55 protein-coding genes (1 of these 55 only partly in view) are annotated in these 55,484 nt (G+C 66.0%); 26 read left to right on the forward strand and 29 right to left on the reverse strand.

Features of this window, described 5'->3' with window-relative positions:
* A protein-coding gene (locus D6M19_RS03110; protein ID WP_123023718.1) for a sulfotransferase family protein crosses the window boundary here: on the forward strand, nt 1-1,015 show its 3' portion. It extends 167 nt beyond the left edge of the window; 1,015 of the gene's 1,182 nt are visible here — the last part of the coding sequence; its start codon lies off the left edge, out of view; it ends in the stop codon at nt 1,013-1,015.
* Nucleotides 1,016-1,018: 3 nt separating this feature from the next.
* Here D6M19_RS03110 and D6M19_RS03115 read toward each other — a convergent pair whose 3' ends face one another.
* The 6 genes from D6M19_RS03115 to dxr form a co-directional block, all read right to left on the reverse strand.
* The gene (locus tag D6M19_RS03115) at nt 1,019-2,836 is read right to left on the reverse strand and encodes a penicillin-binding transpeptidase domain-containing protein (protein WP_123023719.1); all 1,818 of its coding nucleotides are present in this window, start codon (nt 2,834-2,836) and stop codon (nt 1,019-1,021) included.
* Nucleotides 2,837-2,960: 124 nt separating this feature from the next.
* On the reverse strand, nt 2,961-3,635 hold the full coding sequence (locus tag D6M19_RS03120; RefSeq protein WP_123023720.1) for a GNAT family N-acetyltransferase: 675 nt from the start codon (nt 3,633-3,635) through the stop codon (nt 2,961-2,963).
* A gap of 33 nt (nt 3,636-3,668) precedes the next feature.
* Nucleotides 3,669-4,523, reverse strand: coding sequence for a GNAT family N-acetyltransferase (locus D6M19_RS03125; protein ID WP_123023721.1), 855 nt, complete (start codon nt 4,521-4,523; stop codon nt 3,669-3,671).
* Nucleotides 4,524-4,577: 54 nt separating this feature from the next.
* Nucleotides 4,578-5,753, reverse strand: a complete 1,176-nt coding sequence (gene ispG / locus D6M19_RS03130; RefSeq protein ID WP_123023722.1) for a flavodoxin-dependent (E)-4-hydroxy-3-methylbut-2-enyl-diphosphate synthase — start codon at nt 5,751-5,753, stop codon at nt 4,578-4,580.
* A 10-nt stretch (nt 5,754-5,763) separates the two neighbouring features.
* Entirely contained in the window at nt 5,764-6,990 is a 1,227-nt protein-coding gene (locus D6M19_RS03135) for a M50 family metallopeptidase (protein ID WP_123023723.1), read from the reverse strand.
* Nucleotides 6,987-8,147, reverse strand: a complete 1,161-nt coding sequence (dxr, locus tag D6M19_RS03140) for a 1-deoxy-D-xylulose-5-phosphate reductoisomerase (protein WP_123023724.1) — start codon at nt 8,145-8,147, stop codon at nt 6,987-6,989. Before dxr ends, D6M19_RS03135 begins: the two co-directional genes overlap by 4 nt.
* 227 nt (nt 8,148-8,374) lie before the next feature.
* Between dxr and D6M19_RS03145 the strand changes: the two genes are divergently transcribed.
* From D6M19_RS03145 to D6M19_RS03155, 3 genes are all read left to right on the forward strand, one after another.
* A complete protein-coding gene (locus D6M19_RS03145) occupies nt 8,375-9,049 on the forward strand; it encodes a fasciclin domain-containing protein (RefSeq protein ID WP_123024104.1) in 675 nt (224 codons plus the stop codon).
* Nucleotides 9,050-9,189: 140 nt separating this feature from the next.
* Nucleotides 9,190-10,938 (forward strand): cytochrome c biogenesis protein DipZ, encoded by a 1,749-nt coding sequence (locus tag D6M19_RS03150; RefSeq protein WP_123023725.1) that lies wholly within the window; start codon nt 9,190-9,192, stop codon nt 10,936-10,938.
* Nucleotides 10,939-11,048: 110 nt separating this feature from the next.
* Entirely contained in the window at nt 11,049-11,633 is a 585-nt protein-coding gene (locus D6M19_RS03155) for a fasciclin domain-containing protein (protein WP_123023726.1), read from the forward strand.
* Between the two features lie 39 nt (nt 11,634-11,672).
* Here the strand turns inward: D6M19_RS03155 and sigI are convergent, their stop codons facing one another.
* Complete coding sequence (gene sigI, locus D6M19_RS03160) at nt 11,673-12,530, reverse strand: RNA polymerase sigma factor SigI (protein ID WP_123023727.1); 858 nt, start codon at nt 12,528-12,530, stop codon at nt 11,673-11,675.
* 81 nt (nt 12,531-12,611) lie between these two features.
* Here sigI and D6M19_RS03165 point away from each other — a divergent pair, with 81 nt between their 5' ends.
* Together D6M19_RS03165 and D6M19_RS03170 are read left to right on the forward strand one after the other, a co-directional pair.
* On the forward strand, nt 12,612-13,451 hold the full coding sequence (locus D6M19_RS03165) for an NAD(P)H-binding protein (protein ID WP_123023728.1): 840 nt from the start codon (nt 12,612-12,614) through the stop codon (nt 13,449-13,451).
* A 15-nt stretch (nt 13,452-13,466) separates the two neighbouring features.
* Nucleotides 13,467-13,910: a nitroreductase/quinone reductase family protein gene (locus D6M19_RS03170; protein ID WP_123023729.1), complete on the forward strand. Its 444-nt coding sequence runs from the start codon at nt 13,467-13,469 to the stop codon at nt 13,908-13,910.
* Here the strand turns inward: D6M19_RS03170 and D6M19_RS03175 are convergent.
* Genes D6M19_RS03175 through D6M19_RS03185 form a run of 3 tightly spaced genes read right to left on the reverse strand, consistent with a single transcriptional unit; the run spans nt 13,907 to nt 16,137 of the window.
* The gene (locus D6M19_RS03175) at nt 13,907-14,713 is read right to left on the reverse strand and encodes a DUF4097 family beta strand repeat-containing protein (protein WP_123023730.1); all 807 of its coding nucleotides are present in this window, start codon (nt 14,711-14,713) and stop codon (nt 13,907-13,909) included. The genes D6M19_RS03170 and D6M19_RS03175 overlap by 4 nt on opposite strands.
* Nucleotides 14,714-14,738: 25 nt before the next feature.
* Complete coding sequence (locus D6M19_RS03180; RefSeq protein WP_123023731.1) at nt 14,739-15,212, reverse strand: histidine kinase; 474 nt, start codon at nt 15,210-15,212, stop codon at nt 14,739-14,741.
* 58 nt (nt 15,213-15,270) lie between these two features.
* Nucleotides 15,271-16,137, reverse strand: coding sequence for a TIGR03619 family F420-dependent LLM class oxidoreductase (locus tag D6M19_RS03185; protein ID WP_123023732.1), 867 nt, complete (start codon nt 16,135-16,137; stop codon nt 15,271-15,273).
* 63 nt (nt 16,138-16,200) lie between these two features.
* Here D6M19_RS03185 and D6M19_RS03190 point away from each other — a divergent pair, with 63 nt between their 5' ends.
* Nucleotides 16,201-17,496 (forward strand): cryptochrome/photolyase family protein, encoded by a 1,296-nt coding sequence (locus D6M19_RS03190; RefSeq protein WP_123023733.1) that lies wholly within the window; start codon nt 16,201-16,203, stop codon nt 17,494-17,496.
* Here D6M19_RS03190 and D6M19_RS03195 read toward each other — a convergent pair.
* On the reverse strand, nt 17,489-18,322 hold the full coding sequence (locus D6M19_RS03195; RefSeq protein ID WP_123023734.1) for a mycofactocin-coupled SDR family oxidoreductase: 834 nt from the start codon (nt 18,320-18,322) through the stop codon (nt 17,489-17,491). The genes D6M19_RS03190 and D6M19_RS03195 overlap by 8 nt on opposite strands.
* 77 nt (nt 18,323-18,399) lie before the next feature.
* Between D6M19_RS03195 and D6M19_RS03200 the strand changes: the two genes are divergently transcribed.
* Entirely contained in the window at nt 18,400-18,654 is a 255-nt protein-coding gene (locus D6M19_RS03200) for a DUF2631 domain-containing protein (protein WP_123023735.1), read from the forward strand.
* 1 nt (nt 18,655) lies between these two features.
* Here the strand turns inward: D6M19_RS03200 and D6M19_RS03205 are convergent, their stop codons facing one another.
* On the reverse strand, nt 18,656-20,086 hold the full coding sequence (locus tag D6M19_RS03205) for a WS/DGAT/MGAT family O-acyltransferase (RefSeq protein ID WP_206428435.1): 1,431 nt from the start codon (nt 20,084-20,086) through the stop codon (nt 18,656-18,658).
* A 132-nt stretch (nt 20,087-20,218) separates the two neighbouring features.
* Between D6M19_RS03205 and D6M19_RS03210 the strand changes: the two genes are divergently transcribed.
* Complete coding sequence (locus tag D6M19_RS03210; RefSeq protein WP_123024106.1) at nt 20,219-20,911, forward strand: DUF427 domain-containing protein; 693 nt, start codon at nt 20,219-20,221, stop codon at nt 20,909-20,911.
* A 34-nt stretch (nt 20,912-20,945) separates the two neighbouring features.
* Here the strand turns inward: D6M19_RS03210 and D6M19_RS03215 are convergent, their stop codons facing one another.
* Nucleotides 20,946-21,731, reverse strand: a complete 786-nt coding sequence (locus tag D6M19_RS03215) for a glycoside hydrolase family 16 protein (RefSeq protein WP_164478311.1) — start codon at nt 21,729-21,731, stop codon at nt 20,946-20,948.
* Between the two features lie 229 nt (nt 21,732-21,960).
* Between D6M19_RS03215 and D6M19_RS03220 the strand changes: the two genes are divergently transcribed.
* The 4 genes from D6M19_RS03220 to D6M19_RS03235 are packed head-to-tail and all read left to right on the forward strand — an operon-like array spanning nt 21,961 to nt 26,751.
* Nucleotides 21,961-23,091, forward strand: a complete 1,131-nt coding sequence (locus D6M19_RS03220) for a VOC family protein (protein ID WP_123023737.1) — start codon at nt 21,961-21,963, stop codon at nt 23,089-23,091.
* On the forward strand, nt 23,088-24,026 hold the full coding sequence (locus tag D6M19_RS03225; RefSeq protein WP_123023738.1) for a fumarylacetoacetate hydrolase family protein: 939 nt from the start codon (nt 23,088-23,090) through the stop codon (nt 24,024-24,026). The genes D6M19_RS03220 and D6M19_RS03225 overlap by 4 nt, the downstream gene beginning before the upstream one ends.
* The gene (gene mhpA / locus D6M19_RS03230; protein ID WP_234834680.1) at nt 24,023-25,558 is read left to right on the forward strand and encodes a bifunctional 3-(3-hydroxy-phenyl)propionate/3-hydroxycinnamic acid hydroxylase MhpA; all 1,536 of its coding nucleotides are present in this window, start codon (nt 24,023-24,025) and stop codon (nt 25,556-25,558) included. The genes D6M19_RS03225 and mhpA overlap by 4 nt, the downstream gene beginning before the upstream one ends.
* A complete protein-coding gene (locus tag D6M19_RS03235; protein WP_123023739.1) occupies nt 25,558-26,751 on the forward strand; it encodes a cytochrome P450 in 1,194 nt (397 codons plus the stop codon). Before mhpA ends, D6M19_RS03235 begins: the two co-directional genes overlap by 1 nt.
* 10 nt (nt 26,752-26,761) lie before the next feature.
* On the opposite strand, the gene D6M19_RS03240 is transcribed toward D6M19_RS03235, so the two are convergent.
* From D6M19_RS03240 to D6M19_RS03250, 3 genes are read right to left on the reverse strand one after another with little or no spacing between them, the layout of a single operon-like run.
* Nucleotides 26,762-27,763, reverse strand: a complete 1,002-nt coding sequence (locus D6M19_RS03240; RefSeq protein ID WP_123023740.1) for a VOC family protein — start codon at nt 27,761-27,763, stop codon at nt 26,762-26,764.
* A complete protein-coding gene (locus D6M19_RS03245) occupies nt 27,756-28,631 on the reverse strand; it encodes an alpha/beta fold hydrolase (protein ID WP_123023741.1) in 876 nt (291 codons plus the stop codon). Before D6M19_RS03245 ends, D6M19_RS03240 begins: the two co-directional genes overlap by 8 nt.
* On the reverse strand, nt 28,628-30,154 hold the full coding sequence (locus tag D6M19_RS03250; protein WP_123023742.1) for a bifunctional 3-(3-hydroxy-phenyl)propionate/3-hydroxycinnamic acid hydroxylase: 1,527 nt from the start codon (nt 30,152-30,154) through the stop codon (nt 28,628-28,630). Before D6M19_RS03250 ends, D6M19_RS03245 begins: the two co-directional genes overlap by 4 nt.
* Nucleotides 30,155-30,237: 83 nt before the next feature.
* On the opposite strand from D6M19_RS03250, the gene D6M19_RS03255 reads away from it, so the two are divergent.
* From D6M19_RS03255 to D6M19_RS03275, 5 genes are all read left to right on the forward strand, one after another.
* Nucleotides 30,238-30,867 (forward strand): TetR/AcrR family transcriptional regulator, encoded by a 630-nt coding sequence (locus tag D6M19_RS03255; RefSeq protein ID WP_123023743.1) that lies wholly within the window; start codon nt 30,238-30,240, stop codon nt 30,865-30,867.
* Entirely contained in the window at nt 30,864-31,820 is a 957-nt protein-coding gene (locus D6M19_RS03260; protein ID WP_123023744.1) for an acetaldehyde dehydrogenase (acetylating), read from the forward strand. Before D6M19_RS03255 ends, D6M19_RS03260 begins: the two co-directional genes overlap by 4 nt.
* Entirely contained in the window at nt 31,817-32,833 is a 1,017-nt protein-coding gene (gene dmpG, locus D6M19_RS03265; protein ID WP_123023745.1) for a 4-hydroxy-2-oxovalerate aldolase, read from the forward strand. The genes D6M19_RS03260 and dmpG overlap by 4 nt, the downstream gene beginning before the upstream one ends.
* Nucleotides 32,834-32,896: 63 nt before the next feature.
* On the forward strand, nt 32,897-33,388 hold the full coding sequence (locus D6M19_RS03270) for a nuclear transport factor 2 family protein (protein WP_123023746.1): 492 nt from the start codon (nt 32,897-32,899) through the stop codon (nt 33,386-33,388).
* Nucleotides 33,385-34,197: a PaaI family thioesterase gene (locus D6M19_RS03275; RefSeq protein ID WP_234834681.1), complete on the forward strand. Its 813-nt coding sequence runs from the start codon at nt 33,385-33,387 to the stop codon at nt 34,195-34,197. Before D6M19_RS03270 ends, D6M19_RS03275 begins: the two co-directional genes overlap by 4 nt.
* Before the next feature lie 3 nt (nt 34,198-34,200).
* Here the strand turns inward: D6M19_RS03275 and D6M19_RS03280 are convergent, their stop codons facing one another.
* Nucleotides 34,201-35,121 carry an LLM class F420-dependent oxidoreductase gene (locus D6M19_RS03280; RefSeq protein ID WP_123023747.1) on the reverse strand — a complete coding sequence of 307 codons (921 nt, stop codon included), beginning with the start codon at nt 35,119-35,121 and terminating at the stop codon, nt 34,201-34,203.
* A 62-nt stretch (nt 35,122-35,183) separates the two neighbouring features.
* Here D6M19_RS03280 and D6M19_RS03285 point away from each other — a divergent pair, with 62 nt between their 5' ends.
* On the forward strand, nt 35,184-36,011 hold the full coding sequence (locus D6M19_RS03285) for a MaoC/PaaZ C-terminal domain-containing protein (protein WP_123023748.1): 828 nt from the start codon (nt 35,184-35,186) through the stop codon (nt 36,009-36,011).
* Nucleotides 36,012-36,061: 50 nt separating this feature from the next.
* Nucleotides 36,062-36,994 (forward strand): LLM class flavin-dependent oxidoreductase, encoded by a 933-nt coding sequence (locus D6M19_RS03290; protein WP_123023749.1) that lies wholly within the window; start codon nt 36,062-36,064, stop codon nt 36,992-36,994.
* Here the strand turns inward: D6M19_RS03290 and D6M19_RS03295 are convergent.
* The gene (locus tag D6M19_RS03295) at nt 36,991-38,154 is read right to left on the reverse strand and encodes an acyl-CoA dehydrogenase family protein (RefSeq protein ID WP_123023750.1); all 1,164 of its coding nucleotides are present in this window, start codon (nt 38,152-38,154) and stop codon (nt 36,991-36,993) included. The two genes, D6M19_RS03290 and D6M19_RS03295, sit on opposite strands and share 4 nt — an antisense overlap.
* A 42-nt stretch (nt 38,155-38,196) precedes the next feature.
* The gene (locus tag D6M19_RS03300; protein WP_123023751.1) at nt 38,197-39,543 is read right to left on the reverse strand and encodes a hypothetical protein; all 1,347 of its coding nucleotides are present in this window, start codon (nt 39,541-39,543) and stop codon (nt 38,197-38,199) included.
* Nucleotides 39,544-39,969: 426 nt separating this feature from the next.
* Between D6M19_RS03300 and D6M19_RS34120 the strand changes: the two genes are divergently transcribed.
* Complete coding sequence (locus D6M19_RS34120; protein WP_164478312.1) at nt 39,970-40,125, forward strand: hypothetical protein; 156 nt, start codon at nt 39,970-39,972, stop codon at nt 40,123-40,125.
* A 400-nt stretch (nt 40,126-40,525) separates the two neighbouring features.
* Entirely contained in the window at nt 40,526-42,538 is a 2,013-nt protein-coding gene (locus D6M19_RS03305) for a glycoside hydrolase family 3 protein (protein ID WP_123023752.1), read from the forward strand.
* Here the strand turns inward: D6M19_RS03305 and D6M19_RS03310 are convergent.
* The 7 genes from D6M19_RS03310 to D6M19_RS03335 are packed head-to-tail and all read right to left on the reverse strand — an operon-like array spanning nt 42,529 to nt 49,331.
* Nucleotides 42,529-43,443 carry an alpha/beta hydrolase gene (locus D6M19_RS03310; RefSeq protein WP_123023753.1) on the reverse strand — a complete coding sequence of 305 codons (915 nt, stop codon included), beginning with the start codon at nt 43,441-43,443 and terminating at the stop codon, nt 42,529-42,531. The genes D6M19_RS03305 and D6M19_RS03310 overlap by 10 nt on opposite strands.
* Nucleotides 43,440-44,954, reverse strand: a complete 1,515-nt coding sequence (locus D6M19_RS03315; protein ID WP_234834682.1) for a flavin-containing monooxygenase — start codon at nt 44,952-44,954, stop codon at nt 43,440-43,442. Before D6M19_RS03315 ends, D6M19_RS03310 begins: the two co-directional genes overlap by 4 nt.
* Nucleotides 44,954-45,682, reverse strand: coding sequence for an SDR family NAD(P)-dependent oxidoreductase (locus D6M19_RS34695; protein WP_234834683.1), 729 nt, complete (start codon nt 45,680-45,682; stop codon nt 44,954-44,956). Before D6M19_RS34695 ends, D6M19_RS03315 begins: the two co-directional genes overlap by 1 nt.
* A complete protein-coding gene (locus D6M19_RS34700; RefSeq protein WP_234834684.1) occupies nt 45,679-46,425 on the reverse strand; it encodes an HpcH/HpaI aldolase family protein in 747 nt (248 codons plus the stop codon). The genes D6M19_RS34695 and D6M19_RS34700 overlap by 4 nt, the downstream gene beginning before the upstream one ends.
* Nucleotides 46,422-47,390 carry a zinc-binding dehydrogenase gene (locus D6M19_RS03325; protein WP_123023756.1) on the reverse strand — a complete coding sequence of 323 codons (969 nt, stop codon included), beginning with the start codon at nt 47,388-47,390 and terminating at the stop codon, nt 46,422-46,424. Before D6M19_RS03325 ends, D6M19_RS34700 begins: the two co-directional genes overlap by 4 nt.
* Nucleotide 47,391: 1 nt before the next feature.
* Complete coding sequence (locus D6M19_RS03330; RefSeq protein WP_123023757.1) at nt 47,392-48,633, reverse strand: cytochrome P450; 1,242 nt, start codon at nt 48,631-48,633, stop codon at nt 47,392-47,394.
* A complete protein-coding gene (locus D6M19_RS03335; protein WP_123024109.1) occupies nt 48,630-49,331 on the reverse strand; it encodes an NIPSNAP family protein in 702 nt (233 codons plus the stop codon). Before D6M19_RS03335 ends, D6M19_RS03330 begins: the two co-directional genes overlap by 4 nt.
* Before the next feature lie 75 nt (nt 49,332-49,406).
* On the opposite strand from D6M19_RS03335, the gene D6M19_RS03340 reads away from it, so the two are divergent.
* On the forward strand, nt 49,407-50,225 hold the full coding sequence (locus D6M19_RS03340) for an SMP-30/gluconolactonase/LRE family protein (protein WP_123023758.1): 819 nt from the start codon (nt 49,407-49,409) through the stop codon (nt 50,223-50,225).
* Nucleotides 50,222-51,034, forward strand: a complete 813-nt coding sequence (locus tag D6M19_RS03345; protein WP_123023759.1) for a thioesterase family protein — start codon at nt 50,222-50,224, stop codon at nt 51,032-51,034. Before D6M19_RS03340 ends, D6M19_RS03345 begins: the two co-directional genes overlap by 4 nt.
* Here D6M19_RS03345 and D6M19_RS03350 read toward each other — a convergent pair.
* Complete coding sequence (locus tag D6M19_RS03350) at nt 51,031-51,222, reverse strand: ferredoxin (RefSeq protein ID WP_123023760.1); 192 nt, start codon at nt 51,220-51,222, stop codon at nt 51,031-51,033. The two genes, D6M19_RS03345 and D6M19_RS03350, sit on opposite strands and share 4 nt — an antisense overlap.
* Before the next feature lie 9 nt (nt 51,223-51,231).
* Nucleotides 51,232-52,470 (reverse strand): cytochrome P450, encoded by a 1,239-nt coding sequence (locus D6M19_RS03355; RefSeq protein WP_407665306.1) that lies wholly within the window; start codon nt 52,468-52,470, stop codon nt 51,232-51,234.
* A gap of 59 nt (nt 52,471-52,529) precedes the next feature.
* Here D6M19_RS03355 and D6M19_RS03360 point away from each other — a divergent pair, with 59 nt between their 5' ends.
* Nucleotides 52,530-53,057, forward strand: a complete 528-nt coding sequence (locus D6M19_RS03360) for a TetR/AcrR family transcriptional regulator (RefSeq protein ID WP_123024110.1) — start codon at nt 52,530-52,532, stop codon at nt 53,055-53,057.
* 48 nt (nt 53,058-53,105) lie between these two features.
* Here D6M19_RS03360 and D6M19_RS03365 read toward each other — a convergent pair whose 3' ends face one another.
* Nucleotides 53,106-54,269 (reverse strand): CaiB/BaiF CoA transferase family protein, encoded by a 1,164-nt coding sequence (locus D6M19_RS03365; RefSeq protein ID WP_123023762.1) that lies wholly within the window; start codon nt 54,267-54,269, stop codon nt 53,106-53,108.
* A gap of 126 nt (nt 54,270-54,395) precedes the next feature.
* On the opposite strand from D6M19_RS03365, the gene D6M19_RS03370 reads away from it, so the two are divergent.
* A complete protein-coding gene (locus D6M19_RS03370) occupies nt 54,396-55,472 on the forward strand; it encodes a phosphotransferase (RefSeq protein WP_123023763.1) in 1,077 nt (358 codons plus the stop codon).
* Nucleotides 55,473-55,484: the final 12 nt, after the last annotated feature.

Below are 55,484 nucleotides of genomic sequence, written 5' to 3' on the forward strand. Positions count from 1 at the left end.
TGTCGAGATCGCGGCGCTGGATGTGGTGCGCGCATTGAAGAATCGGCTCCAGGTGGTGGATTGGCGCAAGGTACATCCGGAGATCGCCGAGGAGACGGTCGAGAGGCCGATCTTCATCGTCGGGCAACCCCGCACCGGCACCACGATCCTGTTCGACCTGCTCGCACAGGACCCGGCGCTGCGCCCGCCGCTGACGTGGGAGGTCGACGCCCCCCTTCCGGTGCCGCGGCCCGACACCTACGAGACCGACCCGCGGATCGCCGAAACCCAGGCCAGCCTGGAGATGAGCGAACAGATCATTCCCGGGTTCATGAGTTGGCATCCGATGGGCGCGCAAGTCGGGCAGGAGTGTGTCCGGATCACCGCGTCGCAGTTCTGCAGCATGATCTTCTCGGTCCAATACCGGCTGCCGACCTACTACAAGTGGCTGCTGTATGAGGCGGATCACCGCCATGCCTACCGGTATCACCGAATCTTCCTGCAGCACCTGCAATCCGGCGTCCGCGGCCAATGGCTTTTGAAATCGCCCGCCCATCTGTGGACGCTCGACACCTTGCTGGAGACGTACCCCGATGCGGTGATCGTGCAGACGCACCGTGACCCGTTGAAGGTCATCTCGTCGGTCAGTGCGCTGACCAATCACCTGCGCCGGATGGCATCCGACGAGACGAGTATCGCCGACTGCGCGGTGCAATCCTGCGAGGAGATCGTGGTCGGGTTGCAGCGCGGAATGACGCTGCGTGAATCGCTTCCGCCGGGCCAGGTGATCGACGTCCAGTTCGCCGACTTCATGCGCGACCCTTTTGCGACGATCAGGTCGCTGTACGGTCGGCTGGACCGCGAGCTGACGCCCGTCGCCGAACAGAGGATGCGCGACTACCTTGCCGGCCATCCCGGCGACGGCGGCGGCGGCCGCTACAGCTGGGCCGACACCGGCCTGGACGCCGAGCAGTTGCGCGAGCAGGTCGCCGCCTACCAGGAGCGCTACGACGTTCCCACCGAGCCGCTGAAATAGGTTTCAGGCCAGGTAGCCCGGCGGCAGGCCTTCGAGCATGCCTCGCGTCATCCGCACCGCGTATTCGGAGCTGCCACCCCCGACGATCAGCGCGGCGAATGCCATGTCACCGCGATAGCCGGCGAACCAGGAATGCGAGCCGCCCTCGAATTCGGCTTCACCGGTCTTACCGCGCACGTCGCCCATGCCGTTGATGTCTTTGGCGGTGCCGTTGGTTACCACGAGCTGCATCATCGGCCGCAGCCCGTCGATCATCTTCGGGGTAATCGGACTCTGGTCGCCGGTGACAGCGGTCTGACGGCCTTCGATCAGTTGCGGCACAGGGGTTTTGCCTGCGGCGACCGTCGCCGCCGCCATCGCCATACCGAACGGGCTGACCAAGACCTTGCCCTGCCCGAAGCCGTCCTCCGTGCGCTCGGCCAGGTTGACCGTAGGCGGCACCGACCCGGTGACCGTATTGATCCCTTCGATCTGGTAGTCGGGACCGATCCCGTATTGCGCGGCGGCCTGGGTCAGGCCGCGCGGCGGCATCTGGCTGGCGAGTTCGGCGAATGTGGTGTTGCACGAACTGGCGAAGGCACGCGACATCGGCACCGTGCCGAGATCGAAGCCGCCGTAGTTCGGAATCGTCCGGTGCCCGATGTCGACCGTGCCGGGGCAGCCGAGAAGTGTGTTGGGCGTTGCCATGTCGCGTTCAATGGCCGCGCCCGCGGTGACGATCTTGAACGTCGAGCCCGGCGGGTAGAGACCCGTCGTTGCGGTGGGCCCGTCGGCATCTGCATCGGCATTCTGCGCGACCGCGAGGATCTCACCGGTCGACGGTTTGATCGCGACGATCATCGCCTTCCTGCCCGCAACGCCGTTGACGGCGTTCTGCGCGGCGTCCTGAACGGCGCGGTCCAGGCTGATCGTGACGGACGGCGCGGGCGCCCCGGCCACCTCGTTGAGAACGTCGACATCCACGCCGTTCTGGTTGACGCTCACCACCCGCCAACCGGCCTGACCGTCAAGGTCGTTCACCACCGCCTTCTTGACTTCACCGATGATGGCAGGCGCGAAATGATCGTCTGTGGGCAACAATTCGGCCTGCGGCGTGATGACCAGACCCGGGCGGTTGCCGAGGACGGCGGCCACCTGGTCGCGATCGGACTGGCGCAGGGTGATCAAGTTCAGCGGCCCGGTGGACGAACTGGCCTCCTCCGCGAGCCGCTGCGGGTCCAAGGTGTCGTCGAAGGGCCGCAGCGCGCCGACGACCGCCGTTGCCGTCTGCATCAGGTAGGCGCCGGCGGCCTTGGCGTCCAGCGCGAATTCATAGAGGTTGCCCGGCACCAGCACATCGGTGCCGCCGCGTTCGTTGACCGATGCCCGCCGTGGGGGGTCCGACCGCAACGCAAACGTCTGGTGCTCACCGAGTTTCGGGTGCAGACCGGTCGCGGTCCAGCGCACCTCCCATTTCCCCTCGTTGCGCACCATGGAAAGCTGGCCGTCGTAGGACCACGTGCGGTTCTTCGGCAGGTGCCAGGTGTAGCGGTAAGCGACGGAGCCGGTGTCCTCGGCGAACTTCGAGCCGAGCACCTGCGCGTCCAGCGAGGTGGCCTGCAGACCCGCCCATGCCTCGTTGAGCGCGGCCCTGGCGTCCTCAGGACGGTCGGTCAGCTGCGACGCGCTGCCGGTGTCGCCCTTGGCCAGCGCCGCGAAGAACTCGTCGGCGGCCGGTTGCGGCCCGTTGGGTTTCGGAGTGCACGCGTTCAGTGACGCCGACAGCGCCACGATCGTCAGCAGGCTCGCCAGACGTGTTGCAGATGAGAATAATGTTGCCATTGGGGCGAATGTTACGAACCCGAGACCTCAAAGTGGCGGAGGCGCGGCGCCCAAACCGAGGTTTCGCAGAAAAAGTGCGAGAGAAGCGCGCCAAAACGTCGATTTCGGCGCGAACGCCCGTCCGTCAGGCGCCCAGCGGCCCGGCGGCCGGCGCGCGCACCACCAGCGGCACCGCGGGGAAATACGCCGCCATCTCCGAGCGCGACTTTCGCAGTGCGGCAGTGCCGTAGCCATGCTTGCGGAATGTCGGGCGGATCCAGATGCGAACGTTGACCTCGCCACTGGCCAACTCGCCGAACACCATGCCGACCTTCTCGGACCCGTCGATCGCCACCAACCACACCGCCTCTTCGGCATGCACCCGGCCGACGGCGGCGCGGATCTCGTCATCCAGATCGCCCGCGGGCGCCCCCGAACCGTCACCGGCCGCGCGGACATCTTCTGTGCGCGCGGCGAAAATGTCGCGGTCGGCGTCCGCCGAGAACGGCCGCAGCACCAGGCTCTCGCCCGGGGCGGGCTGCCGCTCCCCTGTGGTGAAGCTCAGCTCGTGGTTCAGGTCGGCGAGTTCGTCGCGAATCCGCCGCCGTGACACCTTGGTCAGCCGATCGAAGGACAGCCGAAGCACGGCCTCACCCCCAGCAGAGGTCGTGCCGAGCATGGAAGCGATCGCCTCGACGGCCGCGTCGTGGTCCTGGGACTCCACGATGACGTCAAGAAGCTCATGGCGTCGTTCGAGCGCGCGGACCAGCGTGTCGGCGATCTCTCTGCGTTCGGTCTTCTGCGCGTCGTCGTCGGTCATGCCGTGAAGCGTAACCAACGCGGTGCGGGCGCCCTAGTCCAACAAGACGGTGGCGAAGGTGCCCACTTCGGCGAAGCCGATGCGGCGGTAGGTGGCACGGGCCACGGTGTTGAAGTCGTTGACGTACAGGCTGGCGATCCGCCCGCTGCGCACAACGGCGGCAGCGAGAGCGGCCGTGCCCGACGTGCCAAGGCCGCGACCCCGGAAGTCGGGATGCACCCACACGCCCTGGATCTGCCCGACGGCGGGCGACTGCGATCCGACCTCGGCCTTGAACACGACCCGCCCGCGCTCGAAACGTGCCCACGCACGCCCGGCGGCGATCAGGCCGGCGACCCGACGCCGATACCCTCGGCCACCGTCGCCGATGCGGGGATCGATCCCCACCTCGCCGATGAACATGTCAACGGCGGCCACCAGGTAGGCGTCGAGTTCCTCCATCCGCACCGGACGCACCGTCGGGTCAATCGCGCATTTCGGGGTGGTGGCCAGTGCCATCAGGGGTTGACGGTCGCGGACGTCGCGGGCCGGGCCCCATGTGCTTTCCAGGCGGCGCCACATCGGCAGCACCAGCTCTGCGCGCCCGACCAGCGATGAGCAGCGCCTCGCGGCGCCGACCGCCTTGTCGGCGAACGCGTACAAGTCGGCCGCTTCGCCCCGCAACGGGATCAGGTTGGCGCCGGCGTAGCACAGCGACTCCATGGCGCCGCCGCGCGACCACAGTTCGCCGCCGATCGCGCTCGGGTCGACCCCGTGCTCGGCCACCCGAGAGGCCACCATGCAACTTCCGACCGGATCGGCGTCGAGTACCTGATGGACCGCCGTTGCGTCGCGCACGACCGAGACCCGTCGCTCGTCGACGAAGCGGAAAAGGGGTGGAGCCGACATCGGGACTCTTTCTGCGGCCTCAGGTCGTGGTGATTCCAGTCACAGGGAACACGTTCAGCTTACGGTGACGACGGGCGAACCGCTGGCATCATCGGATCCGCGTTCTGATTCCGTCTCGCTGGCGATCCGCATCGCCTCTTCGATGAGCGTTTCGACGATCAGGTGCTCCGGGACGGTCTTGATGACCTCACCCTTGACGAAGATCTGACCCTTGCCGTTGCCGGACGCGACGCCGAGGTCGGCCTCGCGCGCTTCGCCAGGACCGTTGACGACGCATCCCATCACAGCGACGCGCAGCGGAATCTCCATGCCCTCGAGACCCGCGGTGACCTCGTTGGCCAGCGTGTACACGTCGACCTGCGCGCGTCCGCACGACGGACACGAGACGATCTCCAGCCCGCGGGGACGCAGGTTCAGCGATTCGAGGATCTGGTTGCCGACCTTGACCTCTTCGATCGGCGGCGCGGACAGCGACACCCGGATGGTGTCGCCGATGCCCTTGGAGAGCAGCGCGCCGAACGCGACGGAGGACTTGATCGTGCCCTGAAAGGCCGGGCCGGCCTCGGTGACGCCGAGGTGCAGCGGGTAGTCGCAGCGCTCGGCGAGGAGTTCGTAGGCGGCCACCATCACGACCGGATCGTTGTGCTTGACGCTGATCTTGATGTCGCCGAACCCGTGATCCTCGAACAGCGACGCCTCCCACAGCGCGGACTCGACCAACGCCTCCGGCGTCGCCTTGCCGTATTTCTCCATGAAGCGCTTGTCGAGCGAGCCTGCGTTCACGCCGATGCGGATCGGGATGCCTGCCGCACCAGCCGCCTTGGCGACCTCCTTGACCCGGCCGTCGAACTCCTTGATGTTGCCGGGGTTGACGCGTACGGCGGCACAGCCCGCGTCGATCGCGGCGAAGATGTATTTCGGCTGGAAGTGGATGTCGGCGATCACCGGGATGTTCGCCTTCTTCGCGATCGCGGGCAGTGCGTCGGCGTCCTCCTGGCGCGGGCATGCGACACGGACGATGTCGCAGCCGGACGCGGTCAGCTCGGCGATCTGCTGCAGCGTGCTGTTCACGTCGTGCGTCTTGGTGGTGCACATGGACTGCACCGCGACGGGGTGGTCGCTGCCGACACCGACGTCGCCCACCATCAGCTGACGAGTTTTTCGCCGCGGCGCCAACGTTGGTGCCGGAGGTGCCGGCATGCCTAGCCCGATTGGGGAGCCGGAGGTCATTGAATGTCTCCTATTGGAAAGGTCTGATCGGATTGACGAAGTCGGCGGTCACGGTCAGCGCCATGTAACCGATCACAAAGACCAGGATGACGTAGGTGGCGGGCATCAGCTTGAGATAGTTCACCGGCGCCGCGGCCACCAGACCACGCGAGCGTCGGATCAGGTTGCGGATCTTCTCGAAGAAGGCGACCGCGATGTGACCGCCGTCGAACGGCAGCAGAGGCACCAGGTTGACCGCGCCGAGCACGAAGTTCAGCTGCGCCAGGAAGAACCAGAAGGCCAGGTAGAGCCCGCGCTCGAAGGCGTCGCCGCCGATGATCGACGCGCCGACGACGCTGATCGGCGTCTCCGGGTCGCGCTCGCCGCCGCCGATCGAGTGCACAAGCGCGCCGATCTTGGTCGGGATCTTCGCAAGCGCCTTGCCCAGTTCCACGGCCAGATCGCCGGTGAACGCCACCGTGCCGGGGATCGCGGTTATCGGGTTGTAGTGCGTGTATTCGACGGGCCCGAACTCGGCGGCCGAGACGCCGACAGCGCCGACAGTGGACGGGGCCGATGCGGTGTCGGACGTGTAGCGCTGGGTCTTCACGACGTCGACGACCGTGGTGATCTGCTTGCCGTCGCGTTCGACGACGAACGGTGTCGGGCCGTTGGCCTCGCGGACCGCGGCGACCATCTCGTCGGGGTTGGCCACGTCGGTGTCGCCCACCTTGACGATGACGTCGCCCTGCTTGATACCTGCGGCGGCCGCGGGTCCGGCACCCGCGCAGTCGGCGAGCTTGTCCTTGCTGATCGCCGGTGCGACACAAGAGGTTTCGCTGACGTAGGCGGCGGGCTCCGGTTTGAGGTTCGGGAAGCCCCAGTGCAGCGCGATGCCGTAGAGGATCACCAGGCCGACGATGAAGTTCATGCCGGGTCCCGCAAGCAGGACCGCGGCGCGCTTCCACGTCTTCTGCTTGTACATGGCGTACTGGCGATCTTCTGGCGCGATCTCGTCGATCGACGTCATCCCCGCGATGTCGCAGAATCCGCCGAGCGGGATCGCCTTGACGCCGTACTCGGTGTAGCCGAGCTTGTTGGCTCGTCGGGTGGACCACAGCGTCGGGCCGAAGCCGACGAAATACCGGCGCACCTTCATCCCGGTGGCCCGCGCCACCCACATGTGCCCGCATTCGTGCAGTGCCACCGACACCAGGATGGCCAGCGCGAACAGCGCCACACCGATGACCCACATCATTTGGTGCTGACTACCTCCCGCGATACCGCGCCCCTCGCCCTGTCTCGGGCCCAGCGTTGCGCGTCAAGTACCTCTTCCACGGTAGCTGGTTCGGCGGCCCACTGGTCTGCGGCATGCAGCACGTCAGCGATGGTCGCAACGATCGTCGGGAACCGGATCCGGCCAGCGAGGAACGCCGCGGCGGCCTCCTCGTTCGCGGCGTTGTACACAGCGGTCAGGCAGCCGCCGCGCTGGCCTGCCTCCCTGGCCAGCTCGACGGCCGGGAAGACCGCCGCGTCCAGCGGCTCGAAGTCCCAGGTCGACGCGGTGCTGAAGTCGCAGGCGGGCGCGGCGGCGGGCACCCGCGACGGCCAGCCGAGCGCCAGTGCGATGGGCAGCTTCATGTCCGGCGGGCTGGCCTGAGCGATCGTCGAACCGTCGGCGAACGTCACCATCGAGTGCACGATCGACTGCGGGTGGACCACTACGTCGATGCGGTCATACGGAACGCCGAACAGCAGGTGGGTTTCGATCAGCTCGAGGCCCTTGTTCACCAGCGACGCCGAGTTGAGCGTGTTCATCGGGCCCATCGACCAGGTGGGATGCGCGCCCGCCTGGTCGGGTGTGACGTCGGTGAGGCGCTCGGCGGTCCAGCCGCGGAACGGGCCGCCCGACGCGGTCAACACGATCTTGGCCACCTCGTCTGGGGTGCCGCTCCTGAGGCACTGGGCGATCGCGGAGTGCTCGGAGTCGACGGGCACGAGCTGACCCGGTTTCGCGGCCTTGAGCACCAGCGGTCCGCCGGCGATCAGCGATTCCTTGTTGGCGAGCGCCAGTCGGGCGCCGCTGGCCAGTGCGGCGAGTGTCGGCTTCAGGCCCAGTGCGCCGACGAGCGCATTGAGGACGACGTCGGCCTCGGTGTTCTCCACGAGCGAAGTGGCGGCGTCGGAGCCTGCGTAGGTGACGTCACCAACCTTCTCTGCGGCCCCTGGGTCGGCCACCGCGATGTTGGTGACGCCCGTTTGCGAGCGCTGCCGCGCCAGCAGGTCGGGGTTTGCGCCGCCTGCGGCAAGGCCGACCACCTCGAAGCGGTCGGGGTTGGCGGCGATGACGTCGAGCGCCTGGGTGCCGATCGACCCGGTACTACCGAGGATCAGGACGCGCACCCTGTTGCTCACCGTCCTATTGTGCCGCGCCACGGCGAGCAGACGGAAACTCGCATAAATCCGCAGTGGAGAGTGCGAGTTTGCGTCTGCTCGCGGTGTGGGCCCGGCTCACGGCGAAATGTGACCCGAATCTGACGTCAACGGCCCCGGCCAATCCGTGATCACCGTCACGCCGAATGCCGAGTGTCAAGCCAGTGGGCGGCACATGCCCGTCCGTGACCAAGGAGTCGAAGCGCGAAATGAGAAATGTTCACCGCAGCACACTGACGGCGGCCACCATCGCGGCGATGGCGGTCCTCGGCCTTGCGGCGTGTGCCACCGACAGCTCGACCAGCGCTTCAAGCTCATCCGAGGCGACGACCTCCGTGGAAGCGACGTCCTCCGCTGCGGCCATGACGTCCGCTGCGGCCGACCCGGCGGCCAACCTGATCGGTACGGGCTGCGCGGCCTACGCCGAGCAGGTGCCGCAGGGCCCGGGTTCGGTGGCAGGCATGGCGCAGGATCCGGTGACGGTGGCGGCGTCGAACAACCCGATGCTCAAGACGCTGACCCAGGCGCTGTCGGGCCAGCTCAACCCGAACGTCAACCTGGTCGACACCCTCAACGGCGGTGAGTTCACGGTGTTCGCCCCGACCGACGATGCGTTCGCCAAACTCGACCCGGCGACGATCGGGAAGCTCAAGACCGACTCGGATCTGCTGACCAGCATCCTGACCTACCACGTGGTGCCCGGCCAGGCCAGTCCCGCGAAGGTCGTCGGCACCCACAAGACCGTGCAGGGCGCCGACGTCACCGTCGCCGGAGAGGGAGACGCGCTGAAGATGAACGACGCCGGCCTGGTGTGCGGCGGGGTTTCGACCGCCAACGCACAGGTCTACATGATCGACACGGTGCTGATGCCGCCCGCCAGCTAGCGCGAGCAGACGCAAAAGTCCCCGACACGCCGAGTGTTCGGGGACTTTTGCGTCTGCTCGGCGTGGGCCTAGCTCGGCGCGGGCCCAGCTCGGCCAAGAGCGTGACCCATCCAAATGTGTTGTGACTCCGAATAACTGACATGTTCACGCTTGCGCTGATCGGCTTCTTCGGCGGCCTGATAACGGGCATCTCGCCGTGCATTCTGCCGGTGCTGCCGGTCATCTTCTTCTCCGGTGCACAGGGCGCGCGCCCCGATCCGGTCGCCGAATCCGACGGCGGAACCGCGGTCGCCGTCACAATCAAGCCCGCCCTTTCGGAACGGCTGCGGCCGTACCGGGTGATCGGCGGGCTGGTGCTCAGCTTCAGCCTGGTCACCCTGATCGGAACGTCGCTGCTGTCGCTTCTGCATCTCCCGCAGGATGCGATCCGCTGGGCCGGGCTCATCGCACTGACCGTCATCGGCCTCGGGCTGATCTTCCCCCGATTCGAGGAGATCCTCGAGAAGCCGTTCAGCCGCATTCCAGCGGTTCAAATGACCGAGGGCAGAAGCGGTTTCGGGCTGGGACTTGCGCTTGGTGTGCTGTATGTGCCGTGTGCAGGACCGGTTCTCGCCGCGATCGTGGTCGCGGGCGCGACGGGATCCATCGGCTTGGACACCGTCGCGTTGACCGTCTCCTTCGCGATCGGCGCCGCCCTTCCGCTGCTGTTCTTCGCGCTGGCCGGTCAGCGGGTCGCCCAACGCGTCGGCACATTCCGGCGCCACCAGCGTCGCATTCGCGTCGCAGGCGGCATCGTCATGCTGGTGTTCGCGGTCGCGCTGGTGTTCAACGCGCCCGCCAAGCTGCAGCGGGCGCTTCCCGACTACACGAGCGGCCTGCAAGACGCGGTCGTCGCCTCCGATGAGGTTCAGCAGAAGCTCAACCTCGGCGGACTGGTCAACGACCAGAACCGTGAGCTGTCGAACTGCAGCAATGGCGGAGAGAAGCTCGAAAGCTGCGGCACGGCACCCGATATCAAGGGGATCGCCGGCTGGCTGAACACGCCCGGTGGCGCTGCGGTCGACCTGAAATCGTTGCGCGGCAAGGTCGTCCTTGTGGACTTCTGGGCGTACTCATGTATCAACTGCCAACGTGCCATTCCGCATGTGGTCGACTGGTACGACAAGTACCGCAATCTCGGCCTCGAGGTCATCGGCGTGCACAGCCCCGAGTACGCGTTCGAGAAGAACCCGCGCAACGTCGCCAGCGGCGCCGACGAATTGGGCATCGCCTACCCGATCGCTCTCGACAACACCCTGTCGACCTGGACCAACTATCGCAACCGCTACTGGCCCGCCGAATACCTGATCGACGCGAACGGCACTGTGCGCCATGTCAAGTTCGGTGAGGGCGACTATGCCGTCACCGAGCGCCTGATCAGGGAACTGCTCGTCGACGCGGATCCCGACGTGGAGTTGCCCCCGCCGAGTGATTCGGCAGACGAGACACCTGCCGCCGGTCAGACGCCCGAGACGTACCTCGGTGTCGGCAAGATGGTCAACTACGGCGGCCCCGACACCTACAGCGAGGGCACCGCGGACTTCACCTACCCGAAGAAGCTCGCCGACGACAGGTTCGCCTATCGCGGCCGATGGAAACTGGATTTCCAGGGCGCGATAGCCGAGTCGGACGACTCGCGGATTGCCTTGAAATACAACGCGAAAAACGTCTACATCGTCGTCGGCGGAGAGGGCGATGTGACGTTGACGAGCAACGGCAGGACGACGAGGGTGCCGATCGCTGGCGCGCCGACGTCGCACCAGCTGGTGTCGGGTGACTCAGTGGCGCGCGGGGAGCTCGAAGTTCGGTTGAGCAAAGGACTACAAGCATTTTCGTTCACATACGGCTGAGTTTTCGTCCACCTCACCCATCCGCAGGCGCACCCGCTCCGAATGACCGGTGGAAGCACAAAGAGGTGAGGCGGCTGCTGCTGTCTTCCGATACAGAAGGTGGATGACCGATGAAGAACATGAAGAAGACGTTTGCGGTAGCGGGCCTGGCCGCCGCAGCGGCGATGGGTATGTCACTGACCACCGCGAGCACCGCGTCGGCCGAACTGGTTGGACCCTCGTGTACCGCATACGCGGAGAAGGTACCGACGGGCCCCGGTTCGGTGGCCGGGATGGCGATGGATCCGGTCGCGGTTGCGGCGTCGAACAACCCGATGCTGACCACGCTGACCAAGGCCGTGTCGGGCCAGCTCAACCCGAACGTCAACCTCGTCGACACGCTCAACGGCGGCGAGTTCACCGTCTTCGCCCCGACCGATGACGCATTCGCCAAGCTCGATCCGGCGACGATAGAGAAGCTCAAGACCGACTCGGATCTGCTCACCAGCATCCTGACCTACCACGTGGTTTCGGGTCAGGCCAGCCCGGCACAGATCGTCGGCACACACAAGACCGTCCAAGGCGCCGATGTGACGGTGACCGGGATGGGCAGCAACCTCAAGGTCAACGACGCGTCGGTGGTGTGCGGTGGCGTCTCAACCGCCAATGCACAGGTGTACATGATCGACACCGTGCTGATGCCGCCAATGAATTAACCTAGACCACAACAGAATACGCCGGAGCGGCCCGATCGATCACGATCGGGCCGCTGCCGTCGGGTCCACGCTTGCTTCAATTTTGAACACGCGGTTGTGGCGCATCGTGAGCACGATGACGGCGAACAGCCGCCGCTCGGCGAAGGCAAGCAGGACCGGTTCGCCGACCGGCCCGCTGACAAGCGTCGCGCCATGTCCGAGATAGCGAAGCAGGTTGCGGGCGACCTCATCCGGGCCGTGGTTGATGTTAGGTGGCGGAGCGTCCTCGCCCAGCACGGTGCCGACCCCCCACACCGCGGGATCCAGCACAGCAGTCAGCCCATCGAGGTCACCGTTGGCGCACGCGGTGATGAATTTCTCTGTGACGAGCTGATGTTGGGCATCGGTCACGTCGACAAGTCGGGGGGAAGCGGCGGCGAACTTGCCGCGTGCGCGTCGGGCGAGTTGACGACAGGTGCCAACGGGCCGGCCCACGGTCGTGGCGATCTCGTCGAACGGGATCTGGAAGACATCGTGAAGCACGAACGACACACGCTCACCCGGCGACAGCCGCCGCAACAGGTCCAACATCGCTTCGCGGACCTCGTCGTCGAGTGTGACCCGGTCGGCTGGGTCCGGCGCCGTCGCAGCAACTGCTTCGTGCGTTTCGACGTCCTCGGGGTGTTCGTGGCGGGCGCGGGCGGACCGCAGGTGGTCGAGGCACAGCCGCCCGGCGACCACCGTGAGCCACCCGCGAACATCGTCGATGCCACCGAGGTCTGTTCGCGAGAGCCGCAGGAATGCCTCCTGCGCGACGTCCTCGGCCTCGCCGACGTCGCCGAGCATCTGGTAGGCGAGGTTGACCAGGTAGGGGCGATGGCTGCGCCATGCCGCTTCCACCGACGGTGATTCGGTCATGTACTTACGACGATGCGGCCGCGAGAAAAGTTACGGCAGAGCCCGCGTAACTTTTGCGCTCGTCGCCCCGTCCTTGGTTGCATGAACACAATTCTTGTCACCGGCGCAACCGGCAACGTCGGGCGCCCTCTGGTCAACCAGCTTGCCGAAGCCGGCGTGCAGGTGCGCGCCGTCACCCGTGCGCCCGATTCCGCGCCGTTTCCCGCTGACGTCGAGGTGGTCGGATCCGCCGCCGAAGGCATCCACGACGCATCCGCGGTGTTTCTCAATTCCCGGGCGCTGGGCGACGAGCTCGCGACGGTGGTCGACCTCGCGCGCCGCGCAGGCGTTAGACGGCTTGTCGCGCTCTCGGCCATCAACGCCGACGACGACTTCTCGCGTCAGCCATCCCGCTTCCGCGGCGACCGCAACGCCGAAGTCGAACAGCACGCCGTCGACTCCGGCCTGGAGTGGGTCAGCCTGCGTCCGACCGTGTTCGCCACCAACTTCTTTGGAATGTGGGCAGCACAGATCAGAGCCGGTGATGTCATCAACGGTCCGTACGCGCAGGCCTCGACGGCGCCCATCGTCGACGCCGACATTTCGGCGGTGGCCGTGCACGCACTGCTGCGCGACGACCTGGTGGGCCGCAAGATTCCGTTGACCGGTCCGCAGGCCCTCACCAACGCCGAGCTCGTCGACGTCATCGGCGATGTACTCGGCCGCCGGCTGCGCTATCGGGAGGCGCCGCCCGATCTCGTCCGCCGGCGCTTCATCGACATCGGGTTCTCCGCGGAGTTCGCCGATGCATACATGGCGCTCCTCGAGGCCACGGTGTCCACGCCAGCGCTGGTCACCAACGAGGTGGAGAAGATCCTGGGCCGCCCACCGCAGTCCTTTGGCGACGCGATCCGCTCACACCGCGACCTGTTCGGCAATTAGCAAAGGAGACAGCACATGTCAGAACTTCGGCCGCCCCGATACCTCAAGCCGATGAACAGAATCGTCAAGGCGATGCAGAGGCTGGGCATTCGAACCGGGCCCGCGATGATCCTGACCGTGCCCGGCAGGAAGACGGGCAGACCGCGCAGCACCCCGATGACGCCGTTCACCTATCGCGGCGACATGTACACCGTCGCCGGTTATCCCGGCGCGGACTGGGCGGCGAACGCGCGGTCCGCGGGTACCGGCACTCTGTCCCGTGGCCGCAAGTCGCAGACGATAAGGATCGTCGAACTCGACGCCGAAGAGTCGCGACCGGTGCTTCGCGAGTTCCCGGCGCAGGTTCCCGTCGGTGTCGGTTTCGCCAAGCGCTCAGGGCTGGTGCGCGAAGGGACCCCGGACGAGTTCGAGGCGCTGGCAGGACAATTGGCGGTGTTTCGGTTCGACCCGGCCAACTAGCCTGCGACGCCCGCGGTGGCACGTTGCACCGCGATGTCACCGGAGCCCGTCTTCACGTTCACGGTGAGCGTCTCGTCGCCGTCGGCCGGGCCGTCCGCCGACTGCAGGCCGTTGCGAACCTTGCCCGAATGCGTCCTCAGGTCGAGCCGGGCCGCGGTGCCCTCCGCGACCCCGACCTCGGTGTCACCACTGCCGGTCTGCACAGAAACCTCACCGGTCATCGCGTCGGCAACGACGACGTCGCCCGATGCGGTCTGCGCGTTGACCGCGCCACGGAGCCGCCTGATCGTCAATGAGCCGCTGGCCGCACGGAACTTGACGTCGCCGGTCAGCGCTTCGACGGCGGCGTCCCCCGACGCCGTCGAGATGGCTGCCGTGCCCTTGATGTTCTCAACCGTGATTCCACCAGATGCGCTGTCGGCCTTGATGTTTCCGGTTACGGATCCCACGGCGGCATCTCCGCTGGCGGTGGAGAACCGGCAGTCGCCGAAGTCACCTTTGGCACGCACCCGCGCGGACACCGATGACACCTGCAGCCGTGATCGCGACGGGAGTTCGATGTCGACGACGACGGAGCCGCCGCGGCCGAGGGAGATGAACCGTCTTCCCGCCGACACGGTGAGCGTGCCGTCGCGGAAGTCGACGCGCGCGGCCTCGGCTATCCGGATGTCGGAGGTTCGGTTCGGATCCCGTGGGCTGATCTGCACCACCGTGTCCTCGCGGTCGGTGGCGGTGACGTGTACCGCGCCGCTGACCACCTCGACGGAGGCGTTGATCGGTTCTGGCGTTGCGAATGTCGGCATCGTTCCTCCTGTCGTGAATTCTTGGTCAGCGGACCCAGCCGCTGAACTGCTTGTCGGTGTTGGCTCGCGCATGACGTTTGCCTCCGAGCGCCGACGCGACGGCGCGAACCAGCCACGCGTTCACCGACAGCCCTTCGACACGTGCCGCCGCATCGACCGGCGACCTCAGGCTCTCTGGCACCCGCAGCGTCACCCGCCACGTGCCGCCGTCGTCGTCGGCTTCCGGCACCGCGGAAACCGGTGCGGGCTCGTCTTGGACCGCGGGGCTGACGGTGAACTCCGGGTCGCGGCCGCGCAGTCGGACGTGCACCGATCGGGGTGCCACTTCGCGGGTGATCTCCTCCGCCGCATCCGACAGCGCTTCGAGCAATGCGAGACGAATCGCCGAATCCAGCGGCGCGGTCAGTCGATCCGCGAGCGCCTCGGCTTCGGGACCGGCTGCGGCGGCTGCCACACCCAACTCGTGACGCACCCCGTCGACGTACGGTTGCAGATCCATGACGTCATGGTGACATCAATATGGTGTCACCACAAGTGTCACACTGGTGCACCGATCGCTACCTGCACTTTTCGATGAAATCCTCGGCGAACCGTTCGATGGGCTCCCGGTAGCTCTCGACGCCTGCACCGGAGTCCTGCCCCAGCCACGGCCTGCACATGACCGCGGTGATGCCCGCGTCTTCGGCGCGCCGGTATGTGTCGACCGACGGAGGCTCCAGCAGCGCCAGGACGATCTCGAACGGTTCGTGTTCGCGTCCGTACTCCCGGCGCAGCTCGGTCAGCCGCGTCGCATATCCGACCGACTCGTCCCACACATACGCGTATCCGACCCAGCCGTCGCAGAGCCGTGCCGCGCGACGCAGCGCCACTTCTGACTCACCACCGCACAGAATCGGCACAGGCGAAGGCGGATGCGGTTCGAGCATCATTTCGGGCACTCGGTAGTGCTCACCCTGCCAGGACACCCAGCCGCCCCGCCACAGCGCCCGCAGCGCCGGGATCATCTCGTCGAGCCGCTTGCCGCGGTCGGTGAAGTCCTGCCCCATCAGTTCGTACTCCTCGCGCATCCAGCCGATGCCTGCCGCAAGGGAAACCCGCCCATGGGAGACCACGGACGCGGTCGCCACCAACTTGGCCACCTCGAGCAGGGGTCGCGCTGGAGCAACGTAGATCGCGTTGGAGAACCGAAGCCGGGTCGTCACCGCGGCCATCGCACCGATCAGCACCCACGGGTCGGGCCACGCGGTGTCTGGCTCCCATCCCGGCTTGCCGTCCACGGAGTCGGGGTAGGGCGAGGACAGCTCGCGCGGATAGATCATGTGGTCGGAACACAAAATGCCGTCGTAGCCTGCGTCGTCGAGCATCCTGGCAACCGGCACAGCCTCCAGCGGGTCCATGAACGCGGTCCCCGACCAAAACTGCATACGTCATCCTTCCGTCAGCGAAGCCCTTTGTTTCTATAGCCGGAATTCGGGCAGCATCAAAGGATGCCCACTTTGTTGTGGTTCAGGCGGGATTTGAGGCTGCGCGACCTGCCCGCCCTGCTGAACGCCGCAGAGTCAGACGGCGAGGTGCTGGCCTGCTACGTCCTCGACCCTCGGCTGAAGGCGTCGTCGGGTCCGCGGCGGCTGCAATACCTCTACGACGCGCTGCGCGAACTGCGCGATGCGCTTGACGGCAGGCTGCTGGTGACGCGTGGACAGCCGGAGAAGCGGATTCCCGCACTGGCCAAGTCCGTCGGCGCCTGCGCCGTCCATGTGTCGGCCGACTTCTCGCCGTTCGGCAGGCGCCGCGACGATGCCGTACGCGATGCACTCGGCGACATTCCGCTGGACGCATCCGGGTCGCCATATCTGGTCTCACCCGGCCGGGTGGTCAAGGGCGACGGCGAACCGTACAAGGTGTTCACCCCGTTCTACAGCGCATGGCAGAAACACGGTTGGCGGGCGCCGGCCAATTCGGGACCGAAGTCGGCGAGCTGGATCAACCCCGACGACGTCGACGGCGGAGGTGTCGAAATCCCCGACGCCGGCGTGGAACTCGACCTGCCCGCGGGCGAGCAGGCGGCGCTTCGGCAGTGGAAGAAGTTCGTCGACGACGATCTCGCCGATTACGCCGACGGCCGCAACCGGCCGGATCTGGCAGCCACCAGCCGAATGTCTGCCCACCTGAAGTTCGGCACGATTCACCCGCGCACCATGGCCGTCGACCTCGGCCACGGCAAGGGTGCGCAGGCTTACTTGCGGGAGTTGGCATTTCGAGACTTCTACGCAGCGGTTCTCGACGAGTGGCCCGACAGCGCATGGTGGAACTGGAACAAGTCGTTCGACTCGATGCAGACCGATGACGGCGCCGAGGCGAAGAAGGCGTTCGAGGCATGGAAAGCGGGTAGGACGGGCTACCCCATCGTCGACGCCGGAATGCGTCAGCTCGCCGAGACCGGCTGGATGCACAACCGGGTCCGGATGATCGTCGCTTCGTTTCTGGTCAAGGACCTGCACCTGCCGTGGCAGTGGGGCGCTCGCTGGTTCTTGGAGCAGCTCGTGGACGGCGATATCGCCAACAACCAGCACGGCTGGCAGTGGGCCGCGGGCACCGGCACCGACGCGGCGCCGTACTTCAGGGTCTTCAACCCGACGACTCAGGGCGATAAGTTCGATCCCAAGGGCGTTTACGTTCGGCGCTGGATTCCTGAGCTGAACGACGACGACTATCCCGACCCGATCGTCGACCACAAGGCCGAGCGGGTCGAGGCGTTGCGCCGCTACAGCGCGCTCACTTGAGGGTCAGCCCACCGTCCAGCGGCAGGGCCACGCCGGTGAGATGCCTACCGGAATGGCCACAGAAGTAGACGATCGCATCGGTGACCTCGGCGGGGTCCATCGGCGGCATGGACAGCTTCGGCTGCTGAGCGTCGCCGAACTCGGGTTGGTCGCCGACCAGGCGCCCCATCGCCTCGTTGATGATCATCGGCGTCGCAACGCCGCCGGGATGTACCGAGTTGACGCGAATGTTCTTCTCCGCCAGTGAGGTTGCGTAATGACGCATCACACCGATCACAGCGTGCTTGGAGGCGGTGTATCCCGCGGCGCCGTGACTCATGGTGTCAAAGGTGGTGCTGACCGATTTGAACCCCGCGGCAGAACTCGTGATGACGATGGCACCACCCTCGCCCTGGTTCAGCACTGCGGGCAGCGCGGCCTCGATTGTGAAATAAACACCCTTCAGGTTCACGTCGACGGCGTCGACGAACGCCGTGATGTCGAGCCGCTGTGTCCCCGCAGCGGGAAAGATCCCCGCGTTGGCCAACACGAAGTCGAGCCTGCCGAGTTCCGCCACGCCGTTGGCCACGACCTCCCTGACCCGCTCGAAGTCGCGCACGTCGGCCTGCTCGGCGACGATGCGCCGACCGGTCTTCTCGACGAGGTTGACCGTCTCGTCGAGATCCTCTCGGCTCGGCATCGGGTAGGCCACGCTGTCGATCTGTTCGCACAGATCGAGGGCGATGACGTCGGCGCCTTCCTCGGCGAACCGAACGGCGTGCGATCGCCCCTGACCTCGCGCCGCCCCGCTGATGAAGACCACTTTGCCCTCGAACTGTCCTGCCATGACGCACCACACTACGTCGATGCGTAGTAGACGTGTAATGATGTCGGCAGCGCTAGGCCCGACCTCAAGGAGCAGCCGTGGTGAGCACCGAGTTGGACAAGACCGACGGTGTCGACGTCGAAGATGTGCCATCGGCGGCGTGGGGCTGGTCCAAGGAGAACCACAAGTGGATCCAGATCGGCGGCATCGTCTCCGCGCTGTTCATCTTGGCGATGCTGCGCGGCAACCACGTCGGGAAAGTCGAGGACGTCTTCGTGATCGTCTTCGCGATAGTGATCCTCGGCGTCGTCGCGCGCGACTGGTGGCTGCGCCGCCGCGGCTGGACCAGGTAGGTCAGGTAGCCGCGGCCACCGGCAGCGCCGATCCGACCGGTCTCAGCTCACCGGTGATTCCGGCCGCCGTCCGGATCTCATTGAACGCCTCCAGCATTGCGTCCGTCGCCTCGTGCGGATCGTCCAGCGTGCGGTCGTCGGTGAGCACCGAGATGGCCAACTGGTCGACATAGCTCCAGACGGTGATGTTCATCCCGCTGCCACTGACTACAGGCCCGACCGAATAGATCTCGCTGACCGTCGCCCCCTCGATGGTGCCGCGCTCCCGCGGTCCGGGGACATTGGAAATCGTCAGGTTGAAGACGCTCGCCGACTCCAGGCGCCTTGCCTGTGCGCGGAAGAACGACGGCGCCAGCGACGGCGGAAGATAGGACATCCACGCGGGCAGCAGCATCGGCCCCAGCAATTGGTTGTTCTCCTTGGCGATGCCAGACGCCGCCGAGGCCAGCCTGACCCGCTCCAGCGGGTCTTCGATGTGGACGGCCAATGAGGGCGTCATGTAGGTGAACTCGTTGCCCGCCAACCTTTCCCGCGACGGGTTGGTGCTGATCGGCACCCCTGCGATCAGCGGAGCGTCGGCCTTGCCGTCATAGCGCAGCAGCAGCTTGCGCAGCGCTCCCGCCGCCATCGCCAGCACCATGTCGTTGATGGTGACCCCGAGATGCTTGCCGGTCTCCTTGACGTCGGCCAGTGCCAGCGGCGCGGTCGCGAACCGGCGGCCCGCCGTCACCTTGTGGTTGATGAAGCAGTCCGGCGGCGCAAAGTTCTTGGCGAGGTCGGGCTGCTCTCCGCGCTCCTTGGACCGCCGCCTGACCCGGGACACCCCGGTCGCCGTCTCGTTCACAAGACGGGGCAGCTTGCGGATGAGCCCGACGTGGTCACGTGCGGCGGCCCGCAGCAGCGCTGGACTGGTCCTGGCGATGTCGGGCTCTTCGAACATCCCGACCACTCCGGTCGGCCCGTCGGCCGAGATCGCCATGGCCATCTGATTGGCCGACGCCAAGCCGTCGGCCAGCACGTGGTGGACCTTGTGGATGATCGCGATGCGGTCGTCTGCCAGCCCTTCGGCGACGTACATCTCCCAGAGCGGACGATTGCGGTCAAGCGGGGTGCTGGCGATCTCGCCGATCAGCTGGTCCAGTTCGCGGCGCCCACCTGGCGCGGGCACCCTGGCCTGGCGGACGTGATAGTCGAAGTCGATGTGGTCGTTGAGCACCCACATCGGGTGGTGCAGCTTCATCGGGATATCGACGAGCTGATAGCGAAGCGGCGCCATCGCCTGCAACCTCGGGAATGCCACGGCGCGAAACAGGTCGAAGTCGTAGCCGCCGACGTCGGACACATCCAGCACGCCGATCTTGAGCGTATGCATGTGTATTTCCGGTGTTTCGGTGTAGAGCATCAACGCGTCCACACCATTGAGTCGCTTCACGCCCACCCCATTCGTCGACGGCCCCGACCTGTGTACCCGCCATTGCACTCCTTCCGTCGGCGCAGCAGGCGACTTCGAGAAAAGTGCACCCCGGGGCGTGACGGTCGGCCCGGGATTTGTAAAGCTTTGGCGATGAGTCTTGTCACCGGACGCGGTCCACTGAGCAGGGACCCGGTGGGCTGGTTCTCGCCCCCGTTGCCCGACGGCGTGGTGTTCGTCGAGCCGCATCCGCGGCGTGTGCAGGCATTGCGCGACGGCGTCGTTGTCGTCGACACCGAGCAGGCACTCCTGGTGCACCGTGCGGGCCGACCGCTGAACTTCGCCTTTCCCGCCGACGCGGTCGGCGGGCTGCCACACGACCCCGTCGCGGAGGCGCCGGGCTATGTGCAGGTGCCATGGGACGCGGTGGACACGTGGATCGAGGAGGGCCGCAGGCTCGTGCACTACCCGCCGAACCCGTATCACCGGGTCGACTGCCGTCCGACGAACCGTGCACTTCGGGTCGTCGTGGCCGGCGCGACTCTGGTCGACACCTCCGACACGATCATCGTCTTCGAAACCGCGCTGGCGCCCGTTCTCTATGTCCACCCGTCGCATGTGCGCACCGACCTGTTGCATCGCTCGACTTCGAGCAGCTACTGCAACTACAAGGGCTACGCCACGTACTGGTCGGCCGTCATCGGTGCCACCGTGGTCGACGACGTGGCATGGAGCTACGGTGACCCGTTGCCCGAAACTCTGCCCATCAAGGGATATTTCAGCTTCGACGCGGCTCGCGCGGACGTCGTCGCCGAAGTCCCCATATCAGCGATTTCGGCGCGCTGACGTGCGCTCAGCGACTGCTAGCGCGCCGAAATCGCTACCAGACGCGTATCCAGTCGACCAGCATCTGCACGGGATACGTCCCGGGACCGGGATCACCGCCACCGGAACCGGCGACCGCGAGGTTCAGGATCGGATAGACCTTGTACCCCGGGTTGTTGAACGGCCAGTCCGCCAGCGAGTTCGCAGGCACGGTGAAGTATGGCGCAGCCCCGTCGGAGTAGTCCTGCCAGAAGCTCATGCCCGAGTCAACCCACTTGACTCGCCAGGTGTGCCAGCCGCTGTCCAACGCGAGGTTGTGCGTCGCCCACTCGGAGCCGTTCGCTTTGGCGTGCACGGTGGTTCCCGACGGCCACTTGCCGTTGCCGTACCACTCGATGATGTCGATCTCTCCGTCGGCGTCACTGGACAGCCAGAAGGCGGGCCATGCCCCCGGCGTCAGGCAGTCGAATTTGATGCGGGCTTCCCAGGTGTAACCGATGCCGCCCTCCCACCTGGTGTTGATCTTGCCCCCGTAGTAGGTATCGCCGTCTTTGAACGCCTTGATGACCAGGTTGGACTTGCCGTCGAGGAACACGTTGCGACGGTCGTCACGATACTGGCCGACATTGCCGGGCAACTCCCAGAACGTCGGGTCCTTCATCGATTCGCGGGCCTTCGAAATCATCCACTTCGAGGAGTCGGGCGCTGAGCCCGCAGGGCCGTCGAAGTTGTCCTCGAAGACGTAGGGTCCGGCGGCGCGGGCGGCCGGCAGGGGCATCACCGCTGAAAGCAGTCCGATCCCACTCATCACCATCATGCTGCGTCGATCTAATTCAGGCACAGCTAGACATACAAGCCGCAACGTCGGACGGGATGCAAATTGGCTGACTCCGCCTGCTCAGGCGGCGCCGTCCGGATGCTGGAAACTGTCCAGGTCAGGCAGCAGCCACAGGCAGACTCCTCGGGTCTCGTTGGCAGAGATTGTCAGTGTTGAGTCTTTCGTCAGAACCTATTGACTGATACTGTCATCCCATGTGACGATTTCGTCAACTTTGCTAGGGGAGGTTCTGATGAGCGGCACTGTCGGCGCCCATAACGAGCTGCACAGCGAGCAGGGCGCGCTGCCGGGGGAACACTCCGGACGGGGGCGCAATCCGGTCATCAAGGTCGCCGACATCGCGTGGCTCGAGTTCGAGAAGCCCGATCTGGACCGTGCCGAGGCGTTCGCCCGCGCGTTCGGCTTCGCGATTGTCATGCGTACCCCCGACGAGCTGCAGCTACGCGGCGCCGACGCCGGTGCGCCGTGCGTGCTGCTGCGCCGCGGTGATCGGTCGCGGTTCGTCGGGACCGCATTTCGGGCCGTCGATGAGGTCGACGTGCTGCGGCTGGCCGATGTCGCGCGGGCACCGACGAAGCCACTGCCGGAATCCCTCGGAGGAATCTGCGTCGATCTCGTCAATCCGAGCGGACTGCCCGTCCGCGTGGTGGCGGGCACGCACGAGCTTCCCGAGCTGGCGCATCAGCAGCCGCACGTCTTCAATGTCGGCCGCGAACTCAACCGCACCAATGCCACCCAACGCCCGCCCCGGGTGGCGGCACGTGTTCAACGGCTCGGACATGTCGTGCTGCAGACGACCAGGTACACCGAGACGCTCAATTTCTACCTCGACACCCTCGGAATGATCGTCAGCGACTTCCTCTTCTACCCTGGCCAGCGCGCCCGAGGGCCGGTGATGAGTTTCATCCGCTGCGACCGCGGCTCGGACCCCGCCGACCACCACACTCTCGCGCTCGCGTTGGGACCGGCCGACCGCTACGTGCACTCCGCCTATCAGGTGTGCGACCTCGATGCGCTCGCAGCCGGCGGTGAGTACCTCGCAGAGCTCGGCTATTTCCGGTCCTGGGGCATCGGCCGTCACATCCAGGGCAGCCAGCTCTTCGACTACTGGCGTGATCCCGACGGCTTCCTGGTCGAGCACTTCGCCGACGGCGACATGTTCGACAACACCCTGGAACCCGGATGGGCGCAATTCACCGCGACGGGCCTGGCCCAGTGGGGCCCTCCGGTCACCAAGGACTTTCTCGGCATCAACCCCAGTGCGCTGCCGCACGAGGCGCGCGCGGTCGTCAACGCACTCCGCAGCAAGAACGAATTCTCCCTCACCCGCCTGCGCGGCCTACTGAAAGTAGCCAACTCATGACCACTTCCATCCTCCGCACCGCCGACGCCTGGTGGGTCCAAACCCCCACTGGCGCCTCGAAAGTCGCGACCACTGCGACGACCACCGCGGACCTGCTCGCCGACCGCGCCGCCGTCGACGCGGCAGCCCACAGTCGCGATACCGTACCCGTCGAAAGCCTGACGCTGGCAGCACCCGTCACGGCGCCGTGCCGCGTCGTCGCGCAGATGACCAACTACGCGTCACATGTGAGCGACTCCGGGATGAACCCGGCATCGATCCCGCTGACGTTCTTCCGCAAGACATCCGGGTCGATCAGCGGGCCCGTCGACGACATCGTCAAACCCGCTCACGTCCGCCTCCTGGACTACGAGGTGGAGATCGGTCTGGTCATCGGGCGCGAGTTCCCGGTGGGCACAACCGTCACCGAGGAGAACCTGCCCGACTACATCGCCGGCCTCGTCGTCACCAACGATGTGTCCGCCCGTGACGTCCAGCTCCCCCAGACCCAGTTCTACGAGGCCAAGTCCTACCCCTCCTTCACGCCGGTCGGCCCCGCCCTTGTGCTGCTCGACGCCGACGAGCTCAAGCGATTCGGCGATCTGAGACTGCAGCTGAGGGTCAACGGCGAGGTCCGGCAGAACATGGTCGTCGGCGGCGACATGATCTACCGCCCGCTGCAGGCACTGCAGGCACTTTCCCGTTTTCAGCGGCTGGACGCAGGCGATCTGGTGATGACCGGTACCCCCGCGGGCACCGCGCTCAGCGCCCCGCCCAAACCAATCGAGATGATCGGCAACCTGTTGCCGCCCGCCGTGAAGTGGAAGGTGTTCTTCAAGCGGCAGGCCAGCAACCCCAAGTACCTTCGGGCCGGCGATGTCGTGGAACTCGGCGTCGCCACCGATGACGGTGCGATCGATCTGGGCTCCCAGCGCACGGTCGTGAGATACGAGTGACGCTCGGCGTCGCCCGAGTGCCGGTCGTGATCGTCGGCGCAGGCCCGACGGGCGTCACCGCCGCGACGCTGCTCGCACAGTACGGAATCGACAGCCTCGTGCTCGACCGATGGCCCGACGTGTACCCGCAACCCCGCGCCGTTCACCTCGACGACGAGATCTACCGGATCGTCGCCCGCCTCGGCATCGCCGACGAGTTCGCCGCGATCTCGCGACCCGCTCACGGACTTCGACTGCTGGACGACACGATGCGCGTGCTGGCCGAGTTCCGGCGCGACACCGCGCGGAGCGCCAACGGATTCCCGCAGGCCAACATGTTCGACCAGCCGGAGTTCGAAGTGCTGCTGCGCAACAACCTCAAGCGCCACCCGCATGCGACGCTTCGCGGTGACACCGAGGTCACCGGGATCACCGACCAGGGCGACGGACGCGTCCGGGTTGCGTTCACCGACCGTACCGACGGCCGCGAACACGTGGTGGAGACCGACTATGTGCTCGGCTGCGACGGCGCCAACAGTGTCGTGCGCGCCGGGATCGGTTCCACCATGCGAGATCTGAAGTTCCAGCAGCGCTGGCTGGTTGCCGACGTCGCCACCGACGCCGACCTCGACCAGTGGGAAGGCGTGCACCAGGTGTGCGACCCCGAGCGCGCAGGCACTTATATGCGGATCGGTGACACCCGTTACCGCTGGGAGTTTCGGTTGTTGCCCGGCGAGACCGCCGACGACTACGCAAGCCTGACGGCGCTCAAACCTCTCATCGCGCCGTGGACCGCGCACGCCGCGGACGACGAACTGGAGCTGATCCGCGTCACGGAGTACACGTTTCGCGCTCAGATCGCGGATATGTGGCGGCGCGGCAACGTGTTTCTGCTCGGCGACGCCGCCCATCTCACCCCGCCGTTCATCGGGCAGGGCATGGGGGCCGGCCTGCGAGATGCGGTGAACCTGTCGTGGAAGCTGGCCGCCGTCCTGGCCGGTGACCTTCCCCAAGACGTTCTGGACAGCTACGAGCAGGAGCGCAAACCACACACCCGCGCCCTGATCCGACTGGCGCTCAACGTCGGACGGTCGATGACGTCGGGCGGGAAGCTCGGCAATCTGATTCGCCGCGTCGTCGTTCCGCGGATTCACCGCATCCCCGGCCTGAGCGACAAGGTCGTTGACAGCAGCACGCCTGCGCTGCGCCGCTCGGCGCTTGTGCACCGATCGCGCAGGCGCGGGGGGCTGGCGGGAAAGCTATGCCCGAACCCGGTTCTTCCCGACGGCCGACGGCTGGACGAGACCCTCGGCAGCGGCTTCGCTCTCATCTGCGCGGTGCCGGTTGGTGCCGAGCAACGAGCGCGCCTGCAGCAGCGCGGCGCCGCATTCCACATCGCCGGGGCAGACACGGATCTCGCCGACTGGCTGCGGCGCGGTCACGCCGCCGCAGCGATCGTTCGGCCGGACCGAACGGTGATGCGGGCGGGTGGGCAGATCGACGAGCTGTGCGACGCGGTACCGCGCTTCACACTGCCAGGAGGGCAAAAGTAATGCGCACCAAGGTATCCAACGACGTCCCCGCATACCCGGCGAACATCTACACGACCGACGCGATCATCGATCCGTATCCGCACTATGCGCGGCTGCGCGAACACGGCCCCGTCGTCTGGCTGTCGCGGCACCGGCTGTATGCGCTTCCTCGATACGCCGAGTGCAAGGCCGTGCTTCGCGACGACAAGACCTTCATCTCGGGCGATGGAGTCGCGCTCAATCCCTTCACCAACCGGTTGTCCCGCGGCACCACGCTCATAAGCGACGGCGCCGAACACGATCAGCGCCGCAAACTGGTCGCCCACCGACTGCTCCCCCGTGCTCTGCGGACCATCAGCGAAAACGTCGACCGGTTGGCGGCCGATGTCGTCGACGCCGCACTGCAGCGCGGCGAGGTCGACGGTGTCGCCGATCTGGCCTCCGCATTGCCCCACGCGGTGGTGCCCGACCTCGTTGGCTGGCCGCGCGACGAGCGCGACAACCTATTAGCTTGGGGCGCAGCGACATTCAACGTCATCGGGCCGCTGAACAAACAGTCCGTCAGATCGATTCCGGCAACTCTGCAGATGCTGAGGTTCGCCCGCCGGGTGGTACGCAATCGAAGCGTCATCGAGGGGAGCATGGCCCACGAGCTGTTGGCCGCAGCGGACGCGGGCAAGCTGTCTCACGCCGAATGCGCGCCGCTGATGATCGACTACATTGCGCCGTCACTCGACACCACCATCAGCGCCATCTCCGGCGCGCTGTACCTGTTCGCGACCCACCCGCAGCAGTGGCAGCTCCTCAAGGACGATCCGTCACTGATCGCGAACGCGGTCAACGAGATCATTCGTTTCGAGTCCCCGCTGCGTGCGTTCGCCCGCCACACCGGCTTTGACACAGAAGTGGCCGGTGTCCCGATACCGGCGGCCGCGCGTGTGCTGGTGATCTACGCGTCGGCCAACCGCGACGAACGCGAATGGGAGAACCCGGATACATTCGACATCCGCCGCGACGCCAACCGCCATCTCGGTTTCGGCCAGGGCGCTCATGCATGTGCCGGTCAGAGCCTGGCGCGCATGGAGACCTCGGCGATGCTGCGCGCACTGGTGGACCGCGTCGACCGGATCGAGCTGACGGCCGAGCCGACATGGGCGATCAACAACATCATCCGGCGCCACGAACACCTGCCGCTCAAGCTCGTCCTCAACTGAGCCTCCTCGGTCAGTCGTCGGGGATGCCTGCGCCTGCGAGGGCACGAACGTCGTCCTCGCGGTGCAGCAGCGACCGGACGCCGTTGCGGAACTGGGCGAGCTTGTCGACGATCGTCTGTCCCTCGGGGGTGTGACCCCAGATGCTGATTCCCTGGTATGTGGTGGGCTCCCAGGTGGTTTCGTCGACGACGATCGGGTTCCACCCGACCTCCCATTCGAAGCCCGACGGCGTCATCGCGTAGTAGGACAGTTCCTTGTCGTTGGTGTGCTGCCCCACGGCCAGCGCCATGTCGAAGCCCAGTTCCTTGACTCGCTGATAGGACGCGGTCAAGTCGTCGAGGTCGGCGACCTGAACGTTGACGTGCTGAACACGGGTGCGAATCGGGTTGATCGGCAACCGGTTCACCGCGGCGATCGCGACGGAGTGATGGCGCTCGTTCACCCGAAGGAACCGGATCTTGAACTTGACGCCGCTGATCGTCTCGTCGATGTAGTCGGAGAGCCGCGCATCGAACACGGTGTTGTAGTAGCCGCGCATCTGGTGGGGCTTCGTCGACGTGACGGCGACGTGGCCGAGCCCCGACTCCCCCGTGACGAAGCCTGCCCGCGTTGCCATCTGAAGAGGCGCCGTGCCGGTGTGCGCCCGGGTGAAGACCTCTTGGAAAAGACCGTTGGGTCCGGGGAAGCGGACCAGTCGTTCGACGCCGCGTAGGGCGGCTTCGTCGTCGGTTCCCTCGGTGACGGGCACACCGTGGCCGGTGACGCGGGCCAGGACCTCGTCAAACGTGTCGTGGTCGTCGAGCTGCCAGCCGAGCGCGGTGACGTCCTCGGCGGGGCCACGCCGCAGCAGGAACCGGCACTCGTTGTCGTCGAGCCGGAACCGCACCGTGTCGTCGAGGCCGTCGTCCATATGCATGCCGACGGCGTCGCGGCCGAACCTCCGCCAGTCGGAGAACTTCTCCGTCTCGACCACGACATAACCGAGATGGACGTTGCCGAAGACGTCAGCCATTGCCCAGCCTCGAATCCGAGCTCAAGAAATCGGCGACGAGTTGGTTGAACAGCTCGGCGCGTTCCCACTGCATCCAGTGGCCGGTGTGTGATGTCATCACCAGCTCGGCGTTCGGCATCAAATTAGCCAGCTTCGGTCCGCCGGACGGACGGTTCACCTTGTCGTCGCGCCCCCACAGCACCAGGGTCGGCGTCTGAAGCTCTTTCAGGCGGCGGTCGCGGGTGAGGTCCATCCGCCACAGCGTGCGCAGCGCCGACGGCCCCGAAGGTCGGCGCAAGGGCGGGTCGGCGACCACCTCGGGATCGATCGACGCCGCATACCGCAGGTCGATCAAATCGTCTGGCACCGAGGCGCCGTCGTACACCAGGTACGTGCGGATGAACGTTTCCAGCTTGGCGCGACTCGGCCCGTCCCCGCCGTAATACGACATCAGGCTTTTCAGTCCCGCGGTCGGCAGCCCCCTTGTGGTGCCGATGCCGCCGGGTCCCATCAACACCAGCTTGCCGACGCGCCAGGGGGTGCCGAGCGCCAGCCGCAGGGCAGCAGCACCGCCCAAGGAGTTTCCGATCAGGTGCGCGGTGTCGATGCCGAGTCCGTCGAGCAGACCGCGGATCGCGGCGGCGAGGTAGCCGAACGGGTCATCGTGGTCGACGCCCTTCGCCGAACGACCGTAGCCGGGCATATCGGGGACGATGACGCGGAAATGGCGGGCCAAAGCGTCGATGTTGCGCGAGTAGTTGGAGACGCCCGAAGCACCGGGTCCTCCGCCGTGCAACATGACGACCGCTGGCCCGGTTCCGGCTTCGGCCGCGAAGATCGGCTTTCCGTTGACCGTGACGGTGTGTTCTGTCAGGTTCGAGGTGGTCATGCGGCGACTCCGGTTCTGATCGAGGTGACAGCGCTAGGCCTTGGCAGCGGCTGCGCGGATCGACTTGCGGCATATATGAATCCGTCTGGACGCAGCACGACGGCGTCGGCCTTCCTTCGACGCAGCCAGCGGACCAATGTGGGTTCGGTGACACGGATCATCGGTGCGCCCAGTTCGGCCCAGGCTTGCGCGCCGGCCGGCGGTGAATCGGTGTACAGGACGGCCCACTGCCCATCGAGGATGTCGTCGAGGCGGACCTTGACGCCGTCGGGGCCCGTCACCCACGGTTGCGGTATCTGCCAGCCGACCGCGGGGTGGTCGCTGTCGGCGAGGAAACCCTCGCGGTAGCGCGCGTCGGGGATCCAGGTCATCTTCACGAGAGCGGAGTTCACACCTGGCAGTCGCGACAGCGCACGGAACACGTGGTTTCGCGCCGTGGCGAGGATCCGGTTGCGCTCGGTGATGATCCTGCCCATCAGGCATGCCCGCCGCGTCACCTCGGTGACGTGCGGTTTGCGTTCGCTTTGGTAGGAGTCGAGCAGAGAATCGGGCGCATTGCCGCTGCGCACCGCGGCCAGTTTCCAGCACAGGTTGGCCACGTCGCGCACACCGGCGGACATGCCCTGGCCGATCCAAGGCGGCATCGCATGCGCGGCGTCACCAGCCAGGAAAACCCGTCCCACCCGCCAGCGGTCGGCGACCCGCACATGGTGGCTGTAGATCACGGCCCGCAGGATCTTCACGTTCTCGGGCGTGATGCCCTGGTCGCCGAGGACCTTCCAGATCGCCTCCTCGCGCAGCAGGCTCTGCTCGTCTTCGTCGGTGCGCGCCGGGTACTCCCACCGGTGGTGACCCAGCGGGGTTGGGCAGTCGACCGTGGGACGCGTTGGGTTGCAGTGGAACCGGAGCCGATCGTGGGCGTCCCACTCCTTCAGCACTTCGGTGTCGATGACGACCCATCGCTCGGTGTACGTGCGGCCCGAATAGCCGACGCCCAACTGGCCACGGGTCGGCGACGAACCACCCTCGGCGGCAATGACATAGCACGCGTGGATCCGCTTGAAGGAGTCTGTGCGCAGGTCGGCCACCATGAGCTCGACGCCATCGCCCTTGGTCAGCACGCGCAGGCATTCGTGTTCGAGCAGCACCTCGACGTTCGAGAAGCGGGCGACGCCGTCGCGCAGCACAGCATCGACCGCCGGCTGGTAGAGGAACTGCTGGGGTGGATGCCCGGTCCCGCGCGAGGCGATCTTCATGTCGATGAACGGCGCACATTCGGCATCGACGAAGTTCAACGGCCGGTTGGGCAGCATGTCCTGCTGAAGTCGGTCGGCCAAACCCACCGACTGCCAGATCCGCATGACCTCGTCATCGGTGGAGATCGCCCGTGCGCGGCCGTAAACGTCGGGATCGCGCTCGATCACGATCACCTTCAACCCCATTCGGCCCAGCAGGTTTGCCGCCGTTGCGCCGGTCGGCCCGTAACCGATAACCGCCACGTCGTAGGTGTCCGCATTGCTCATTTCGTGCTCTCTCGCCGGGAAACTTGTTCTGTAGTGATCGCTACGGTAATGTAGTGATCACTACAGAGTCAAGACCCCAGGAGATGTCAATGACCAAGCCCCGCCAACGGCGAGCTGACGGCGAGCTCTCCCGCGAACGGATCCTCGATGCCGCCACCGTGATCGCCGCCGAACGCGGCTACGAGGGCACCAGCATCGGGCTGGTCAGCAAGACGTGCGGACTGCCTGCCAGCTCCATCTACTGGCATTTCAAGGACAAGGACGACCTGATCGCCGCGGTGATCGAACGCAGCTTCGGCGAGTGGCTGTCGGCTTGGCAGCTGCCCGAGTACGGGGATGCGAAGGAAAAGTTCGAAGGCATTGCGACGCAGACCGCAAAGGCACTACGGGACTCGCCCGACTTCATCCGGCTGGGGTTGATGCTTGCGCTCGAGCGCCGACCGGTGGAAGCGCGTGCCAGGACGATGTTCATCCAGGTCCGTGCCAAAGCATTTGACCAGCTGGTTGCGAATTTCGCCGGGGTAATGCCCGAACTGTCCGACGCCGACGTCCATCAGCTGGCGACGTATGCGATGGCGGGCGCCGACGGGTTGTTCATCGCCAATGAGATCGGCGGCGACACCGTGGATCTAGTAGCGCTGTTCGAGCTGCACGGCCGCGCGATCTACGACACCGCCCGGCGACTGGTGACGGAAAGCAGCGCGAAGCGATGACACCGTCACCCGAATGGCCGGTCGCCATCGTCGGCTCGGGCAATATCGGAACCGACCTGATGATCAAGATCCTTCGCAGCGACGGTCCGCTGCGCGTCGCCGCTATGGTGGGGATCGACCCTGACTCCGACGGCCTTGCCCGCGCCGATCGGATGGGGGTGCCAACCACCGCCGACGGTGTCGACGGGTTACTGGCGATGCCGAACTTCGACGACATCAAGCTTGTTTTCGACGCGACCTCGGCAGCAGCGCACCGCGCGAATTGGAGCAAGCTACTGCACACCGGCGTGCGGATGCTCGATCTCACGCCTGCCTCGATCGGGCCGTTCTGCGTGCCGGCCGTCAACCTGGACGAGCACCTCAACGCTGAAAACCTCAACATGGTCACGTGCGGGGGGCAGGCGACCGTGCCCATCGTCGCAGCGGTGACGAAATGCGGGCCCGTCTCGTATGCCGAGATCGTATCGTCGATTTCCGCGAAGTCCGCGGGACCGGGAACACGCGCCAACATCGACGAGTTCACCGAAACCACCTCTACCGCACTACAGGTCGTCGGCGGCGCACTCCGCGGCAAGGCGGTGATGGTCCTCAACCCGGCCGATCCGCCGATTCTGATGCGCAACACGGTGTACTGCCTCGTCGACGGAGACTCCGATCATCAGGCCATTGAGCAATCCATCACCGAGATTGTCGACAAGGTCAACGGGTATGTGCCCGGGTATCGACTCAAGCAACGGGTGCAGTTCGAAACTTTCGGTAGCGGCAGCCCACTTCACATCCCTGGGACCGGAAAGTTCACCGGTACCCGGGTCACCGCGATGCTCGAGGTGACCGGGGCGGCGGACTACCTACCCGCCTACGCGGGAAACCTCGACATCATGACTTCGGCGGCGACCGCGACCGCCGAACGAATCGCCAGACACAGCACCCAAACAGCCGGAGCCCGATCATGACTCAAGAGCTGTACATCAGCGATGTCACTCTGCGCGACGGCATGCATGCCGTGCGTCATCAATACAGCGTTCGACAGGTTAGTGCGATCGCGGCGGCACTCGATGCGGCTGGCGTCGACTCGATCGAGGTCGCCCACGGCGACGGCCTCGCCGGCTCCAGCTGCATCTATGGCTTCGGGGCCCATACTGACCTGGAATGGATTGAAGCCGTGGCGGGCGCCGTCCGCCGCGCCAAGATCGCGACCCTGCTGTTGCCCGGTATCGGCAGCGTGCACGACCTCAAGGACGCTCACCGCGCCGGCGCTACGGTCGTACGTGTCGCGACCCACTGCACCGAAGCCGACATTTCCGCCCAGCACATCGCGGCCGCGCGCGAGCTCGGTATGGACACCGTCGGGTTCCTGATGATGAGCCACATGTCCACCCCCGCGGCGCTGGCCGAGCAAGCCAAATTGATGGAGGGCTTCGGCGCGACATGTGTCTACGTCGTCGACTCCGGCGGTGCGATGGCCATGTGCGACGTCGTTGACCGCGTTGACGCGCTGCGCCAAACCCTTGCTCCCGCGACGGAAATAGGAATCCACGCCCACCACAACTTGTCACTTGGCGTCGCGAACTCCGTCGTCGCCGTAGAGCACGGGGCGATTCGCGTCGACGCATCCCTGGCCGGAATGGGCGCGGGCGCCGGGAACGCGCCGCTGGAGGTCTTCATCGCGACCGCCAGTCGCCTTGGCTGGAGCCACGGTTGCGACCTGCACGCGTTGCAGGACGCCGCCGACGATTTGGTTCGCCCGCTGCAAGACAGACCGGTCCGCGTAGACCGCGAGACGTTGACGTTGGGCTATGCCGGCGTTTATTCGAGCTTTCTGCGGCACGCGGAATCGGCAGCCGCGCGTTACCACGTCGACGCACGGACATTGCTCGAAGAGGCTGGCAGGCGTGGCATGGTCGGCGGTCAAGAGGACATGATCGTCGATATCGCGCTCGACCTACAGGCGAATGGCGCCCGCTGACATCCGGTGGGAGGATTGCCGGCCAGCTTTACAAATTATGGCCTAAGTGTCACCCTCATCGCCATGGATGACAGCGCCACCCTGCTCGAGATCGAGGCGATCAAACACCTAAAGGCCCGCTACTGCAGGCTGCTCGACACCAAGGACTGGCAGGCCTGGCGCGACCTCTTCACCGACGACTTCCGCAGCGACACGTCAGCTGCCGGCGGCAAGGTGATCCGCGGCGCCGACGAATTCGTCGCCTTCACCCGAAAAAGCCTGCGTAACCAGGCGACCGTTCACCAGGTCCATGCTCCAGAGATCGAGTTGACATCCCCGACGACCGCGCGCGGCGTGTGGGCATTGGAGGACGTGGTCCGGTTCGGGCCCGGCGTGAATCTTCGCGGCTACGGCCACTACACCGAGACTTACGAGAAGGTCGACGGGCGGTGGGTCTTCACCAGCTCGACGCTCACCCGACTGCGCGAAGACGTGTTCAACGGCCTTGTGGCCATCTACATTTCCGATCGCATCCGATGGATCCTCGAGAAAGTGTCGCGGCGGGTGATGAAGTGACCGAAGCACCCATCGCGTATCCGCCGAACACCGCTCTAGGGCGATTCGGCATTGCGCCGATCGTGGACAGCGCCGATCCGTACGTCAGCTCGATGCCGCTGGCCGGCCTGATCAATCCGGTGACCGGCGCACCGACCGTTGGCCCCTTGGCGGTGCTGGTCGACCACGCAGCCGGCCTGGTCAACCACTACCGTCGTGGCTCCGACGAGTGGACGCTGACCAGCGAGTTGACGCTGGAGCTCACCCCGGACGCCCTGCAGGTCGTCGGGGACAACCCGGAGCTGCCTGCGGTCGCAACCGCCCGGCCCACGGGCGGCAGGGGCCCGACCTCAGCGCTCGGCTGTTGCGAAATCACCATCGGCGACACGGTGATCGGCATCGGAACGGTCCGATCGGTGTACATCAGCCACCCCGGCGAATTCCCTCAGGAATGGCCGACGGAGCTTGTCGACGGCCGGCGGCCGACTGAGCTGGTCGAGATCATGGCGATCAACGTCGACGATGCGAACGTGATCCACCAGCGCGAGAATTCGGTGCTGAACAACACCCTCGGTATCGTGCACGGCGGAGTGTCGGCCGCGGGACTCGAGCTGGCGGCCTCGGCCGTCCTCAACGCAGGCCGCGCCGAAGCGCCGCTGCGAACCGCGTCGCTTCGGGTGAACTATCTGCGCCAGTTCGTCAGCGGTGGCGACTCCCGCTACGCGGGCACCGCGCTGCGCGTCGGCAGGCGCAGCGGCGTCGCCGAGGCAAAGGCTGTCGGCGCCGACGGTCAAGTCGCACTGATCGCGAGGATCACCGCATACGCCTGAGCGTCACGCGGAGGCGATGACCGAGCTGCCGAACAGCCCGATCGCTTCCACCGCATGCTGGAGGCTGTCCCCCGGCACCTGCACCTGGACCCAGGTGACACCAACCGCCGCAAGCTTTTCCAGCCCGGACATATAGGCGTCGGCGTTGAAGTGGTCGTCGCCGGGCGACCCGCCACCGAGATTGCTGAAGGTGATGTCGATCGTGGACCAGTCCCTGCCCGCGGCGTCGCAGCGCCGCCGCAGATCGGCGATGCCGTCGGCGAGCGCGTCAACGGAGTCCAGTGCCGCGGTGCGAGCGGTTTGAGCAAGAACGGCGGGGGCGGGGAACGGACACCAACCGTCACCGAATGCCGCAACCCGCTGCCGCGCGGCGCCCGTGTTGCCGCCGATCCAGATCGGCGGATGCGGCTTGCTCACCGGACGCGGGTGCGCGGTGATGCCCTTGGCGGAGAAGTGACGTCCCTGAAACGAGTAGTCGTCGGTGGTCCAGATGCCGCGGATGACCTCGAGCGCCTCCTCGAAAAGCGCAGCCCTCTCGTCGTATTCGACGCCGAGCGCGGCGAACTCACGCTTCAGATAGCCGACACCGACGGCGAGGGTGAACCGGCCATTGGAGAGGAAGTCCAGCGTCGCACCGGCTTTCGCGACCACGAACGGGTTGCGGTAGGGCAGCACCACGATGTTGGGGATCAGCCGAAGCGTCGTGGTCCGCGCCGCGGCGAACCCCATGGCCACGAACGGATCGACGGCGTCATGTCCGCCGGCCTCCAACCACCGCTGCGACGGCGCCGGATGGTCGGTGAACCCGAAGCCGTGGAACCCCGCGGCCTCCGCCGCCGCCGCGACCGTCGCGATACCCGCCCCTTGGACCAGCTCCGGGTTGTAGGGGTGGCTGTGCATCGGGTGGGTGAACGTGAACCGCATCAACGGCCGCCTTCCAGAATTACCTTCTCCAAACGTGAGAATGTCGTTACCATGCCACTCATATGACGGTCAACCCCGGGCGGCACGGCCCGTACCCCGGGCACCTGGATCCCGAAGCCATTTCGGCCTACGCCGCGGCGACCGGCGACGACACCGCGTCGGTGGCGGCCGGGGCGGCGGTCCCGGCGATCTTCCCCGTCATCCTCGTCTTCACCGCCGTGGAGACCGCGAGGGCCGACATACCCGAGGAGGCCTGGGCGCGGGTACGCGGCGGCGTGCACGGTGAACACGACATCGTGCTGCACAGACCGCTCGTCCCCGGGGAGTCGTTGACCACCTGGTCGCAGATCTCGGGGATGCGGGCATCTCGGGCGGGGACCCGGGTCACGGTGCACCTCGAGCAGATCGACGCCGACGGCCTGCCGGCGGTCGAGCAATGGTGGACGATGGTGCTGCTCGGCCTCGACGGACTGCCCGATCTCGGCACGATGCCCGCCGAGCACCGCTTTCCCGATACCGCACGAGCCAACCCGCTCGGATCGACCAGTCACCGCATCGAGGGGCAGACCGCACACCGCTACGCGGAGGTGTCCGGCGATTGGTCGGCACACCATTTCCACATCGAGGCGGCGCGCGCCGCTGGATTCGACTTCGTTTTCGCCCACGGCCTAGCCACGATGGCGATCTGCACGCACCGCATGCTCGGCATACTCGGCGTCGACGATCCGGGCATGGTCGCACGCGTGGCGGTGCGATTCGCCTCTGCCACCCCGTTGGGGTGCGACCTGACGGTGAATGCCTATGGCGTCGAACAACGTTCGTTGGCTTTCGAGGCGACCGCAGGTGGCGCCACCACCATCACCCACGGAAGGTTGGAACTACGGAGATGACCCCAAAGGCGAGCGCGAGTGAGGATCGCAGCGAGCGGGAGGCGAGGCAGATGACCAGGGCCGAGATCGGCGTGTACCTGCCGCAGATGGGCTTCAGCTACGCCGACGTCTTACATCGCGCGCTGCGATGTGAAGAGCTCGGCATCGACTCGCTGTGGCTCTACGATCACCTGTACGGGCCCGGTGCCCCCGACTATCCCTCGCTCGAGGCGTGGACACTGGCCACCGCATTGCTCAGCAGCACCGAACGCATCCAGGTCGGACACATGGTGTTGTGCAACCAGTTTCGCCATCCCGCGGTGCTCGCGAAGATGGCGACGACCCTCGACCAGATCTCGGCCGGACGCCTTGCACTCGGCATTGGCAGCGGCTCCATCGAGGATGAACATGCCCGCGTCGGCCTGGACTGGGGCACGTTCGCGCAGCGGTCCGAGCGGCTCGGTGAAACGCTGGAGATACTGCACCAGGCATTCGCCGACGAGCGGGTCGATTTCGCGGGCAAGCATTTCACCGTGCGGGACATGCCGATCAAGCCCGGCGCGGTTCGGCAGCCAAGGCCACCGATCGTGGTGGGTGGCGTCGGCGAGAAGTACACGCTGCCCCTGGTCGCGCAGTATGCCGATGTCTGGAACGTGCCCACGTACGCGCTCGGCGAGCTTGACCACAAAATCTCGGTCCTTAAAAAGGTCTGCGACGACATCGGCCGCGACCCCGCCACGATCGTGATGTCCATCGAGGCGGTGATGGCGCTCGCACCCGACGACGCGTCGCTGCCGGGTGTGCAACAGCTCGCCGAAAAACGGTTCGGGATACCGGCGTTCGGCCTTCACGAGGCCGGCTTGATCGGCACGCCGCCAGCCATCGTCGAGCGCCTTCGCGAACTGCAGGACATGGGATTCGGACAGATCGTGCTGTTCACCCACGATCGCGGATCCGACCAGACCCTCGAACTTCTGGCGTCGGAAGTGATCGCCGGGCTCTAGAGGGTCTTCTTCACCGGCGGCGAGTAGTTCGGCCTGCCGAGGCCGAGCGCGTGTTGGGCGATCATATTGCGGAACACCTCGAGCGTCCCTCCGTAGATCCCCGTCGGGCCTGCCAACCGGAACACGTACTCGGCTGCACCGTCGCCGATCGCACCCTTCTCGCCGACCGGCAGGCTGGACGCCACCCCCATGATGTCCATCAACTCGGGTGCGACATCGCGCATGATCTGCGCATTCGCAACCCGGCCGAACATGTCGGGTGTGCTCATCGCCGCCTCCATGCGGGCAATGCCGCGGCCCAACCGGTACTTCACCGAGTCCTCGTCGGCCGCTGAGGCGGCCACCTTGTCCGCGGCCTCGGCAAGCAGCAGAACGTGTTCGGACATCACCGCCACCTTCTGCAATCCGTCGTCGAGGCGCTCGACCGTGCCGTGCTCGTCGTTGAGCGCTTCGCGCAGCACCGCCCAGCCGCCGTTCACCTCGCCGATCCGGTATCGATCGTCGATGCGAACGTCGCTGTAATAGGTGATATTGGTGCGGTCACCGTCGACCGTTCGGAGGGCCTGGATCTCGACGCCGGGCGAGTCAAGCGGGACCAGAAACATGGTGAGGCTCTGGTGTTTCGGCGCATCGGGATCGGTATTGGTCACCAGGAAGACATAGGAGGCGTTGTGCGCATTCGAGGTGAACATCTTCGAGCCGTTGATGATCCAGCCCTCGCCGTCGCGCACGGCACGCGTCTTGCAGGTCGCGACGTCGGAGCCACCCTCGGGCTCTGTGTATCCCAGGCACAGCCGGAAATGGCCGGACAGGGTCTTCTCCAGCACCTCATCCTTGAGCTCGGCCGAGCCGAACCGGTCGACCGCCCGCGCGACCATCGCCGTCGTCCCCCAGTGAAACCACGGCGTGCGCGCGCGGCCTATCTCGAGGTCCCAGATGCGTTTACGCAGCCGGCTGAAGCCGCCATCTGCTTCGGACTTGAAATCGGCGGCCAGGTAGCCGGCGGCGCCGAGCGCCATGTGCACGCCCTCGTCGAAGTTCTCACCGGTCTCCCGGTCGCGCGCAATGACCTCGTCGGTCACGATGTCGTTCAGGAACGACCGGAGGTCGTCCCTGAACGATTCGTCGTCTTCGGACAGCGCAACTCTCGAGAAGTCCATCCCCGCTAGCGTGACACTTTCACGCCTATCCGTAAAGTCGGGTCAGTTCCCGAACTGTGCGCCGAAGAAGTTGAAGCAGGCGGGGCCGTTGCAGTTGCCTTCACCGGCGCCGGGGAAGATCGCGACATTGAACAGACCGTTGTTGTTCCCCGCGCCGTCGACTCCTCCGCCGATCAGCGCGAAGTTGAATACGCCGCTGTTGTTCCCTGACCCGTCAGCCCCATCGCCCACGAGCGCGATGTTCTGGGCGAATCCGCCGAACAACGCAGTGTTGTCGTTGTTTCCCGAGCCATCAGCGCCACTGCCGATCACCACGAAGTTCTGCGCGAAACCACCGAACAACGACGTGTTGGCGTTGTTGCCGGAACCGTCGCTGTCGTTACCGACGATACCTAGGTTGTTGGCGAAGCCACCGGTGCCGATGAGGGAATTGTTCCCCGAACCCGCGCTGTCGTGACCGATGAACGACATGTTGTTGCCGAGGTTGCCGATGCCTGCGACGAGGTTGTTCCCTGAGCCGTCGCTGTCGGTTCCGGTCAAGTGCATGTTGTTACCGAGGTTGAACGCCCCGAGCATGATGTTGTTGTTCGTGCCCTGGTTGTCGTCGCCCATGAACGAGGTGTTGTTGCCATAGCTGAACAGACTGCCGACGAAGTTCGTGCCCGACGGCTGCAGCGACACCAAGTTGAGGTTCAGCAGATCGTCCAAATCGGTGTTCAACGCGGCGCTGCCGTTGTCGTCGCCCATCTGCGCGAAGTTGGTGCCGAAGCTGGTCGGGAAGATCACCTGGTTACCGGCCAATGTGTTGCGATTCCCTGCGAAGACGGCTTGCAGGCCCGTGCCGAGGTTGTTGCCGGTCAGGACGTTGTTGTCGCCGATGTCGTAATAGTTGAGCCCGAATGCGTTGTTGCCGGACAAGACGTTGCCGCTGCCCCCGCCGCCGAAGCTCGGTGGAATCCCGACGCCGTTGGTCAGGTCGGTCGGAGCAAGAGCTGGAGCCACATCTGCCTGCCGAACATTCGCATCCGGCACCACCGCCGCCTTGGGTCGGTCCGCTTGAATGAAACCGCCCGATGACGAGACAGACGTCTTGGGCGCCTTCGGAATGAGTGAGGACGTTCCGTTGCCACCGGAACCGACTTGCAGCGCGCCGCTCGCGGTCCGCTGGAACGAGTCGCCGACGTCGCTCACCGTCTTCGCCACGGAGTCAACTGCGCCCCGCACCGCGCCGACCGTCTTGCTGACGGGGTTCGAGCCCGCATCGCTTTCGGCGCCTTCGTCGGCGTAGGCGACTGGAGCCGCCCATCCCGCGAGCGCCGATGCAGCTGCCGCCGCGACCACGATTTGCCCGCTGCGTACGCTGCGCCGCGCTTTATTGTGCTTCCCCATGACAGAGCCCCCTCAGAGTGAATTGATATCTAGCTAACCCCCACCTGACGGTAAGCCTCGCACGCCGATCGATAAACAACAAGGAAAATGCTGTTTTGGTTCGTTTGCCGGATGGACAACGAAGGTCGAGCCGGATGAACCGACCATTCGCTTTTTCGATGATCATGATCGTTATTTCGGTTCATCCGGTGCTCGTTTTAGTGAACCTGTACCAGCTGGGCAAAATTGTCGGGTGCCGGCAGGCGAGTTAACTGTCCAAACGTGGGAGAGCACTCGTCCGATGCTGGTGGGGACCGCAACGGTGGAAATGTGGTGTGGCGGGGCTGGGACGAACTCCGGTCGCGGATACGACCTCCCGCACTCCGCGATTCAACGGGCACTTCGACCCCACTGATCTTGAATTATCCGTCGGCAAAGCGATCTTGAATGTCCACGCGACCCGAGGAGGATTTGGTCGGCAAGATCGTGAAGTCAGGGGGTGGATCACTGGTCGCACTCGGCGGCGATCCCGACAACCGTTTTCGGCCCGAGCGCCGTGGGCCCATCAACGCTCCAGCTTCGGATGGCCAGCAACGCGCGTAACGGCGCGGATTCGCGTGCTCGCCTCGCCGATGCCGGGGTAACCGTCGCGCGAGAGGCATTCCCCGTACGATGCAATTTTTTAGATCGTCATTTCGGTGACTGCTGCCGCCATCGCCTGAATATTCAATTTGCTTGAGCCTTACTTCTTGCAGACCCGAAACAGACTGCTCAATTGTGCTGGCGTACGAATTTAGCAAACATCGATGGACAGGTCGGTGCCGTCACACTCTTCTGCTAACCTGCAAAGCCGCATCACCCCCGCACACATCGACGCCGGTCACGAGGCGATCGCGCGGGAACTCGACCGTTAGCGAGGTGCGCCACGTTTGACGAATACGTAGCGAGAATCCGGTCGGGTGCCGTCACCGCAGCCGACGCCGCCGAGCTGCTGATCGCGGAGATGGACGACGACGAGCTGTTGTGGCTTCTCGACGGTGACGTTCCGCTGCGTGCCGTGCCCCGATTGGCGGGGATGATGAGATCCGGTCCGGTTGCCGGCGGCGCGATTGCGCGGCTCGGAATACCGGGCATCCGGTTCAGCGATGGCCCGCGCGGCGTCGTCATCGGACGCTCGACCGCGTTTCCGGTGACGATCATGCGGGCGGCGACGTGGGACCCCGCGCTGGAGGAGCGCGTCGGCCTCGCGATGGGCCGTGAGGCCCGTGCCCGAGGCGCGAACTACTCGGGCGCGGTGTGCGTCAATCTGCTACGTCATCCCGCATGGGGCCGCGCACAGGAGTGCTACGGCGAGGACCCGGTGCTGACAGGGCAGATGGGCGCGGGGCTGACACGGGGCCTGCGTCGCAATGTGATGGCCTGCGTGAAGCACTTCGCACTCAATTCGATTGAGGATTCCCGCTTCACCGTCGACGTGGTTGTCGACGACCACGCACTGCACGAGGTGTACCTGCCCCACTTCAAGACCGTCGTCGATGCCGGAGCCGATTCGGTGATGAGTTCCTACAACTCGGTCAACGGCGCCTTCGCGGCCGAGAACGACGTGCTTCTCACCGAGATCCTCCGCGACGAATGGGGTTTCACCGGCTTCGTCACCAGCGACTGGGTCGCAGGCACCCACGATGCCGTGAGTAGCCTCGACGCCGGCTTGGACATCGAAATGCCCCTGCGCCTTCTGCGTGCCCGCACCCTGCCCGCCGCGCTTCGTGACGGTCGGGTGTCGCGCGAGACCGTGCTCCGCTCGGCGCGTCGCATTCTGGGCACGTGTCTTGCCCATTACGCACAGCGCGACGAAGCCGAGCCGTCACCGGCGCTCGTCGCAGGCACCGACCATCGCGCGTTGGCCCGCGAAGTCGCGGTGGCGGGCAGCGTTCTGCTCAAGAACGAACCCGTTGACGGAACACCCGTGCTTCCGCTGCCTGCGTCGCTGCGCCGCATCGCGGTGATCGGCTGGCTCGCTGATCAGCCGAATACCGGCGATCGCGGGTCGTCGCTTGTGCATCCGCCGTCCACCGTTTCCGTGCTGCAGGGTTTACGCGAGGCGTTGCCCGGCGTCGAGGTCGTACATGCCGACGCCGATGCCGACGCCGACGCCGACGCCGTCGTCGTGGTCGTGGGACTGGGCGCCGACGACGAAGGGGAACGCCTGTTCGCCGAAGGCGGGCCAGGGTTGCATGTGCTCGGCTTCCCGTTCACCCTCCGCCCTGTCCGGCACGTGCTCGACAAGGTCACCGAGAAGGTCGCAGGGCTGTTCGGCCAGTTCGGCGGCGGCGGTGACCGCGCTTGCCTGACATTGCGCGCCGAGGACGAATCTCTGATCGCGGCGGTCGCCGCGGCAAATCCACGCACAGTGGTGGTCGTGATCGGCGGCAGCACCATTCTGATGGAGGCCTGGCGCGACGCGGTTCCCGCCATCCTCATCGGTTGGTATCCGGGCATGGAGGGCGGCCACGCGATCGCCGACGTTTTGACCGGCGCGCAAGAGCCGGGCGGGCGACTACCGGTCGCCATCCCCCGTCGAGCCGAAGACCTTCCGGCCTTCGATGCGAAGGCGTCGACGGTCACCTACGACTCCTGGTGGGGCCAGCGCAAGCTCGACAAGGACGGCAATTGCGCGGCCTTCCCGTTCGGTTTCGGGCTCGGCTACACCACTTTCGAGATGACTCTTCTCGACCACACGTTGAGCGAAGCGGACGGTGTGGCAACCGTGCGCGTCGCCAACACCGGCACTCGGGCAGGCTCGACGGTCGTGCAGATCTACGCCGCGAACTCAGAATCACATCCCGCCGTGCCGCAGTTGATCGGCTTTCGTCGCGTCGAGCTGCCCGCGGGTCACAGTGACACCGTCGATGTCCAGCTCGACCCGACACCGACCATGGAGCGCAACAACGGCACCTGGTCGCGGCGTCCAGGCACATGGCAGATAGTGGCGGCTCCGCACAGCCCTCAGGTGTGAAGCGCCCGTCGCAGCGCCGCGCCCTGGATGTCGAACAACTGCTCCGACACTTCCCAGCCCGGCACAAAGGCGTCGAAGCCGTGGCAGGTGCCTGCGAACACGTGCAGTTCGACCGCAACACCCGCCGACATGAGCCGTCGCGCGTAGTCGATCGCCTCGTCGCGGAGCGGATCCAGCTCCGAACAGGTGATCAATGTGCTTGCCAGACCGACCAGTTCGGTGGCGCGGGCCGGAGCCGCATCAGCCGAAGGCGCCTGTCCGGCGAGGTAGTGCTGCCACATCAGCGTGACAGCAGGCGCGTCGAACCCAGGCGTCGTATCGAATTCGTTCTTCGACGGCGTCGGCCGGTCGTCGAGCACCGGCTGGTGCAGCAGACCGAAGACGACCCGCGGGGCCGACCCGGCGGCCGCCCGCTGGACAAGGCGCGCCGCCAGCGCCCCGCCCGCACTGCTGCCCGCGACGGCCAACCGGGATGTGTCAACGTCCAATTCGGTGCCGTTGCCGACGACCCAATCGAGAACGGTCGTGGCATCCTCGAGCGCTGCGGGAAACGGGTGCTCGGGCGCCAGCCGGTAGTCCACCGAGATCACGGTGCACCGACCGCGAACGGCGAGCTCCACGCACTGCCGGTGGTCCACATCGAGGTTGCCGAGAACGAAAGCTCCTGAGTGGCAATACACGACGACCGGTGCACACGATGGTCCGCCACGATAAATGCGCACCGAAACACCGGCCGCACGTTTCTCCTCGATCACCACCGCGTCGGTGTCGAGCGTGGCCGCGGCAACGGCCCGACGCTGGTTCAGCGACTCACGAAGTGTGTGCAACGCCTCTGCCGCCAGGTTGGTGCGAGCCGCTTCGAGATGGCGCAGCGCCGGGTCGAGCCGATGCGCCGCGCTCGTCAACGGTTCGCCGCGCTTCGGGCATCCACGTGCGGACCGGTGCTCTGCGATGGCGGATCAAAGGTGTAGTCCGGCGCGGTGAAGCGTCTCGTCATCCACCAGAACACCCTCGCGCTGCGCGGCCACTGCGTCACCACTCGGCCGTTGGCGGCTCGAAAGTAGTTGCTGCATCGCGTCAGCCAGACGGTGCCTTCCATCCACTCGTCGATCTTGGCGATGAACGTCGCCATCGCGTCCGGCCGCACCGCTACGTAGGACTTACCCTTGCGCCGCATGTGTTTGAGCGTGCGCACGATGTACCGGGCCTGCGCCTCGAGCATGAAGATGACGCTGTTGGAGCCGACGTTGGTGTTTGGGCCGTAGAGCATGAAGAAGTTCGGAAAGCCGGGAACGGCCATGCCAAGGTATGCATACGCCCCGTCGCTCCATGTCTCATGCAGCGAGGCGCCATCTTCGCCGACGACATCGATCTGGCCGAGGTAGTCGGCGGCGGCATATCCGGTGGCGCATAACACGATATCGACGTCGAGCTCGGCGCCATCCTCTGTCACCAGCGACCGCGAGCGCAGATATCGCGCCGGGCTGGAGATCACCTCGACGTGCGGCTTGGTGAGCGCCTGCAAATAGTCGGTTGCGAAAACCAGTCGCTTGCACCCGAACGGGTGGTCTGGGGTCAACCGGCTCCGCAACTCCTCATCGGCTACCGTCGCCTGGAGTTGACGCAGGGCAATCCCCTTGAATTCCTGGGTCTTCTCGCTCCCGTTCTCGATCACACCGATGTTCGACTCGCTGCGCAGCCACAGCCGCGTCCGGTACAGCTTCTTGGCGAACGGGATGCGGGCGAAGAGCCACTTCTCGCGCTCGGTGTAGGCGCGGTCGGGCTTCGGAAGGATCCACGTCGGGGAGCGCTGAACCGAGTACACCTTCTGCGCGAGCTTGGCAACCTCGGGAATGAGTTGCGCCGCAGTAGATCCCGTGCCGAGGACGGCGACACGTTTGTCGCGGAGATCCACGGAGTGGTCCCAACGCGCTGTATGCATGAGCGTGCCGGTGAACGGCTCCTCTTCGACGAGGTCAGGTAGCGCGGGCTGGGTGAAGAGGCCGACCGCTGAAACGACGATGTCGAAGGCATGCCGCTGCCCCGTTTTCGTCGTCAACTGCCACTTGGCGGCGTCGGCGTCCCACCGCGCGGAGATGATCTCGGTGTTCAGCTTGAGATGCGGGCCAAGCCGGTAGGCATCCGCGCAGCGTTCGAAATACTCGAGGATCTCGGGCTGCCCCGACCACAGCCGCGACCAGTTCGCATTCAGGTCGAACGAATACGAGTACAGGTGAGACTTGACGTCGCAGGCCAGCCCCGGATAGGTGTTGATGCGCCAGGTACCGCCGACGCCGTCCTCCCTGTCGAAGATGGTGAAGTCGCGAAAGCCCGCCTTGCGCAGAAAGATTCCCAGCGCGAGCCCGCCAGGACCGGCGCCGATCACACCCACGGAGACTGATTTGGCCACTGGCATCATCCGATCTGCAGGATTTGTCCGCCGTCGATGACGAGTTCCGAGCCGGTGATGAACGATGCGTGCTCGGATACCAGAAACGCGACCGCGTCGGCCACCTCCGACGGCTTTCCGATGCGCCCGAACGGCGCCCGGTCCGCGAGCCGGGCCTGCGTCGCCTCGTCGAGCATCGGCGTCTCGATGGGACCCGGGAACACGGCGTTCACCCTGATGCCCGACGGTGCAAGCTCGGCGGCGGCGACCTGGGTGAGACCCCTCAGCGCCCACTTGGAGGACCCGTACGCGGCGTGGTTGGGAAACGCCCGCATCGCGCCGGTGCTGCAGGTGTTGACGACCGCCGCCCCGGCTGCCGCTCGCAGGTGGTTCAGCGTCGCACGGATTCCGAGGAACGGACCGAAGCAGTTGAACCGCCAACTGCTCTCGAAGCGTGCCGGTGTCTCCTCCGCAAGTGGCGTGCGGTGCAGCACGCCCGCATTGTTGACGAGGGTCGTCGGGCTCCCGAATCGGGCCACGATCTCGTCGACTGCCGCGGCCCATTGCTCCTCGGAGGTGACGTCGAGGTGCACGGCGACAACCGCACCGTCGTCCAGGGATTCGACGGAGGCCTTGAGCTCGTCGTCGCGCACATCGCAGGCGGCGACGCGGAACCCGTCGCCGAGCAATCGCCTGACGATCGCCGCGCCCTGTCCGCGTGCGGCACCGGTGACCAGCGCTACTCGCTCCGTCACTGCGCCTCCTTCAGATGCTCGGCCGCGCCGCGCCGCAGCGCCTGGGATTCCGAAGCGAGCGTGATCATCCGAAAGCCCATCTCGGCCATCGCCTTTCCGGGTTTGCCTGCATTGGCGTGGATGGCGGGCACCAGGCCAGCCTCCGACGCAGCGGCCTGGATTCGAGCCACCGCGTCGACGACCACAGGCGTGGCAAGGGCGTCCAGCGGCGCGTGCCCCAACGAGATCGCCAGGTCCGCGGGGCCGACATAGACGCCGGAGAGCCCTTCCACGGCGCAGATCTCGTCGAGGGCGGCGAGCCCTCGTGCCGTCTCGATCATCGCGAACACGCTCGTCCTCGCCTCGTGGGCCGCCGGGTCGACACCCAGGCTCGCGCGAAGCGGGCCGAAACTTCGCACCCCGGCGGGCGCGTAACGGGTGGCGGCCACCGCCTCTGCGGCCTGTTCGGGTGATTCGATCATCGCGATGATGACCGCGTCGGCGCCCGCGTCGAGCACGCGGCCAATCGGCGCGGCGTCGGGCGTCGGTAGGCGCACCGCGGTGGCGACCGGCACGTGTTCGAGCCTGCGCAACAGCAGAGCGACGTCGGCGTCGTCGAGATAGCCGTGCTGGACGTCGAATCCGACGTAGTCGTAGCCTGCCGCGGCGAACTCCTCGGGTCCGATGATGGTGGGTCCGACCACCCATCCGCCGAAGATCCGCTCCTTGGCCGCCAGCGCGTCCCGAAGTCTGCTTGCCGTCATGACACGATCGCGATCTTGATGCGTTCGCGCGCAGGCCTTGCGGCCAGCTCGAACGCGTCCTGGACCTGGTCGACGCCAAACGTGTGGGTGACGTAGGCGGGAAGCAGATCGGGGTGGTCGCGTGCGAACTCGTTGGCGGCGCACAGCATCCGACGACGGTCCAGTGTCACACCAGATTTCAGCGTCAGGTTGTTGCGCAGCATGGTGCGCATGCTGATCGGATAGCTGTCGTCGTCGGCGACCCCGAAATAGAAGACCGTGCCTCCCAACGCCGCCGCCTCGATCGCATGGCCGAGCGTCGCCACTTGGTGACCGACAGCCTCGATCACGATGTCGGGCTTGTCGTGCGGTTGCAGATGGCTGACCCACCGGTCGCTCGTCGCACGAACCACGGTGTCGACCCCGAACTCCGTGGCGACGGCATCGCGGTCGATCGGATCGACGCCGGTGACGCGGCGTGCGCCAGAAGCCTTTGCCGCGTATGAGAAGAGCAGCCCGATCGAGCCTTGGCCGATGACGGCGACATGGCGGCCCTTCAGCTTCGGAAGCTGCTCGAGGGCATACAGCACGCAGGCCAGCGGCTGCAGCGCCACCGCATGCTCGGGGGCCAGCGCCTGGTCGTACGGCGCTAGACCGTCGCCGTCGGCGGCGACGTACTCCATCATGCCGTCGAATCCGGAGGCCCAGCCAACGACGCGGTCACCGGTCCCGTGACTCCGGTGTCTACTGGCCACCACCTCTCCCACGATTTCGTGGATCGGAAAGCCGTCCATCTCAGCGGCACTCGTGCCGGTGTCGCCCGGCAGCCTGCCCTTCGCCCCGCGGAATCCCGGCAGGTCACTGCCGCACACCCCGGCAGCGAGGAACCGGACGAGTACCTGCCGGTCCCCAAGCGACTCGGGCGTCTTCTCCGGAATATCCACCCGCTCAAAGGTGTACGGCGCCACCAGCCGATACGACCACACGTCAGACCTCCACCGGGACCTCAACAGGAACACTGTTCCAGCCCCATTGGAAACTCGACGGCGGTCGCGAAGCCGCGTCGCCGAGGATCCGGTAGTCGGGCACCCGCTTGAGCCACTCGGACACCATGATCGCGATCTCCAGCCGGGCCAGGTGAACACCGAGGCAGAAGTGCTGTCCGCGGCCGAAGGCCAGCAGCCGTTCGATGGGCCGGTCCCAGACGAACTCGTCAGGATCGGGATACTCGCGCTCGTCACGGTTGGCCGATGCCAGCAGGGTGATGATCCGCTGTCCGGGCTCGATCGTGGTGTCGTGCAACGTGAACGGCTCCCGAAGGGTGCGGGCGAACCATTGAGCCGGCGCGCAGTACCGGATCATCTCCTCACGCGCCTTGGGCACGTTCGCGTCGAGGTCGGCGTGGACCGCGGCCAACTGGTCGGGTCTCCTGCTCAGCTCCCACAGCCCGTGCGCGACGATCTTGGGCACCGTTTCGGTGCCGCCGATGAAGACACCGAGCATCTGGGTGGCGGCCTCGATGTCGGTGAAGGCCGAGCCGTCCGGCAACCGGTAATTGATGAGGCTGTCGGCTACCGGCAGCCCGCCGTCTGCTCCCTCGGCACGGCGGCGAGCCACAATCGGCACCAGATATTCCAGATATCCGGGCCTGGCATTGGCCACTTCAACGCCGCTGCCCGGCTCGGCGAGGCTTCCCGCATTGACGGTCCCCAGTACCTCGGGCGCCAGATCGACTGGTAGACCAAGCAATTCGCAGACGACCGACGCGGCGACGATTCCCCCGTAGTCCTGGGTGAGGTCGAAGGAGCCGCGCGGCAGCAGTTCGTCGAGTCGTTCGTTGGCCAGCTCACGAATCCGGTCGGCGAGTTCAGCGACGGGTTTCGGCCGGAACTGACCGGACGTGCATCGCCGGACACCGTCATAGATCGGGGCGTCGAAGTTTGCGTGGAACGGCATGGGGTGCAATGGCGGATCCGGCACCGGACCGGCGTTGTGTTTGGCCAACACCGTTGCCGCGGGCAGGGTCCCTTCCGAGGCCACGAACGTCCCGTCGTTGATCTCCAACACTCGCCAGATATCGGAGAACCGGGAAAGCGCGTAGGTGTCCCACTTCTCGACGTAGTAAACCGGGTGCTCGTCGCGCAGCACGCGATAGTACGGCAACGGATCGGCCATCACGGCAGGATCGAACGGATCGTAGGAGAAGTCAGCCAGCACAGGTGTGTTCATTGCAGCGGTGACGGTGGTAGTGCCTGCAGTATCGAGTCCTCCCAGCCGTCGCGCAGTGCCGGTGCGACGCTCATCCAGGTGACGATCTCCGCGGGCGGGCTCTCTTTCCATGACGGGTAGTGGTTTTCGAAGCAGGCCCATTCGCCTTCGAGCGCCCAGTAGTGGATGACCTCGTTGAACCGGAAGGTGGTGATGAACGAGCCGAGCCAGCGCTTGCCGGTGCTTTCCGACCACGGCACGTACAGCCGCTCGAGCTCACGGATGTAGTCGTCCTGACGTCCTGGTTTGCTCTGCATGATCTCCTGGATGACCAGGCCCGCGGAGAACTTCTCGTCGCGCAGCTGCGCGAGTGTCTTGTTGCTCCTGCCCGCGTACATGATGCGGCCCTCGCCGGATGCGCCGATCTCGGAAAGGAACTCAGACCACTTCACGAACGCGGCCCGATGGCTGCCCCCACGCGCCTGCGCCCTGCCGATTCGCGCGTAGTCGGCGAAGGCGTCGATCTCCCAGATGACGGTGACCTGCGGCCAGTGCCCGTTGAACGGCGTCGTCTCCCAGATCGCGAACAGCCGCGCACCGAGCTCTTCCATCATCGGCTGGTAGACGTCGCCGAACACGTCGGTGAATTTCTCCTCGCGCGAGCCCAGGTCGATCGTCTCGTGCAGGTAGAGAAGCGTGTGGCTGTGGTACTTCTTCATGTTCATGCCCAGCACCTGTTTGACATTGGCACGTAGCGAGCGTGACACTTGTGGCGTGTTTTGTAAAGGTGCGGCATGAGCTTGCTGCCGCTGGCCAAGGGCTTCTGTTTCGGAGAGGGCCCGCGCTGGTTCGAAGGTCTGCTGTGGTTCTCCGACATGCTCGGCGAGGCCGTGCACACGGTCAACCTGGCGGGTGTCCTCACCACGCTCCCACTGGCCGGCCACGCCCCCTCCGGACTCGGATTTCGTCCTGACGGATCGCTGCTGATCGCCTCCACGCAGCGTCGCGAACTGCTGAGCTACGACGGCGACACCGTCGAAGCGATCGTCGATCTTTCCGACATCGTCCCGGCGAGCATCGGCGATATGGTCGTCGACGACCGTGGCCGCGCCTATGTCGGTTCGCAGGCGTTCGAGGGTGGCGTCATCGCGCGGGTGGACCCCGACAACACCGTCGCCGTCGTCGCCGAGGACCTCGACTTCCCCAACGGCATGGTCATCACGCCCGACGGAGGGACGCTCATCGTCGCCGAGTCGGTCGGTCGACGGTTGACCGCATTCGCCATCGGCGCCGACGGGTCGCTTTTCGATCGACGGGTCTTCGCCGACGGGCTCGACGGCCCGCCCGACGGCATCACCCTGGACGCAGAGGGCGGGATCTGGGCCGCGATGACGTTGGCTCACCAATTCGAGCGAATTGTGGAGGGCGGCAAGGTCACCGACCGTATCGACATCGGCGACCGCACCGCAATCGCCTGCACGCTGGGCGGTCCGCAGCGCCGCACCCTGTTCCTGCTTTCGAGTACCGACGCCTATCCCGAGCGGCTGATCGGGACCAAACTATCGCGGCTCGATACGGTCACCGTCGACATACCTGGAGCAGGCCTGCCATGAGCGATTCGTACTACGAGCTCCTCGACGAGGATGCCAACGGCGAACGGTTTGTCGCGACCGACTTGGTACGCAGCACCTGGTCGGCCGCGATCCAACACGGCGCGCCCGTGTCGGCGCTCCTGGTTCGCGCGTTGGAGCGCTGCGACGCACGTGACGACACCCGACTGAGCCGCGTCCTCATCGACCTCCTCGGACCCGTGCCCGCCGAGGGCGACCTGTGGGTGCGCGCGAAACGCGAAAGGTCCGGCACGCAGATCGAGTTGATCGGGGCGGAGATGCTCGCCGTCGGTCCCGACGGCAATCCCCGACCCGTCGCGCGGGCAAGCGGGTGGCGATTGCAGACCATCGACACCGAGGCCGTCGCGCATGCGTCCGCGCCTCCGCTGAGGCCGGTGTCCGACGCGTGGAGCCGAGACATGAAGAAGGACTGGGACCGCAACTACGTGCACAGCCTGGACTGGCGGTGGCTGACCAAACCGCTCAGCGACGGGCCGGGCGAGTCGTGGATCAAACCCGAGGTCGACCTCGTCAAGGGCGAGAGCATGACGCAGCTCGAGCGGCTGTTCGCGGTGGCCGACGACGCCAACGGCATCGGCTCGAAACTCGATATCGGCAAATGGATGTTCATGAACACCGACCTGGTCGTACACGTGCACCGGATTCCCGAGGGCGAGTGGACCGGCATCCGTGCCGAGACCAGTTACGGTCCCGACGGCATCGGGACGACGATCGGCACGCTGTTCGACGAGTCCGGCGCGGTGGGCGCCATCCAGCAGTCGGTCTTAGTCCGCCCGATGCCCGGCCGCTAGTCGATCAGGCGCAGCGCCGCTGCGGGACACTGCGTTACGGCTTGTTGCATGCGGTCGCGGTCGGAGTCAGGGCGGTCGGCCCCCTCGATGCGCACGGTGCCGTCGTCCTGCACCTCGAACACGTCCTCGGCGATCGACTCGCAGATACCGTGCCCGGTGCACTTGTCGAGATCGACTTCGACCCGCATTGCCGCCGCCTATCGAACGTGGGCCGGTAGGCGTTTGACGCCGTGAGCGAAGAAGCTGTAGAGCAGGTCTGGCTCGCCGAACTCGACAGACTTCAGTCGAGTGAGAAGCTCGCGGAACAGGTTTCGCAACTCGGCCTTCGCCAGCTGATTGCCGAGGCAGAAGTGCGGGCCGCCACCGCCGAAGCCGAGGTGCGGGTTCGACGCCCGCGTCAGGTCGAATGCGCCTGCATCCTCAAAGACGGTCTCGTCGCGGTTGGCCGAGCAGTAGAACAGGCCGACCTTGTCGCCGGCGGCGACGGGTTGACCGTTGATCTCGGTGTCCTCGGTGACGAACCGCGCGAACTGCAACACCGGCGACGACCACCGCACGAACTCCTCGATCGCCTGGCCGATCCGGTTCTCGAAGTCGGCCATCAGCCACTCGCGCTGATCTGGGTTGTCGACCAAGGCCATCATCGCGTGCGTGGTGGTCTGCTTGGTGGTGTCGTTACCAGCCGAGGCCAGCAGGATCAGGAACGCGCCGATCTCCTCGTCGGTCAGCCGGTGACCGTCCACCTCGGCGTTGACGATGCTGGTCATCAGGTCATCGCCGGGATTCTTGCGCCGGAACCGTGCCAGCTCCACCCCGGTGTTGTTGAGCAGCATGATCTGTGCGGCCGGGTCGTTCGCCTGCTCATCGGCCGTGCTGTACTCCTCGTCGCTCATGCCGAAAAGCTTCTCGGCTGCGTACGCCACCGACGCCTGATCCGCCGACGGCACACCGAGCATGTCCATGATCGTCAGCATCGGCAGCCGCGCCGAGCAGGCGGCAACGAAGTCGATGTCGCCCGCCCCGACGAGATCGTCGACGATGCCGACCGCGTTCCGGTGGATCTGCTCTTCGATTTGGCGGACGTTTCGCGGCGTGAACGCCGAGCTGATCAGCCGTCGGTAGACGGTGTGCTGCGGAGGATCCATGGCCAAGAAGAACGAGGCGAACCGCTGGATCTCGGCGGGCATCGGGTTCAACGCGACACCGTCGGCTGAAGTGAACAGCTCGGGATGTTGGCTGACATAGACGATGTCGGCGCGGCGCGTCAACGCCCAGAAGCCGGGCTCCTCGATGCCGAACATCGACGGCCATGGATGGTGCCAGCTGAGCCCGTCTGCGGCGCGCAGCTGGGCGAACGCCTCATCACGCACCGCGAAGGGCTGATCCCAGAAGTCGTGTGACGAGATATCGACGGGGCTGTATTCGCGTGCCTGCACCGGGGCTGCTGTCACCGAAACAGCGTGACATTTGCGCGTAATTTTGTAAAGCTATGTCAATGCAGGATGCGGCCGTCGAGGACGACAACTCGACGCGTCAACGCATCCTGGCGGCGACCGCCGAGGTACTGGGCAGGCACGGCATGACGAAACTGAGCCTCTCCGAGGTCGCGCTGCAGGCCGGCGTCTCGCGGCCCACCCTGTACCGGTGGTTCGCCTCCAAGCGAGATCTGCTCGACGGCTTCGTCGTCTGGGAAAGGCAGTACTACGAACGCGCAGTGGCCGAAGCGACCGCGGGCCTGCCCGCAGGCGAGAAACTCGACGCCGCCCTGCGCGTGATCGTCGAGTACCAGCAGTCCTATCCGGGACTGCGGATGATCGACATCGAGCCCGCGCAGGTCATCAAGCGGCTGTCCCGGGTCATTCCGCTGATGCGGTCACGTCTGGAACGCCTCGCGCAGGGACCCGATGCCGCGCTGGCGGTCGCCACCGCAGTGCGCGTTGCGGTTTCGCACTACCTGGTGCGCAGCGACGACGACGACCAATTCCTGACGCAGCTTCGACACGCCGCGGGCGTCACCAAATAGCGACTTCGGCGCGCTCACCGACGCTCAGCGCATGCGAGCGCGCCGAAATCACGAGGATCGCGAGGTGTGCAGCTCGTCGAGGATCTCGTCGGAATGCTCGCCGATGCCCGGCGCCATCGCGCGCGGAGCCCACGGGGTGCCGTGGAAGTCGACCGGGGTGGCGATCATCGGCACGCTCGAGTCGCCATCGGGAACGTAGACGATGCCGCCGGCCGCGTGAAACTGCTCGTCGGCCACCACGTCCTCGATCGAGTTGATCGGCGACCAGAAGAAATCCGGTTCGGCGCCAAACAGTTTCGCCCACTCGTCGAGTGGCTTGGTCGCAAAGATCTCGTCGAGCTCGGCGATCAGGTGCCGGGAGTTGGCCGCCCGGTCGCGCGGTCTCGGGTAGTCGGTAATCCAGTCTCGACGGCCGACGACTCGACACAGCGGGCCCCAGTGCCGGTCAACCTGCAGTCCCACGATCCAGAACCGGCGGCCGTCGCCTGCCATGTAGTTGTTCATGCACGGGTTGCCCATGGACTCGCGTTCCCCGATCGCGATGACGTGGCCGGTGAGCAGAAAAGTGTTCAGGTCGAAGCTGATCGTGTAGGCGCCCTGCCGGTACAGCGACGTGGACACCAGCTGGCCGGTACCGGTGCGGGCCCTTGCGACGAGGGCGGCGCAGACCGCGGCGGCCAGCGTCATGCCCGCGGTGTGGTCGCCCATGCCGCCCCGCTGAAACGGCGGGGTGTGGCCGGGGCGGGTCAGCAGATGAGCCAGTCCCGCTCGGGCCCAGTACGCCGCGACGTCGTAGGCGGCACGGTCGGCATCGGGTCCAGCCTCGCCGTAGCCGGTGATCAGGCCGTACACCAGACGTGGATTGGCGATGGCCGTCGTTTCGAAGTCCAAGCCGATGCGCCGCAGCGCCCCCGGGCGGACATTCGTGATGAAAACATCGGCGCCGCTGAGTAATTCGAGCGCAGTGGACCGGCCTTCGTCCGTCGTGACATCGAGCACGATGCTGCGCTTGCCGCGGTTGTCCATCTCGAATGGCGGACTCTGGTCTCCGTCAAGGCCGAGCATGCGGCCGAACGTCCGGGCCGGGTCACCTGTCGGCGATTCGATCTTCACGACGTCGGCTCCCCAGTCCGCCAGGATGCCGCCCGCGGCCGGGCCCGCCACCCAGACGCCGAGCTCGACGACCTTGATGCCATCCAACGGACCGGTCACAGTCCCACCCTTCTCGACTGCATTTACAAACTGCCAATAGTTTGTAAAGCTTCCCGCACGCTCTACGCCACACTAGGAGGCGCGACGGTGGTAATCACACCCCAGCGGGTAGCGCCGACGCTGCGCATGGCGGCACACCTCGGTCGCGGAATGCAGCGCGTGGCGACCGACGCCGCGATCGGCCGCCTCCGATCGGTTCCGCGCACGATTCGCGATCTCGACGCGGCAGCCCTTTCGCAGATTATGGGGTGCACCGTCACGTCGGTGTCCCTGATCGGTGGTGACGCGGGCACCTCGTCGAGAGCGCGGCTTGCGTTGACCGGCGACGGCGTTCCTCGTTCGGTCTTCGTCAAGATGGCGGCTCAAACGGCCGCCACCCGGCTGATGGGCGAGATCGGAATCCTCGGAGAGACCGAAACGCGCTTCTACCGAGAGTTGTCGCCGGAGTTGAGCGGTGTTCCCAAGTCTTACGGATCCGCATTCGATCCGATGACAGGCCGATATGTGCTGGTTCTCGAGGATCTCGCGGTCGAGGCCTGCGAGTTCCCCGACACCCTGCACCCACTGACCCAGGACCAGGCGAGCCTGGTCGTCGAACTCCTCGCCCGCCTGCACGGCACGTTCTGGGGGCGCCCGCCCGATTGGGCGTACGCCGCGTCGGCCGACAAGTTCACCGCGCTCACCCAGCCGCTATTGAAGACATCGCTGCGTCGGCTCGCGGGCGTGGCAGGTGTGCCCGTCGACAAGGGGCGCTTCATTGCCGAGAACTACGCCGCGGTGGCCCGGCTCATCGACGAGCCGCCGCACACCGTCATGCACGGCGACGCCCACCCCGGCAACGTCTACTTCCGTAACGGCGAAGCCGGCCTCCTGGACTGGCAGGCCGTCCGGCGCGGCCACCCCGGCCGTGAGCTGGCGTACACGCTGGTCACCTGCATGACGCCGGCGGACCGGAAAGCCCACCAGCAGGACTTGCTCGAGGTCTACCGCGATGTCCTCGCCGCCGCAGGCGGCCCGAAACTGGACGGCGACGAGTTGGGGGACCGGTACCGCAAAGGTGCGCTGTATGCCTATGTCGCGTCACTGATCACGACCGGGATGGGCGGCATGCAGCCCGACGACATCGCGTTGGAGGGGCTGAGGCGAAGCGTGGCCGCGCTCGAGGACCTCGACACGGTCGCGCTATTGGAGAAGTCGCTGTGATGAAGGAACTAC

Source organism: Mycolicibacterium stellerae, assembly GCF_003719305.1.
Classification (GTDB): Bacteria; Actinomycetota; Actinomycetes; order Mycobacteriales; family Mycobacteriaceae; genus Mycobacterium; species Mycobacterium stellerae.

What these genes read in the sequence shown, in the direction of transcription:
- D6M19_RS03165 (WP_123023728.1), top strand. Translation starts at nt 12,612, where the DNA reads ATGAACACAATTCTTGTCACCGGCGCAACCGGCAACGTCGGGCGCCCT.
- D6M19_RS03370 (WP_123023763.1), top strand. Translation starts at nt 54,396, where the DNA reads ATGGCGGCACACCTCGGTCGCGGAATGCAGCGCGTGGCGACCGACGCC.
- D6M19_RS03300 (WP_123023751.1), bottom strand. Translation starts at nt 39,543, where the DNA reads ATGGGGAAGCACAATAAAGCGCGGCGCAGCGTACGCAGCGGGCAAATC.
- D6M19_RS34120 (WP_164478312.1), top strand. Translation starts at nt 39,970, where the DNA reads ATGTCCACGCGACCCGAGGAGGATTTGGTCGGCAAGATCGTGAAGTCA.
- D6M19_RS03220 (WP_123023737.1), top strand. Translation starts at nt 21,961, where the DNA reads ATGAGCGGCACTGTCGGCGCCCATAACGAGCTGCACAGCGAGCAGGGC.
- D6M19_RS03175 (WP_123023730.1), bottom strand. Translation starts at nt 14,713, where the DNA reads ATGCCGACATTCGCAACGCCAGAACCGATCAACGCCTCCGTCGAGGTG.
- D6M19_RS03345 (WP_123023759.1), top strand. Translation starts at nt 50,222, where the DNA reads ATGAGCGATTCGTACTACGAGCTCCTCGACGAGGATGCCAACGGCGAA.
- D6M19_RS34700 (WP_234834684.1), bottom strand. Translation starts at nt 46,425, where the DNA reads ATGACGGCAAGCAGACTTCGGGACGCGCTGGCGGCCAAGGAGCGGATC.
- D6M19_RS03170 (WP_123023729.1), top strand. Translation starts at nt 13,467, where the DNA reads ATGTCAGAACTTCGGCCGCCCCGATACCTCAAGCCGATGAACAGAATC.
- D6M19_RS03260 (WP_123023744.1), top strand. Translation starts at nt 30,864, where the DNA reads ATGACACCGTCACCCGAATGGCCGGTCGCCATCGTCGGCTCGGGCAAT.
- D6M19_RS03250 (WP_123023742.1), bottom strand. Translation starts at nt 30,154, where the DNA reads ATGAGCAATGCGGACACCTACGACGTGGCGGTTATCGGTTACGGGCCG.
- D6M19_RS03255 (WP_123023743.1), top strand. Translation starts at nt 30,238, where the DNA reads ATGTCAATGACCAAGCCCCGCCAACGGCGAGCTGACGGCGAGCTCTCC.
- D6M19_RS03340 (WP_123023758.1), top strand. Translation starts at nt 49,407, where the DNA reads ATGAGCTTGCTGCCGCTGGCCAAGGGCTTCTGTTTCGGAGAGGGCCCG.
- D6M19_RS03240 (WP_123023740.1), bottom strand. Translation starts at nt 27,763, where the DNA reads ATGGCTGACGTCTTCGGCAACGTCCATCTCGGTTATGTCGTGGTCGAG.
- D6M19_RS03315 (WP_234834682.1), bottom strand. Translation starts at nt 44,954, where the DNA reads ATGCCAGTGGCCAAATCAGTCTCCGTGGGTGTGATCGGCGCCGGTCCT.
- D6M19_RS03285 (WP_123023748.1), top strand. Translation starts at nt 35,184, where the DNA reads ATGACGGTCAACCCCGGGCGGCACGGCCCGTACCCCGGGCACCTGGAT.
- D6M19_RS03120 (WP_123023720.1), bottom strand. Translation starts at nt 3,635, where the DNA reads ATGACCGACGACGACGCGCAGAAGACCGAACGCAGAGAGATCGCCGAC.
- D6M19_RS03270 (WP_123023746.1), top strand. Translation starts at nt 32,897, where the DNA reads ATGGATGACAGCGCCACCCTGCTCGAGATCGAGGCGATCAAACACCTA.
- D6M19_RS03155 (WP_123023726.1), top strand. Translation starts at nt 11,049, where the DNA reads ATGAAGAACATGAAGAAGACGTTTGCGGTAGCGGGCCTGGCCGCCGCA.
- D6M19_RS03210 (WP_123024106.1), top strand. Translation starts at nt 20,219, where the DNA reads ATGAGTCTTGTCACCGGACGCGGTCCACTGAGCAGGGACCCGGTGGGC.
- D6M19_RS03290 (WP_123023749.1), top strand. Translation starts at nt 36,062, where the DNA reads ATGACCAGGGCCGAGATCGGCGTGTACCTGCCGCAGATGGGCTTCAGC.
- D6M19_RS03180 (WP_123023731.1), bottom strand. Translation starts at nt 15,212, where the DNA reads ATGGATCTGCAACCGTACGTCGACGGGGTGCGTCACGAGTTGGGTGTG.
- D6M19_RS03305 (WP_123023752.1), top strand. Translation starts at nt 40,526, where the DNA reads ATGGACGACGACGAGCTGTTGTGGCTTCTCGACGGTGACGTTCCGCTG.
- D6M19_RS03195 (WP_123023734.1), bottom strand. Translation starts at nt 18,322, where the DNA reads ATGGCAGGACAGTTCGAGGGCAAAGTGGTCTTCATCAGCGGGGCGGCG.
- dmpG (WP_123023745.1), top strand. Translation starts at nt 31,817, where the DNA reads ATGACTCAAGAGCTGTACATCAGCGATGTCACTCTGCGCGACGGCATG.
- D6M19_RS03115 (WP_123023719.1), bottom strand. Translation starts at nt 2,836, where the DNA reads ATGGCAACATTATTCTCATCTGCAACACGTCTGGCGAGCCTGCTGACG.
- D6M19_RS03245 (WP_123023741.1), bottom strand. Translation starts at nt 28,631, where the DNA reads ATGACCACCTCGAACCTGACAGAACACACCGTCACGGTCAACGGAAAG.
- ispG (WP_123023722.1), bottom strand. Translation starts at nt 5,753, where the DNA reads ATGACCTCCGGCTCCCCAATCGGGCTAGGCATGCCGGCACCTCCGGCA.
- D6M19_RS03280 (WP_123023747.1), bottom strand. Translation starts at nt 35,121, where the DNA reads ATGCGGTTCACGTTCACCCACCCGATGCACAGCCACCCCTACAACCCG.
- D6M19_RS03135 (WP_123023723.1), bottom strand. Translation starts at nt 6,990, where the DNA reads ATGATGTGGGTCATCGGTGTGGCGCTGTTCGCGCTGGCCATCCTGGTG.
- D6M19_RS03360 (WP_123024110.1), top strand. Translation starts at nt 52,530, where the DNA reads ATGCAGGATGCGGCCGTCGAGGACGACAACTCGACGCGTCAACGCATC.
- D6M19_RS03225 (WP_123023738.1), top strand. Translation starts at nt 23,088, where the DNA reads ATGACCACTTCCATCCTCCGCACCGCCGACGCCTGGTGGGTCCAAACC.
- D6M19_RS03335 (WP_123024109.1), bottom strand. Translation starts at nt 49,331, where the DNA reads ATGAAGAAGTACCACAGCCACACGCTTCTCTACCTGCACGAGACGATC.
- D6M19_RS03150 (WP_123023725.1), top strand. Translation starts at nt 9,190, where the DNA reads ATGTTCACGCTTGCGCTGATCGGCTTCTTCGGCGGCCTGATAACGGGC.
- D6M19_RS03185 (WP_123023732.1), bottom strand. Translation starts at nt 16,137, where the DNA reads ATGCAGTTTTGGTCGGGGACCGCGTTCATGGACCCGCTGGAGGCTGTG.
- D6M19_RS03190 (WP_123023733.1), top strand. Translation starts at nt 16,201, where the DNA reads ATGCCCACTTTGTTGTGGTTCAGGCGGGATTTGAGGCTGCGCGACCTG.
- D6M19_RS03125 (WP_123023721.1), bottom strand. Translation starts at nt 4,523, where the DNA reads ATGTCGGCTCCACCCCTTTTCCGCTTCGTCGACGAGCGACGGGTCTCG.
- D6M19_RS03295 (WP_123023750.1), bottom strand. Translation starts at nt 38,154, where the DNA reads ATGGACTTCTCGAGAGTTGCGCTGTCCGAAGACGACGAATCGTTCAGG.
- D6M19_RS03145 (WP_123024104.1), top strand. Translation starts at nt 8,375, where the DNA reads ATGAGAAATGTTCACCGCAGCACACTGACGGCGGCCACCATCGCGGCG.
- D6M19_RS03235 (WP_123023739.1), top strand. Translation starts at nt 25,558, where the DNA reads ATGCGCACCAAGGTATCCAACGACGTCCCCGCATACCCGGCGAACATC.
- sigI (WP_123023727.1), bottom strand. Translation starts at nt 12,530, where the DNA reads ATGACCGAATCACCGTCGGTGGAAGCGGCATGGCGCAGCCATCGCCCC.
- D6M19_RS03330 (WP_123023757.1), bottom strand. Translation starts at nt 48,633, where the DNA reads ATGAACACACCTGTGCTGGCTGACTTCTCCTACGATCCGTTCGATCCT.
- D6M19_RS03350 (WP_123023760.1), bottom strand. Translation starts at nt 51,222, where the DNA reads ATGCGGGTCGAAGTCGATCTCGACAAGTGCACCGGGCACGGTATCTGC.